This is a genomic window from Streptomyces sp. TRM68367 (assembly GCF_014495685.1).
In the GTDB taxonomy this organism is placed as follows: Bacteria; Actinomycetota; Actinomycetes; order Streptomycetales; family Streptomycetaceae; genus Streptomyces.
In genome coordinates this window covers 1-57,671 of the sequence record NZ_JACTVI010000017.1, presented here as the reverse complement: position 1 = coordinate 57,671, position 57,671 = coordinate 1, and the positions used below count along the sequence as shown (strand labels likewise).

The following is a 57,671-nucleotide window of genomic DNA, read 5'->3' as shown; positions in this document are numbered from 1 at the left end:
GTCCGGGCGCAGGACCGTGCGGACCAGCATGGGACCCATGATCATGTCGTTGACGAGTTCCAGGTCGACGTCGGCGCGCAGTTCGCCGTTCTCCTGCCCGCGGCGCAGGATGTCGAGGCCGAGCCTGCGGCGGGGCGCGACGACCCTGGCGTGGTACGCGGCCCAGATCTTCGGGCTGTTCTTCATCTCCGCGTGGACGTTGCGCAGGATCGTCGAGGAGCGGTTGGCCAGGCCGCGTCGGCGCAGGGCCTCCAGCAGGACCACGAGGTCGTCGCGCAGACAGGCGCCGGGGAGCGCCTCGGGGTCGGCGGGCTCGACGGCGCGCACGACGTCGACGAAGAGCTCCTCCTTCCCGCTCCAGCGGCGGTAGATGGTGGCCTTGCCGACGCCGGCGGTGCGGGCGATGCGCTCGATGGACAGGTCGGCCAGCGGGACGCCCTCCTCCAGGAGCTTCATCACGCCCTCGACGATGGCGCGTTCGGCGGTTTCGCTGCGGGGACGGCCCCGGCAGGGCGGGCCGTCGTGCCGGGGGTGGCTGTCGGCGAGACTCACGTCGTGTCGTCCTTTCGGTGGGCTGGAGCGACTTCCCACGGTCCCCAGTCGTGGATCTGCGGTGTCTGCCCCGTCGTACAACTCCTGCCGTACGGCAGCCGTTCCCCGGGCTACTCCCCCGCCGCCACCAGCTCCGTCTCCTCCTCGCCCTGCTGCGGGGCCGGTGTCCGGCCGGGCAGGAACAGGGCCACGACGATCGCGCCGAGCACCGCGACTCCCGCTCCCCACAGCGCGGTGACGTGCATGGCGTGCAGGAAGGCGTCGTTGGCGGTGCCGACCAGGTCCCTGCCCTGCGGGCCGAGCTTCGCCGCGACGGCGAGTGTGGCCTCGATGGACTCGCCGGCGGCGTGCCGGGCGCCGGCCGGCAGGACGGCGAGCTTGTCCTCGATGTCGGTGCGGTAGGCGGTGGACAGCACCGAGCCGAGGACTGCGATGCCGAGGGCGCCGCCGACCTGCCGGAAGGTGTTGCTGAGCGCGGACGCCGAGCCGGCCTTCTCGCGCGGCAGGGCCTGCATGATGACGACGCTGACCGGCGTCATGATGTGCGCCATGCCGGTGCCCAGGAGGAAGAAGACGACCTCGAGGATCCAGATCGGCGTGTCCGCCTCCAGCGTGGCGAACGCGGCCAGCATCGCCGCGATGATCACCATGCCGCCGGTGGTGGTGGCCCGGTTCCCGAAGCGGTCGACGAGCAGCCGGGCGCGCGGCGCGAAGATCATCTGGGCGGCGGCCAGCGGCAGCATCAGCAGTCCGGTCTCCAGCGGCGAGTAGCCCCGTACGGACTGGGTGTAGAAGACCGAGAAGAAGGTCACGCCCATCAGCGCGAAGAAGACCAGCGCGATGGCGGCGATCGCGGCCGAGAAGACCTGGTTCCGGAAGTACGTGACGTCGATGGACGGGTGGTCGCTGCGCTTCTCGAACACGACGAAGGCGACAAGGACGGCGAGCCCGGCACCGATCGACGCGAGGACCGTGGCGTCGGTGAAGTCGGCGAGCTGGCCGCCCTTGATGATGCCGTAGACCAGCAGGACCAGGCCGACGACGGACAGGACGACGCCGACCGGGTCGATCCGGCCGGGGGCCGGGTCGCGGGAGTCGGGCACCAGCCACAGCATCAGCGCGAGGGCGAGGAGCACGATCGGCACGTTGACGAGGAAGACCGAGCCCCACCAGAAGTGGTCCAAGAGCACTCCGCCGGTGATCGGGCCGATGGCGATGGCGATGCCCACGCCGCCCGCCCAGATGCCGATGGCCTTGGGCTGCTCCTCTCGCTCGAAGACGTTCATCAGGACGGCGAGGGTGGCCGGCATGACGAAGGCGGCGCCGAGGCCCATCACGGCGCGGAAGGCGATGAGCTCGCCCGGCGAGCCGGAGAAGGCGGCCAGCGCGGAGCCGATGCCGAACACGGCGAGGCCGCCGAGCAGCACCTTCTTGCGGCCCAGCCGGTCGCCGAGGAGGCCGGCGGAGAACAGCAGGCCGGCGAAGACGAGGGTGTAGGCGTTGATCGCCCACTCCAGCTCGCTCTGGGTGGCGCCCAGGCCGGTCGGGGCGGGGGTCGAGATCGTCTTGATGGCGACGTTCAGGATCGAGTTGTCGAGTACGACGATCAGCAGGCTCAGCATCAGCACGCCGAGGATCGCCCAGCGGCGCCGGTGCACGGCCTCCGGTATCCGGCGGCCCTGGCCGGCGGGGTCGGCGGAAGTAGTCATGCGGTGGAGCCTAGGCCCCTTTCGATACGAGACCGTCTCGTATCGAAATTCTTGACCAAGACATGACGTTCCCGGGCCCGGCGCCGTAGAACGGACAGGGGACGGAAGTCATGGTGCCCGCTCTGGCCCTGACTGGCACGAGGTGCCACCATGGTGGTGATTCCGGGGACGCCGTCAGGGCGCCACGAGATGACATGAAGGAGCCGTTGCCATGACGCAGTTTTCGGCTGCCCAGAGTGCACAGACCGCAAAGAGCAGGTCCTCCGACGGCAGCAAGGCGCTGTACGGGGGCAAGAGCACCCGCCGCATCACCGTTCGCGACATCGCCGCCGCCAAGGGGCGGGACGAGAAGTGGCCGATGCTCACCGCGTACGACGCGATGACCGCGTCCGTGTTCGACGAGGCCGGCATCCCGGTGATGCTGGTCGGCGACTCCGCGGGCAACTGCCACCTCGGCTACGACACGACCGTGCCCGTCACGCTCGACGAGATGACCATGCTGTCCGCGGCCGTCGTACGGGGCACCAGGCGCGCCCTGATCGTCGGCGACCTGCCGTTCGGCTCGTACCAGGAGGGGCCGGTGCAGGCGCTGCGCTCGGCGACCCGGTTGGTGAAGGAGGCGGGCGTCGGGGCCGTGAAGCTGGAGGGCGGCGAGCGGTCGCACCGGCAGATCGAGCTGCTGGTGGAGTCGGGGATTCCGGTAATGGCGCACATCGGGCTGACGCCGCAGTCCGTGAACGCCATGGGGTATCGCGTGCAGGGGCGCGGCGAGGAGGCGGCGCAGCAGCTGCTGCGGGACGCGAAGGCGGTGCAGGACGCGGGCGCGTTCGCCGTCGTGCTGGAGCTGGTTCCCGCGGAGCTGGCGGCCGAGGTGACGCGGGTGCTGCACATTCCGACGGTCGGGATCGGGGCCGGTCCCGAGACCGACGCTCAGGTGCTGGTGTGGACCGACATGTTCGGGCTGACCGGAGGCCGGGTGCCGAAGTTCGTGAAGCAGTACGCGGATCTGCGGGAGGTCATGGGCAGCGCGGCGAAGGCGTTCGCCGAGGACGTCGTCGGAGGAACGTTCCCGTTGGAGGAGCACTCCGTCCACTGAAGCAGTTTTTTGCGCCTGAACCGGCGCCGCTCTCGCGGACCTGGTTGCTCGCCGTCGTGGTGCCTCAGTTGATGGTTGCGGTGCTCGTCGGGAGTGTCGGCGCTGTCGGCGGTTTGTGGGGGCTGTCGGTGGTCTGTAGGTCGTTTGTCGGTCGGGGCTGACACCGTCGGGGGCATGACGCGAATCGACAAGACCCCCGGCGGCGCCGGAAGCGCCGTGTCCGTGCGGGGGCTGCTGAAGCACTACGGGGAGACCAAGGTGGAGGAGGCCGAGCAGCTCGCCTCCGAGCTGACCGTCGTCGACCGCGGCAAGGTCATCGCGGGTGGCCGCATCGAGGAGCTGAAGGCCAGGGTCGGAGGGCGCACGCTGCGCATCCGGCCGGCCGACCCGGTGCAGCTGCGGCCGCTCGCCACCGCGCTGGACGACCTCGGGATCACCGGGCTCGCGACCACCACCGTGGACACCGAGACCGGCACCCTGCTGGTGCCGGTCCTCAGCGACGAGCAGCTGACCGCCGTGGTCGGCGCGGTGACCGCACGCGGCGTCACGTTCTCCTCCGTCACCACCGAACTGCCCAGCCTGGACGAGGTGTTCCTGTCCCTCACCGGCCACCGCGCCAGTTCCCCGCAGGACACCGTGCCCGCCGACACCCGCGAGGAGGTCGCCGTATGAGCTCCCACCCGTCGCCCGCGACCACCCTGGACGAGGCGCTTCGCGCCGCCCCCGCCATCGCCGTCACCACGGCCGACGCGCGCATCTCGCTGCGCGGCCACCTCCGCCACACCGGCGCGCTCGTCCGCCGCAACCTGCTGTGGATCCGGCAGGACCCGGAGTCGATGTTCGACGCGCTGCTGATGCCGGTCGTGTTCACCCTGCTGTTCGTGTACGTCTTCGGCGGCTCGATCGGGCAGGCCCTCGGCGGCGGTCAGGACGGGTACGTGCAGTACGTGATCCCCGGCATGATCGCCATGATGAGCATGACGCTGTCCCAGGGCGTCGGCACCGGCTTCAGCCAGGACTTCAACTCCGGTGTCATGGACCGCTTCCGGTCCCTGCCGATCGGACGCGGCTCGGTGCTCTTCGCGAAGGTCACCGTGGAGCTGGCGCGGATGCTGTTCGCGACGACGTGCTGATGATCGTCAACACCCCATCTGCCAGTCCGCGTAGAAGACATGCCATAGCCCCATGCCCCCACCCTCCCCGGAACCGGCAGGCCCGCGCGAGACGTTTTCCCGTGCGACCGGTACGGTCGGGCAGTCCCACTGCGTGTACGAGAGGCCAGGGAGCCGCATGACCACCGCCACCACCCGCCACAGCGACCGGCGGATAAGTCCCGTGTTCATCGGGATCCTGGCCGTGACGGCGGTGACCGGAGGGGCCACCTGGACCGGTTTCGCCGAGCAGCCCGGCGTCGCGGTGTTCCTGTTCGTGACCGCAGCCTGGATCGTCTCCCTGTGTCTGCACGAGTACGCGCACGCGCGCACCGCGCTGCACAGCGGGGACATCTCGATCGGCGCGAAGGGCTACCTCACGCTGAACCCGATGAAGTACACGCACGCCCTGCTGAGCATCGTGCTCCCGGTGATCTTCGTGATCATGGGCGGCATCGGTCTGCCCGGCGGTGCGGTGTTCATCGAGCGCGGGCGGATCCCGGGGCGCTGGCGGCACAGTCTCGTCTCGGCCGCCGGCCCGCTGACCAACGTGCTGTTCGCCGTCGTCTGCACCGCCCCGTTCTGGCTGGACGCCCTGGCCGGCGTGCCGCGCGACTTCCGGTTCGCGCTCGCCTTCCTCGCCCTGCTCCAGGTCACCGCCGCGATCCTGAACTTCCTGCCGGTGCCGGGCCTGGACGGCTACGGCGTCATCGAGCCCTGGCTGTCGCACAACATCCGGCGCCAGGTGGAGCCGTTCGCGCCCTTCGGTCTGCTGTTCGTGTTCGCGGTGCTGTGGATCCCGTCCGTGAACACCGCGTTCTTCGACGTGATCGACACCATCCTGCGCAGCCTGGGAATCTCCAATGACCAGACGTACTGCGGCTACGACCTGTTCCGGTTCTGGCGGGAGAGCAACCCCTACTGCTCGGTCAGCCCGTGACCGACCGGCGCCGCGCGTCCCGCCCGCGCTTGACGTAGTACCAGGTCATGTTCGACGACAACCCCGCAAGCAGCACCCACACGATCCCCAGCCAGAGGCCCTGCACGAAGGAGACCACGGCCGCGGCCACGGAGAGCAGGCAGACGATGAGGGCGTAGACGGCGAGTCGCCGGGCTGGGTCGCGTGGGGGCAAGAGGGGCATGTCGGTCGGCTCCTGTCGGGGAACACTGCGGGCACTGCTGATGCCCACCAGTGTCCCCCATGCGCTCACACGTCGGTGACGCGGAGCCCCGCGTGCGCCTTGTAGCGCCGGTTGACGGAGATCAGGTTGGCGACCAGCGACTCCACCTGGTGGGCATTGCGCAGCCGCCCGGCGAAGACGCCGCGCATGCCGGGGATGCGCCCGGCGAGCGCCTGCACTATCTCCACATCCGCGCGCACCTCGCCGAGCACCATCACGTCGGTGTCGACCTCCTCGATCTGCGGGTCCTGGAGCAGCACCGCCGACAGGTGGTGGAAGGCGGCCGTGACCCGCGAGTCCGGCAGCAGGGCGGCGGCCTGCTCGGCGGCGCTGCCCTCCGTCGGCTTCAGCGCGTAGGCGCCCTTCTTGTCGAAGCCGAGCGGGTTGACGCAGTCGACGACCAGCTTGCCCGCCAGCTCCTCGCGCAGGGGCTCCAGGGTCTTGCCGTGCCCCTCCCACGGTACGGCGACGATCACGACGTCGCTGCGCCGCGCGCACTCGGCGTTGTCGGCGCCCGCGACGCCGTACCCGAGTTCCGCGGCGGCGGCCTCGGCGCGCTCCGCGGCCCGGGAGCCGATGATCACCTCCTGTCCGGCGCGGGCGAGCCGGTAGGCGAGGCCCTTGCCCTGCGGCCCGGTCCCGCCGAGCACGCCGACGACGAGCCCGGAGACGTCGGGCAGGTCCCAGGGGTCCTTGGCCGGGGCCTTCGCGGGGGTCTCCGTGGGCTGCTGTGCACTGTCGGTAGAGGTCATGGGCCGACTTTACGTCCGCCTCCGCGCCCGCACCGAATCAGGTGAGGTCCGTCACGGCCACCCGCCGGAAGGTGACTCCGTTGTCCTTCCCGGTGGGCGGCAGGGAGTGGTTGGCGGGGACGACGACCTTCGTCGTCGCTGTGCTGCACCCACACGCGCCGCCCGTCCGCCGCGCTCACCACGCCGCGCCGGATGGCGTCCTCGGTGGCGAGGGCCGCGTTGCGCACGTGGACGAGCAGAGGCGCGGCCCGCGCGGAGAAGGTGGACGCTGGTCTCTGCGGTCTGTGCCATGGAGGGCTCCGCGGGCGACCGGCGGGACGGACAGCCTCTGCTCTTGCCCCTCCCGGGCGAATTCGGGGTGAACTTCACGTCACGAGTGGCCGGTTGCGGCAGGATGCCGTCGCATGGATGCCGTACGGGTCGCGCTGCTGCGCGAAGTGCTCGCCGGGACCGAGTGGCTGGGGGCCACGCGCCGCTTCGCGGGGGTGTTGCGGGAGTCGGTGGTGTCGCACGGGGGCGGGCTGCTGCTCGTGGGTACGCCGGAGTACGAGCCGTGGCATCTGGCGGCGCACCTGGTGGACGAGGCGGCGTGGTCGGGGACGCCGGAGCTGGCGCCGACGCTGGTAAGGCACGGTGCGCGGCGCACGGATCCGGCGCATCTGGCGGTCGGTCTGGGGCGGCTCGCGGCGGCGCGGCGCGGCGAGACGCTGCTTGTGGTGGCGCCGGAGGGGCCGGGGGCGCCCGTGCTGGAGCGGGTGTACGACGCGCGGCGGGCCGGGGCGACGGTGCTGGCGCTGGGGGCCGGGGAGCCGCAGGTGACGGCGATGGCGCACGAGGCGCTGGCCGTGCCGGAGGGGGCGGAGCTGGACCTGGACACGGTGCAGCACCTGGTGAGCGCGGCGGCGGGCGAGAACGCGCTGCCGACGGTCAGAGGGCGCCGGCGTTTCCGGGACAGGCTGGCCCACCTGGCGGACATGTTGACGGCACCGCCTCCTGCCCACTGGTGATTTCCCACCCACCGACTCGGCCGGCCTCCCTGCCTCCGGCAGCCGGGCAACGGCCACCTGCCCCGGAATTGACCAGAACCGTCCGTCGTCCGCTGCTGGCCGGACACACTCCCGCCCCCACAAAACCGCTTGCCCCCGCCACCGCCCCACCCGAACATGACCCCTCGTGACGGACGACCCCCCGGCGCTCGCCGAGCCCGCCGAGCCCGATGATGACATCGCCGAGACTGCCGAAGCCTCCGGTCGTTCCTCCGCGCCCGCCGACGACGCCGCGCCGCCCTCGCGCCTGCGCGCGCTGCTCCCCGACCTCACCCCCTGGCACTCCTCCCCCGACTTCCGGCGGCTGTGGGTGTCCGGGTTCGTCTCGAACTTCGGGAGTTTTCTGACGTTCGTCGCGCTGCCGGTGCAGTTGAAGGAGCTCACCGGGTCCGCGGCGGCGGTCGGGGCGATCGGGGCCGTGGAGCTGGTGCCGCTCGTGGTGTTCGGGCTGTACGGCGGTGCGCTGGCCGACGCCTGGGACAAGCGGAAGCTGATCGTGTGGACGGAGGCCGGGCAGGGCCTGCTGTGCGTGGCGCTGCTGGTCAACGCGATGCTGCCGCACCCGGCCGGGTGGCCGCTGTACGTCATCGCCGCCCTCTCCTCCGCCCTGGTGTCGGTGCAGCGGCCCGCGCTGGACGCACTGCTCCCCCGGATCGTGGCCCACGAGCACCTGCCGGCCGCGTCCTCCCTGAACGCGCTGCGCTGGACCATCGGCGGCGTGGCGGGCCCGGCGCTGGCCGGTGTGGTCGTCGCGTACGCGGGGCCCGGCTGGGCCTACGGTGCGGACCTGGCCACCTTCTTCGTGTCCGTCCTCCTCATCATCCGGCTCTCCCCCTCCCCCGCCGCGCACGAGGCCGGGCGGCCGTCGCTGAAGGCGATCGTCGAGGGCGCCCGGTACGCGTGGAGCCGCAAGGAACTGCTCGGCACGTACGTCGTCGACATCGCGGCGATGCTGTTCGCGACGCCGCTCGCGCTGCTGCCGTTCCTCGCGGACGAGCTGGACGCCGAGTGGTCGCTGGGTTTGATGTACGCGTCCGTCCCGGCCGGGGCGCTGCTGGTGAGCCTGACCAGCGGCTGGACGTCGCGGGTGCACCGGCACGGGCGGATGGTGGTGGTGTCGGCCGCGCTGTGGGGGCTGGCCATCGCGGCCGCCGGGCTCTCGGGCAACGTGTGGCTGGTGCTGTTGTTCCTCACGCTCGGCGGCGGCTTCGACATGGTCAGCGGGATGTTCCGGGCCACCATGTGGAACCAGACAATCCCGGACGAGCTGCGCGGCAGGCTCGCCGGCATCGAGCTGCTGTCGTACTCCGTGGGGCCGCAGCTGGGTCAGACCTGGGCGGGCGGTGTGGCGGCCTGGAAGGGTGTGCGGACGTCGATGTGGTCGGGCGGGCTGCTGTGCGTGGGCGCGGTGGGGCTGCTGGCGGTGTGCCTGCCGAAGCTGATGACGTACGACGCCCGCACCAACGAGCACGCGGTGCGGCAGCGCGAACAGCGCGCAGCCGCCGCTGCCGCCCCGCCCTAGCTGCGGCGGGTATTCAGCCGTCGTCGCGGTCACCCGCCGCAGCCGTCGGCGACGGCGACCGCCGCCTCAGTCGTCGTCCCGGCCGCCCGCCGGGGCGTCGTGCCAGCGGGGGTCGTTCTCCCACTGGAGGTTGCGCGTGCGGGCCGTCTCCATCGCGTGCTCGGCCTCAGCGCGGCTCGCGTACGGCCCGAAACGGTCCTTGGCCGGGCACTCCGGGCCCTCCTCGACCTTCTTGTGCTCCAGGCAGTAGTACCACTCGCCCGGCTTCCCGACCGTCCGCTTCTTGAACAGGGGCATGACCGGCTCCTTTCGCCACGGACATGGTCCCCCATGGCCGCTGTCTTAGACTCGCTGGCATGTCTGGCCAGTCGCTGCTCGTACCAGGGGACGTGTCCCCCACCCGTTCCGTACCCGGAAACATCCGCCGCCCCGAGTACGTGGGCAAGCCCGCGCCGGCGCCGTACACCGGACCGGAGGTGCAGACGCCCGAGACGATCGAGGCGATGCGCGTCGCCGGTCGGGTCGCCGCGCAGGCCTTGGCCGAGGCGGCGAGACTGATCGCGCCCGGCGTGACGACGGACGAGCTGGACAGGGTGGCGCACGAGTTCATGTGCGACCACGGCGCCTACCCCTCGACGCTCGGCTACCGCGGCTTCCCCAAGTCGCTGTGCACGTCCGTCAACGAGGTCATCTGCCACGGCATCCCGGACAGCACGGTGCTGCGCGACGGCGACATCATCAACCTCGACGTGACGGCGTACATCGGCGGCGTGCACGGCGACAACAACGCGACGTACCTGGTGGGTGACGCCGACGAGGAGAGCCGCCTGCTGGTGGAGCGCACCCGCGAGTCGCTGAACCGGGCGATCAAGGCGGTCAAGCCGGGCCGGCAGATCAATGTCATCGGCCGGGTCATCGAGTCGTACGCCAAGCGCTTCGGCTACGGCGTCGTGCGGGACTTCACCGGGCACGGCATCAACAGCTCGTTCCACTCCGGCCTGGTCATCCCGCACTACGACAGCCCGCACGCGACGACCGTGATGCAGCCCGGGATGACGTTCACGATCGAGCCGATGCTGACGCTCGGGACGTACGAGTACGACATGTGGGACGACGGCTGGACGGTCGTGACGAAGGACCGCAGGCGGACGGCCCAGTTCGAGCACACGCTGGTGGTGACTGAGACGGGGGCGGAGATCCTCACCCTGCCGTAAGCCCCGCTGACCTCGTGGGACCGCATGGCCCGCCCTCCTCGGAGGGCGGGCCTTTTCGCGTGATCACCACGGGTGTGGTTTCCGGGGCCGAGGGGTATTGTTTTACCGACAGGTCGTCGGCAAAACCGGTGACTTAGGTAACCCTAACCATAGAAACTCTGGCCTATGGACTCCTTCTCCACACTCATCCGCACCGCCTCTCACGAGCAGCACGTGGAGGCGGAGACGTCGACGTTCATGAGCGACCTCCTCGACGGCCGACTCGGCGTCGACGCGTACGCGCGCTATACCGAGCAACTGTGGTTCGTGTACGAGGCGCTGGAGGCCGGGGCCGGACGGCTGGCGTCGGACCCGGTGGCGGGGCCCTTCATCCGCCCGGAGCTGATGCGTCTGACCTCGCTGGAGCGGGACCTTGCGCACCTGAGGGGTCCCGGCTGGCGCGGCACGCTCTCCGCGCTGCCGGCGACGCGCGCGTACGCAGGCCGGATCACCGAGTGCGCCCGCGACTGGCCGGCCGGCTACATCGCCCACCACTACACCCGCTACCTCGGTGACCTCTCCGGCGGCCAGATCATCCGCCACCGGGCCGAGAAGACCTGGGGCTTTGCGAAGAAGGGCGACGGGGTCCGCTTCTACGTCTTCGAGGAGATCCCCAACCCGGCCGCGTTCAAGCGCGGTTACCGCGAACTGCTCGACGCGGTCCGCGCCGACGAGCTGGAGCGGCAGCGGATCGTCGCCGAGTGCAAGCGGGCGTTCGCGCTGAACACGGCCGTCTTCCGTGCCCTGGGTGACGAGTTCCCGCTGTCGGCGTGACCGTCCCCGGGGGCCGGCGCAGGTTGACCGCCTCAACGCTCAGAATTTGGCCGCCTCAACGTTCAAGAATAACGCGCCCCCCGATTTCCACCCACCCTCCCGGCTGCGGTGCCGTCAGGATCTGCGATCCGGAGCCCTGCGTGATGTTCAGCGCGCGGCCGAGCCGGTCCGTCAGGAGCAGCGCCGCGGCAGCGGTCGCCTCGTCCTCCTCGATGCCGTCGCCCCGGCCCGGGAAGGCGCGGGCGCGGATGCGGCCGGCGGGCTCGTCCTCCCACGCCCAGGCGTAAATCCTCCCCCACTGCCCGAAAGGCGTGGGAGGTGCCCCCACGCCGGGCGGCGGCACGGGCAGGTCGTCGACCTCGGCGGCGGTGGCGTACTGGCGGAGCGTGCACGGCGGGGCCCAGTCGGCGAGGGCCTCGATCCAGCTGAACTCGCCGTCCAGCCGGGTGCCCACCACACCGGCGGGCGTGACGAGTTCGGGGACGTCGAGGAGCCAGGCCGTGCCGACGCAGGAGTGGCCGGCGAAGGGCAGGCGGAGGGTGGGGGTGTAGATGTCGATGACGCCGCGCTCAGGGTCGTCGACGAACACGGTCTCGGTGAAGCCGAGTTTGGCGGCGAACGCCTGCCGGTCGCTCCGCTCGGGGATCGCCGATCCGTCGCGGACGACGCCGAGTTCGTTGCCGTAGCCCCCGTTCGGCGCGCAGAAGACGCGCAGCACGTCGTAGTCAGTCACGGGTGCATTCAAGCATCGCCGGGGCGACCGGGACGAAGAGGCAGCCGGAAGAACAGGCAAGGCCAACCTGAGCCGCATGACCTGGTGCCCTAAGGGGGTTGACCTAAGGGCGGGGGCTCAAAGGTCGTGTGGCGTCTGCGGGTTGTGGGGGTTGGTCGCATAGGCCACCGGCGCGCGCTACTCGCACACCGACCTGGTCGACTTCAAGTCCAACGTCGGGCGGCGCGGGTCTCGCGATCGGAGTGCTGCCCGTGCGAGGTCTCGGGCTGCCGTATCCACGCGGCCAGTAGCCGAAGCGCCTCTTCGGAGCTGGAGCCTGCCTCGGCGGTGTAGACACTCAGCCGCTGGTCCGGGTCGGCGGGCAGGGTGAGGGACTCGTAATTGAGGGTGAGCGGGCCGACGATCGGGTGGTGGAAGTGTTTGCTGCCATGCGTGTGCCGATACACGTTCTGGTCGGCCCACCAGCGGCGGAAGTCCTCATCCGTGATCGAGAGTTCGCCGACGAATTCGGCCAGCAGTGGATCGTGGGGATGGCGTCCGGCGTCGCGCCGTAGCGAGGCGACAGTGTCCTGGGCGTGGGTGTCCCAGTGGGTGTACAGCGAGCGGGCGGTCTCGTCGCAGAACATTTGCTGAAGGGCGTCTTCAACTTCCAGCCCGATCCGACCGTCCTCCAGGTCACGGTGTGGCTGCTGTACCTGATCCCGACGCTCGCGCTCTTCCTGGCCCCGGTAGGGTTCGCCTCCGGAAAGGGGAAGGTGAAGCAACCCGATGAGCAGGGATCGCGGCCCTCGAAGGCTCCGCAGGCTTGGCCGGAGCGCGTTGATAGCGGCCTCGCTGACCGCCTTGGCGTTGACGGCGAGCGGTTGCGTGGTGGTGCACGGCGAGCGCGAGGTGCTCCCGGCCACCACTCGCGCCGAGGCCGCTAAGGCGCTCCAGCAGTTCACGACCTCGTACAACAACGCCGACAAGGCGTACGACAGTTCCCTGGACGCCGACCACACGACCGGCGCCCTCGCCGACATCGACGGGGCGCGGCTGAAGGCCGGGCACGCCAACAACCCGGACGGCAACCCGAATCACACTCCGCTGAAGCTGACCGACGCCAAGTTCACGATCCCGAAGAAGGCCGGCTGGCCGCGCTGGTTCCTCGCCGACACGGCCGGCAACAAGGGCGGCGCCGCGCGCTGGCTGCTGGTGTTCACCCGGGGCGGCCTGGACGAGCCGTGGGAGGTGGCATACCTGACGCTGGTGGCTCCCGGCGACGTGCCGGCGTTCAAGACGGACAAGGACGGCTGGGCGGAGGCGGTGCCCGCGAACTCCGCCGGACTGGCCGTCCCGCCCGGGGAGTTGAGCAAGGACTACACGACGTACCTCAAGAGCGGCGGGGACGGCTTCGCGGCGGGCGCGCACACCTCCGCATGGCGCGCGCATCGCGCGAAGGACACCAGCCGGCCGGGACTGGCCACGCAGTACATCGACGAGCCGATGAACAGCGGCGACTACGCGCCGCTGGCGCTGCGCACGAAGGACGGCGGGGCGCTGGTGTTCTTCACCACGCGCCACTACGAGAAGCAGACGGCCCACTCCGGCACCTCGGTGCCCCCGCCGAACAAGGACGTGCTGGCACTGACGACCGGGGAGATCAAGCAGTCGCTGACGATGGAGTTCGTCTCCAACGAGGTGGCCCTGGATCCGAGGAGGGGCGGAAAGGTGTCGGTCCTCGGCCGGATTCAGGGGCTGACGTCGGCACAGGGCGGATAGCCGCTCATCGATTCAGTGGCGCAGGGGCCAGGCCGTGCCCGCGCGGTCGGGCTCCCCGCCGATGTACCGGGCGCAGGAGTCGGTGAGGACCTCCAGCAGGCTCAGCGGGTCGGGCAGCGGGTGCTCGGGGCCGCGTACCCAGTGCACGATCTGGTCGTCGCCGGGCAGCCGGGCGGGCGGTACGAGGACGTAGGAGCCGCGGCAGTGCCAGCGCAGGCCGGGGTGCTCGTCCATGGTCTCCGGGTGGCAGTCCAGCTCGCACGGCCACCACTCGTCCTCGTCCTCGGGGGTGCCGCGGGTGAGGGTGAAGAACAGCAGGCGGCCGTCGGTGCTCTCGGCGACCGGGCCGACCTCGATGCCGGCGGCGAGCAGCCGCTGCAACGCCTCGCGACCGGCGTCGAGGGGCACGTCGAGGACGTCGTGCACCATGCCGGTCGCGGTGATGAAGTTGGCCTGCGGCTGGTGGCGGGCCCAGCGCTCGATCTGGGCGCGGTCGGTGGTGGACTGCGACTGCCAGGCGAAGGACACCGGGTGCCGGGCCGGGGTGGGACAGCCGACGCGGTCGCAGGAGCACATGTAGCCGGACGGATGCGCGGCGGGCGCGAGGGGCAGGCCCGCTTCGGCGGCGGCGAGCAGCAGGTCCTCCCGGCCGCCGTCCCCGACGGCCTCCTTCGGGCGGCGTCCGCGCAGCCACTGGGAGAGTTTGCCCTGCCGGCCGGTGCGGCCGCCGAACGTCGCGCTCATCAATCCCCTCGCCTCGCTGTCGTGCGGAACAGCATGACCTATTGTCCCACCATCCTGTGCATCGGGGGGCCAGAGGCCCCGACCGGGGTGGGTGGGGGCCGTGATTTGGCGTCCTACCGTGATCGTCACGGTCACGAGGATCGCGCTGACGGCGCTGGGGTTCCGGCCCGCTGACGGCGGCGGCGCTCCCCGGCGTCACGTACGTCGCCCACCGGGGCGGCGCGCGCGAGGTCCCGGAGAACAGCATGTCGGGGGCTGATGGCGGCCTACCGGCGCGGACCCCGAGGTGGCCTGGCCCGGCCGGGGGCGAGGCGGTGAGGGCTCAGCGGGGGGCGAGGCCGTACAGGGCGTAGTCGACGAGGGTGTCGGTGTACTCGTACGAGATCGGGCCGGTGTGCTGGAGCCAGCGCTGGGCGAGCGGGGAGATGAAGAACTCCAGAGCGATGCGCGGGTCGATCCCGGGGCGCACCTCACCGGCCTCCTGCGCGGCGCGCAGCCGGTCGACGTACAGCTGGATGGACGGTTCCATGAGCGTGGCCGCGCACCTCCGGCCGAGTTCTTCGTCGACCAGCCCCTCGGCGGCCAGGGCCCGTGACGGCGCCGCGTACCGGGGGTCCTTCAACTGGTCGACGGTGGCCCGCAGGACGGCCTTGATGTCGGCGGCCAGGTCACCGGTGTCCGGGATGACGTACGGTTCCGCACCCGCCTCCCGCGACGCCTGCGCGAAGAGGTCGAGGTACGCCTCCATCAGGACCTCCGCCTTCGACGACCACCACCGGTAGATCGTCTGCTTGCCGACGCCGGCGCGGGCGGCGATGCCCTCGATCGTGGTCCTGGGGTAACCGAGCTCGACGACGAGGGCGATGGCGGCGTCGTAGATCGCGCGCCGGGACTTCTCGCTGCGGCGGCTGGCGTCGGGGGCGGGTTTGTCGGGGGCGGGACGGGTGGACTTCTGAACGGTCATGCCCCGAATTTATCAGCTTGACAAGACGATACGTCTCGCTGGACTCTGGAGAGCATGCGGCGAGACAATACGTCTCGTTACGTCACCTTGACGAAGGGAGCCCACCATGGCGCGGAACGGATCCGGAAACCTGCTCGGAGTCGGCGGCACCCGCCGGACCCTCGGACGCAACGCCCTGCGGGGCAACGCCAAGGGGGGCCGGATCGGGGGCGGAACCGATCCGGCCGCACAGAAACGCGAGCTGCTGCGCAAGCTCCAGGAGAAGCAGGGTGAGGCGAAGGGCCACGACTCCCAGGAACACGACAGCTCCCGGGAAACGGCCTAGTCGTCCGGTTGCGGCGCAGGTAACCGACCGGCTTCGGCTTTGTCGTTGGCGCCGCCTTCGAGACCCTTCACGGTGTCGGTGACACCGTCCCGGCGGTGCGGAAGCCGTGGGTGTGGAGCCCTTTCTCCACGAGGGACGCGATCTCGGCTTCGTCTTCGGCGATGAGGATGCGGGCGGGGTCGTGTGCTGGTCGCATGGTCTCCTCGTCGGCCTCGTCGGCCTCGTCGGCGAGTTCGAGGCGACGGGCGCGGCTACTGGGTCGCCGGCGGCCAGGCGTCGCCCCAGTCCGCGTCGCGCGCGGCCTTGTACAGGTGGCCGTGGCGCTTGGTGACGGTCGTGCGGCGCAGCTTCGGCTCGGTCTCGCACAGGTCGAGCAGGACCTGGCCCTTGCGGATCTGCGGCTTGCGGACGACGCGGGAGACGGCCGGGGCGACCGGGAAGCGGGCGGCGGCGACGTAGGCGAACTTCTCGTCCTCGTAGGCGAGGGAGCCGCCCTTGACCTGGCGGTGCAGCGAGGAACGGCTGACCCTCGCCGAGAAGTGGCACCAGTCGGTGCCGGGGGTGATGGGGCAGGCGGCGCTGTGCGGGCAGGGGGCGGCGACGCGGAAGCCGGCGGCGATCAGGCGGTCGCGGGCGGCGAGGACGCGGGTGTAGCCGTCGGGGGTGCCGGGTTCGACGATCACGACGGCCTGCGCGGCAGCCGCGGCGGCGTCGACGAGGGCGGTGCGGTCGGCGGCGGTGAGCTCGTTGAGGACGTAGGAGACGGTGACGAGATCGGTGCTCTCGATGGTGAGCGCCGCTCCGATCCGGGAGCGCCGCCAACGGGCGTCCCGCAGCGCCGGGTTGGCGGCGGCGATCTCCCGTCCGAGCGCGAGTGCGGGCTCGGCCCAGTCGAGCACGGTGACGCTGCGCTCGTCGGGCCAGGTCGCGGTGACGGCCCAGGTCGCGGCGCCGGTCCCGCCGCCGACGTCGATGTGACTGCCGGGCACCCACTCCGGCACGGCCCGCGCGAACGCCTCCAGCGCCGAGTGTGCCGCCTCGAAGGTCGCGGGCATCCGGTAGGCGGTGTATGCGGCCACGTCTGCGCGGTCGCGGAGGATCGGGGCGTCGGTGGGCGTGGCACCCCGGTAGTTGGCGATCAGCCGGTCGACGGCCTGTGCGGCCTGGCGGGGCGGGAGGCCGTCGAGGAGGGCGGCGAGGGCGGTACGCAGGGTCTCGGCGGCCGGGGGTGCGGGGGCGTTCACCCGGCGATTCTACGGGCGTACCGGGGCAGAGCGGCGCTCACAGAGGAGAGCAGCGCTCTCCGAAAGAGGTCGCCGTAGTAGGCCATGGCCACGTCGCCGTGCCCCAGCAGCCCCGGCGCGGGCAAGGCCGTCCTGCAGCGCGGGGGAGCCACTCCCAACCCGCGCCATGGGCCTCCCCCACGTGTTCCGCCTCGGCAAGCAACCCTGCCGATCAGGAGGCCGGCCTCGAACGGACTCTCACATCCCCCGCACCGCCCGCGCCACCCGCGACCCCACCGCCGCCCTCGGCCGGCTGTCCGGTGTCCGCCGGCGGGGATGGACCGTGTTCGCCAGCAGGACGACGAAGGTGTCCGTGGCCGGGTCCAGGACCAGGGACGTGCCCGTGAAGCCGGTGTGGCCCGCCGCTCCCCTGCCCGCCAACTCGCCCATGAACCACGCCTGGTCGACGACGAAACCCAGCCCGGGCGGGGTCAGCAGGAGGTCCACGAAGTCGGGGCCGAGGATGCGGGCGGGGCCGTAGGAGCCGGCCGCGAGCAGCGTGCGGCAGAAGACGGCCAGGTCCCGGCCCGTGGAGAACAGGCCCGCGTGGCCGGCCACTCCGCCCAGCGCCCACGCGTTCTCGTCGTGCACCTCGCCGCGCAGCATGCCCCGGTCCGCCTTGGCCCACGGCCGCCGCTGGTCCTCCGTGGCCGCCGCGCCGGGGCAGGGCCCGAAGACCGTCGCGGTCATGCCGAGCGGCCGGGTGATGCCGTCGTGGACGAGGGCGTCGAGGGTGCGTCCGGTGAGGCGTTCCAGGACGTGCTGGAGGAGCAGCATGTTCAGGTCGGAGTAGCAGTACGTGCCCGCCACGCCGACCGGTGGCTCGGCGCGCAGCAGGGCCAGGCGTTCGGCGTCGTCGGCGCAGTCGTACAGCGGGAGTTCGGGCCGCAGCCCGGAGGTGTGGGTGAGCAGCTGCCGTACGGTGATGCCGTGCAGGGCGGCCGCGTGGAAGTCCGGCAGGTACGCGCCCACGCGCGCGTCGATGCCGAGCGTGCCCCGCTCGATCTGCTGCACGGCCGCGACCGAGGTGAACAGTTTCGTCAGGGACGCCAGGTCGAACGCCGTGTCCACGGTCATCGGCACCCGCACGTCCGGCGGCAGTTCGACCCCGGCGTCGGCCCCTTCGTCGTACGCCGCGTACCGCACGGCCCAGCCCGCCGCCTCCGCCACGGCGATCACCGGTCCGCGCCCGGCGACCACGACGGCGCCCGCCGCCCACGGCTGTTCGCCGGTGGTGAGGGCCTGGACCTCCTTCACGAGGTGACGGAGTTCCCCGGGGTCGAGTCCGGCCCGATCCGGTGGGCCGGTGCGCAGTCTCGGTGCGCTCAGCTCTCTGCCACCTCCACGCTCGCACGCCTGTTCCAGGGACGGCACATTCCCACGAAACAGGCCGCCGCCACCAGTGCCGCGGCCAGTTGGACGACGGCCATCGGGACGGCGGTGTCCTCCCCGGCCACGCCGACCAACGGCGAGGCGATCGCGCCGATGAGGAAGGACGTCGTGCCGAGCAGGGCGGACGCGGAGCCGGCCGCGTGCCGGGTGCGCATCAGGGCGAGTGCCTGGGTGTTGGGCAGCGTGATGCCCATCGCGGACATCAGCACGAACAGCGCGGCGGCGACCGGCACGAGCCCGACCTCGCCGAAGACGCCCACCGACATCAGCAGCAGCGCGGTCGCGGCCACGGCCACGACCGCGAGGCCGACGGCCAGCACCCGGTCGAGGCCGACCCGGCCGACCAGCACCTTGCCGTTGATCTGGCCGACGAGGACCAGGCCGACGGAGTTGATGCCGAACAGCAGGCTGAACGTCTGCGGCGAGGCGCCGTAGATCTCCTGGATCACGAACGGCGAGGCCGAGACGTAGGCGAACAGCGAGGCGAAGGCGAAGCCGCCCGCGAGGGTGTAGCCGGCGAAGGCGCGGTCGGCGAACAGGCCGCGCATGGAGCGCAGGGCCGCGCCGACCCCGCCGCCGTGCCGCTCGGCGGCGGGCAGCGTCTCGGGCAGCTTCGCCCACACCACCCCGGCCAGCACCACGCCGATGACCGCGAGCAGCACGAACACGCCCCGCCACTCCGTCACCCGCAGGATCTGCCCGCCGATCAGCGGTGCCACGATCGGCGCGACCCCGGAGATCAGCATGAGCGTGGAGAAGAAGCGGGCCATCGCCACACCGTCGTACAGGTCGCGTACGACGGCCCGCGCGATGACGATCGCGGCGGCCCCGGCGAGGCCCTGGGCCAGCCGGAACGTGATCAGCGTCTCGACGGTGGGCGCGAGCGCGCACAGCACGGTGGCGACGATGAAGACGGCGAGTCCGGCGAGCAGCGGGCGCCGGCGGCCCCACCGGTCGCTCATCGGCCCGACCACCAGCTGGCCGAACGCCATGCCGGCCAGGCAGGCGGTGAGGGTGAGCTGGACGGTCGCGGCGGGCGCGTGCAGGGCGCCTGTGACCTCCGGCAGCGAGGGGAGGTACATGTCCATCGCCAGCGGGGGTATCGCTGTCAGGCTGCCGAGGATGAAGGTGACGAGCAGGCTGATGCGGCGGAGCACGGGAACGGCCGTTCCGGTGTGAGATGGTACGGCCGTTTGTGGCGCTGTCTTCGTTTGTGTCGCTGTCTTCGCTTGTGTCGCCGTGTCCCTCGTCGTGTCCGGTCTCGGTGCCCTCTGCTCGGGCATGTGCCCCTCCCTCTGCGCGTGATCCGCCCCTATGCTCTCAGCTCGTACGGATAGTCATGCGAAATGCCGTGGGTCACATGAGTGAGGGGTGGGGGCCGGGTATGGCGGAGCGGAGCGTGCGGTGGGGGATCCTGGCGACGGGCGGGATCGCGGCGTCGTTCACGGCGGACCTGGTCGACCTGCCGGACGCGGAGGTCGTGGCGGTGGCCTCGCGCACGCCGGACGCGGCGAAGGCGTTCGCGGAGCGGTTCGGGATCCCGCGGGCGTACGGCGAGTGGGCGGCGCTCGCGCGGGACGAGGACGTCGACGTGGTGTACGTCGCCACGCCGCACTCGGCGCACCGGGCGGCGGCCGGGCTGTGTCTGGCGGCGGGGCGGAACGTGCTGTGCGAGAAGGCGTTCACGCTGAACGCGCGTGAGGCCGGGGAGCTGGTCGCGCTGGCGCGGGAGCGCGGGAGCTTCCTGATGGAAGCGATGTGGATGTACTGCAACCCGCTGATCCGGCGGCTGAAGGCGCTGGTCGACGACGGCGCGATCGGCGAGGTGCGGCATGTGCAGGCCGACTTCGGACTCTCCGGGCCGTTCCCGCCGTCACACCGGCTGCGGGACCCGGCGCAGGGCGGGGGCGCACTGCTGGATCTCGGCGTGTACCCGGTGTCGTTCGCGCACCTGCTGCTCGGGGAGCCCTCGGACATCACGGCGAGAGCGGTGCACTCCGAGGAGAGCGTCGATCTCCAGACGGGAGCACTGCTCTCCTGGGAGAGCGGCGCTCTCGCTTCGGTGCACTGCTCCATCGTCGGCGGTACGCCGGTCTCCGCTTCGGTCACCGGCTCGCAGGGCCGCATCGATGTGCCGCACGGCTTCTTCTTCCCGGACCGGTTCGTGCTGCACCGGGACGGCCGCGACCCGGAGGAGGTCACGGCCGATCCGGCGGACGGTCCCCGGGGCAGCCTCAAGCACGAGGCCCGTGAGGTGATGCGCGCCCTGCGGGCCGGCGAGGCCGAGTCCCCGCTCGTCCCACTGGACGGCACGCTCGCCGTGATGCGGACGCTCGACGCGATCCGGGACCGCATCGGCGTCCGCTACCCGGGCGAGGCACCCGACGAGGACCCCACCGCACAGCTCACGCCGGCTTGAGCCCCTGCTCCCCCACCTCCGTCACGAAGGACGCGGCCGTCGCGACCGGCGCGCCCGGCCTGAGCACGTACGGCACGGTCCTGAAGTCGGCGCGCGCCCGCTCCTGCCCGAGCGTGACCGTCACGTATCCGCGCCGCCCGTTGTAGAACTTCAGGTGCGGGTTGGCCCTCGTGTACGTGTCCCAGTTCGCGGGCTTGTCGGCGCCGTCCCGGCCGCTGGAGATCGAGGTGGCCACGATCTCCGTGCCGAGCGTGCGCGACGCCTGGTCGTCGAAGTCGTCCTTGATGTCGAAGGCGTACGCCGAGTGCACGTCGCCGCTGAGCACCATCAGGTTCTCGATGCCGGCCGCCTTCGCACCATCGAGGACGCGCCCGCGTGAGGCCCGGTAGCCGTCCCAGGCGTCCATGGACACCCGCGACGGCGTGGTCAGGTCGATGTGCCGCTGGGCGAACATGACCTGCTGCGGTACGACGTTCCACAGCGCCCGCGAGGCACGCCAGCCGTCGAGCAGCCACCGCTCCTGCGTCTCGCCGGTCATGGTGCGCGCCGGGTCGTCGGACTCGGGGCCGGGGGCGTGCGCAGTGTCGCCGTAGGCCTGGTTGGAGCGGTACTGGCGGGTGTCGAGCACGTCGAACTGGGCAAGCCGGCCCCAGTGCAGGCGGCGGTAGAGCCGCATGTCGGGCCCGGCGGGCTGCTGGGGCAGGCGCAGCGGCTGGTTCTCCCAGTAGGCGCGGTAGGCGGAGGCGCGGCGCAGCAGGAACTCCTCCGGCGGGACGTCGTTCTCGGGGATGTCGTCGGCGTAGTTGTTCTCGGTCTCGTGGTCGTCCCAGGTCACGACGAACGGGTGCGCGGCGTGCGCGGCCCTGAGGTCGGGGTCGGACTTGAAGAGGGCGTACCGCAGGCGGTAGTCCTCCAGCGTCACCGTCTCGCGGTTGAAGAGGGCGGGCAGGGTGCGGTCCTTGTAGTTGCGCTGGCCGCCGACGGAGTTGACCGCGTACTCGTAGAGGTAGTCCCCGAGGTGGAAGACGAGGTCGACGTCGTCCTGAGCCAGATGCGCGTACGGGGTGTAGTACCCGTCGTGGTACGCCTGGCAGGAGACGGCGGCGAGGGTGAGCGCGGCGGCGCTGCTCCCGGGCGCGGGCGCGGTGCGGGTACGGCCGGTCTCGCTCACCCAGCTGCCCGCCCGGAAGCGGTAGAAGTACCCGCGGCCGGTGTCGAGGTGGTCCACCGTGACGTGCACGCTGTGGTGGAACTCGGGGTGCGCGGTGGCGGTGCCCCTTCTGACGACGCGGCTGAAGCGCTCGTCGCGGGCCAGCTCCCAGTGGACGGTGACGCGCTCGGCGGGCAGCCCGCTGTCGGCCTGGTACGGCTTGGGGGCGAGGCGCGTCCACAGAAGCACGGAGCCGGGCAGCGGGTCTCCGGAGGCGACGCCGAGCGTGAACGGGTTCTCGGTGATGCGGGCGGCGTCGAGTTCGGCGGCGGCCGCCACTCCGGCGGACGGCAGGTTGGTCGCGAAGGCGAGCGCGGCGGCGGCGCCGGTGGCGGTCAGGAAGCGGCGGCGGCCGATGTGCCGGGCGGCGGCGCGGAGTTCGGGGGCATGCTGGGACGGGCGTGCTGCGGATGTCATCCGGTCCTCCCCTGACGAATGGGTGCAGGGGGGATTCGAGTGGCCGGGGACGACCTGGGGTTGGCACGTACACAACACCCGCATGGCGGTCGGATGAGTTCCGCATGGCGGACCGTCCCTTACCCTGCGGACGCATGAACTCCTTGCAAACGGATGGGCAGTCGAGGGTCGCGGTGGTCACCGGAGCGGGCTCCGGCATCGGCCGCGCGGTGGCCGTGGAGCTGCTGCGCGGGGGCTGGTCGGTGGCGCTGGCGGGGCGGCGCGTGCAGATGCTGGAGGAGACGGCGGCACCGGCACCCGAGGCCGCGTCCCTCGCCGTACGGACGGACGTCTCACAGCCCGAGGACGTGACCGCTCTCTTCGCGGCCACCGTCGAGCGCTTCGGGCGGGTCGACCTGCTGTTCAACAACGCGGGGACGTTCGGGCCGGGCGGCGTGCCGGTGGAGGAACTGTCGTACGACGCGTGGCGGCACGTGGTGGACACCAACCTCAACGGGGCGTTCCTGTGCGCGCAGGCGGCGTACCGGCAGATGAAGGAGCAGGACCCGCAGGGCGGGCGGATCATCAACAACGGCTCGATCTCGGCGCACACGCCCCGCCCGCACTCGGCCGCCTACACCGCGACCAAGCACGCGCTGACCGGCCTGACCAAGTCCCTGTCACTGGACGGGCGGCCGTACCGGATCGCCGTCGGGCAGATCGACATCGGCAACGCGGCGACCGACATGACGGCGCGTATGCAGAGGGGAGCCCTGCAGGCAAACGGGGAGACCGCCCCGGAACCGGTGATGGACGTCGCCGACGTGGCACGCACGGTGCGGCACATGGCGGAGCTGCCGCTGGAGGCGAATGTGCAGTTCGCGACGGTACTGGCGACGACGATGCCGTACGTGGGGCGCGGCTGAGCCGCCCTCGTCGGTGACCGTCTCCACAACTTACACAAGCGGAATTCGAACGTCCGCGCCATTGGAGCCGGTCGGGGACATATGCTCAGCACTCCTCCACCAAAGCTTCACAGTTGGAGCAGGGAGGTTCCGTCGGCCACTTCCGAGGGGGAGGCGGCGGCCGTTCCACGGCACCGGGCTGGGGGTGGACCCCGCGTGGGACCGCGGGGTGCGCACCGGTTGCGTGGAACGGCTGCCGCGTTACGCCGGGGCGAGTCGCCTACGGCAGTGCGGGCCGGTCGCGTTGGGGCAGGCGCGGTGCCGTCGCCGTCCGTTGGTCGCCATGACGTTCAGGCGCGGTGCCTGCCCTTGGCCGCCTGGGTGTCCGCTCGTCGGCGCAGTGTCCAGATCCCGCCCGCCAGCAGGGCGACCGTGCCGCCGGCCCCTTCCAGCAGCCGCCAGGGCGAGGGGTCTTCCTTCGCCACACCGGACGCCCCCACGCCGATCCGGGCTCCCCCCGGCGCCGGCGACGGGTCCGCCCCGCCCGCGCCGGCCGGCTCGACGAGCGTGCCCACCGCCCGTGCCGAGCGCCCCTCCTCGAAGCCCCAGTCGAGCAGCGCGGCCGTCTCCTGGTACACCTCGTTGGGCCCGTTGCCGGGGTGCATCACGGTGACCAGCAGGGTGCGGCCGCCGCGGGTGGCGGCGCCGGTGAAGGTGTTCCCGGCGTTGCTGGTGTAGCCGTTCTTCACCCCGATCAGCCCCCGGTACGTCGGCAGTCCCCAGGTGCCGGTCAGCAGCCGGTCGGTGTTCTGTATCTGGAAGGACTTCTTTCCCCCCGCCGGGAAGTCCGCGGTCCTGGTCGCGCAGTACGCGCGGAAGTGGGGGTCGCGCAGCCCGTGCCGGGCGAAGAGCGTGAGGTCGTACGCCGAGGACAGCTGCCCCGGGTGGTCGAAGCCGTCCGGGCTGACCACGTGCGTGTCCAGGGCCTGGAGCTCGCGCGCCCTGGCCTGCATCTCGGCGACCGTCTTCGCGACCCCGCCGTTGAGGTGGGCGAGCACGTGCACGGCGTCGTTGCCGGAGCGCAGGAAGACGCCCTGCCACAGCTGCTCGACGGTGTACGTCGTCCCGGCCTCGATGCCGACCAGGCTGGAGCCCGACGGGATCCCGGCCAGGTCGGCGGCGGTCACCCGGTGCCGCTCGGCCTGCCGGAACTTCCCGAGCACCGTGTCGGCGAAGAGCATCTTCAGGGTGGACGCGGGCGGCAGCCGCCGGTGCGCGTGGCGCGCGGCGAGCACCTCACCGCTGTCGTGGTCGGCGACGAGCCAGGCACGGGCGGTGACCCTGGGCGGCCTTGCCGCCCCGCTCACCTGCACGTCGTCGCGGGCCAGCCGTGCGCCGCCGATCACTGTGGCGGCGGTGGCAGGGGTGGCCGCGGCCAGCGGGGCGGCCACGGCGAGGGCGAGCAGGGAGCGCCGGGTCAGCCGAGAGGAAGCGTGCATTCCGGGACGGTACAAAGTCAGGCCGGGACCGCGTACGGCGGCCCTGTAAAGGATTCCCCAAGGAAATGCCAAGGCCAGGGAGAGTGCGGCGGGCCGGCGCGGGGTGCGGCGTCCTCTGCGGCCGGGCGCGGACGGCTCTGCGGCCGAGCCCCGGACGGCGCCACAGCCAGGCCCGCACGGCGCCACGACCGAGACCCGGACGGCACTACGGGCAGGCACGCACGCGCCACGACCGAGACGTGGGTGCCGGGCGGCCCGACAGCCGGACGCGGACACTGGACGGCTCCATCGCCGGACCCGGAAGGGGGACCGAGCGGAAGCCGGGGATGGGGATCGTGCGCGGGCTGCGGGCCCAGATCCAGGCGAGGGCGCGCCGGATCGCCTATACGGACTCCTCGTCGTCGACGGTGCCCCAGCCCAGCGGCTGCCCGTCGGGCCTGTGCCGCTCGCCGCCGACCGCCAGCCGCCGAAGCCGAGCGCGCTGACCTCGATGCCACTGCGGCCCAGTGTCCGTGTGTCCGTGTGTCCGTGTGTTCGTGTTCTCGGTGGTCTCCAGGCCCCGGGACGCCAGGAGTTGGAGCCCACGCGAAGGCAAGCGATGCCGGCGTGGCTTTTCGGGCCTGCCATATCGAGGCCGGTGCCCGCGCTTCAGGCCTGCCCGGTCTCGAAGCGTGAGATCCGGCCGTCGTCGTCGACCGTGAAGCTCCACCGGGTGCGCATCTCGCCCCAGGTGTCGTTGCGGTAGAGAGCGATCAGCGAGCGGCCGTTGCGGGACTCGTTGTCGACCTCCATGTGGCCGTTGGAGGAGAAGATCTCCCGGTCGACCCAGTCGGCGAGGTCACGGTCGGACCCGTCGTCCGCCATGGTCGCGCCCGGCGCGAGGATCTTCATGAAACCCTCGCGGTCATGCGCGTTGACGGCCGTGACGAAGGCGCGGACGGCCGGGTCGCTGAGTCTGGTTGTCTGAATGGTCATGGCGGCAGCCTCACACCGGCCCGCGGGCCGCGCCACCCGAACGGCGTCCCGGGCGGGCCGACCGGGTGTCATCGGTGCGACGGTGGAAACGCGGGAAGGTGTCCGTGCCGCGAGCAGGTGTCCGTACCGCTCACCCCATGGACCCGGCATCCGAATGCCGTCCGCCACGTATCCGACGCGCACTGCTCCGGGAGATGACGTGATCTGTTCTTTCCACCGCTCCGTCGGCCGTTCTGCCGACCGCGCCGTCAACCGGCGTGACCTGGGCCTGCTGCTGCTCCGGCTGGGCGCCGGCGGGGTGCTCGCGGCGCACGGCACGCAGAAGCTGTTCGGCTGGTTCGGCGGGGGCGGCATCGAGGGCACCGGCCAGTTCATGGAGTCCGTCGGCTACCGGCCGGGCAAGGCCAGCGCGACGGCGGCGGGCCTCGCGGAGACCGGCGGGGGCACGCTGCTCGCGCTGGGCCTGGCCACCCCGGCCGCCGGTGCGGCGGCGGCCGGCGCGATGGCGGGCGCGGCCGCGGTGCACACGCCCCACGGCTTCTTCAACCAGAGCGGCGGCTACGAGTACGCGGCGACGCTGGGCCTGGCCGCGACCGGCCTCGCGGTCACGGGCCCCGGCCGGTTCTCCCTGGACCACGCGCTCGGCCACGTCTTCGACCGCGGCTGGATGGTCCCGACGGCCCTGGCGGCCACGGCGGCGGGCGCGGCACTGGTCGTGGGCGCGCGCACCAAGCGGCTGCGGAAGGCGGCGGAGGGCGAACAGGCGGCGCTGTTCGAGGAGTAGGCGCCCGGTCTCGACGGGGTCCTCGAACGATCGCGGACCGCGGTGCCCGGCCGTACGGGATCGCGGTGTCCGGTCACACGGGATCACGCTGCCCCATTGCCGCGGACCGCGCTGTCAGTGTGCCGTGGCAGGCTGCGCGCCATGAGCGATCACGACACCCCTGCCCCGCCTTCCTGCGACCTGTGGGACGCCGTGGACGACCTGTGGCGGTGGCTGGAGGCGAACCGGCCGGTCGGCGAGGGCGACGGCATGCTGCTGCGCATGCTGAAGCTGTCGGAGGAGGTCGGCGAGGTCGCCGAGGCGGTGATCGGGGCGACCGGCCAGAACCCGCGCAAGGGCGTCACCCACACCTGGGACGACGTCCAGGCGGAACTGTGCGACGTGGTCATCACGGCCCTGGTGGCCCTGCGCACGCTGACCCCCGACACCCGCGAGGTCCTCACCCGGCACCTGGACCGGGTCACCCGGCGCTCCCTGGGGACGGCCGGCGCCCCCTGACGGTGGCGGTCAGGTCGAACAGCCGGATTCCGCACCGGCGGCGCCCGCGCACATCACCCGCACGCCGCCCGCACAGCACAGCCACACGCGGGTAGCCGGGTTGGCCGGAAACCAGTCGTTGCGCCGTGGCCGACATCGCCGAACTGTCGCATATCTCCGGCCTGTTGACGCTCTCTCAGGGTACGCGGCCCAGACGTTCACGGTCGTCACAGGGTGTAACACGCGCGGCGAGTCCGCTATCACGCCCCGCTGCGGGAACGGCAGGTTCACGACGAAGTTGAATCCCAGGCGGGCTGTTCGGTCAGTCGGATCTCGGCAGGCGGCAGGGTGACTAGCATGAGCCGGTATCCGGTCCGGACGATCGCCGTCCTCACGGCGGTCTCCGCCTGACCTCGACCGTGACGTGTCGGTCGATCCACCGCTCCCGCTCCAAAGACCGAGGACCGCCGAATGCCAGTGCCCGCACCGCCCAGTCAGCACCGGCCGGCGAGAGGGCTCCGCGCCTCGACGGCCGTACCCCTGGCCGTGCTGGTGGTGAGCGCGGCGGCCGCCGGCGGGGCGGTCGCGGCGGCGCCCGCCACCGCCCGCGCCTGGACGGTGACGTCCGCCCTGGCCGCGTGGGCCTGCGTGGCGGTCACCGTCGTCGTCAGCGCACTACTCCTCCGGCGCTCCGCCCGGTCCGCCGCGGCGCGGGAGGCCGAAGCCGGCCGTCTCAGGACCCAGTTGGCCCAACTGGACGCGGAGTCCGCACATTTGGGGAACGTCACCCTGCCCTCGGTCGCGATGCGACTGCGGGACGGGGCAAGCACGAGTGACGCGCTCACGGGCGTGCCGTTGCCGTCCGAGCCGCAACTGCGGCTGCTTCTGGACACCTTCGCCGCCGTGGTGGAACAGGACGTACGGCACGCCACTGCCCTGAACACCGAACGGCAGCAGGCCCAGTGCGAACTGGCCGAGAGCGCCACCGAGTTGGAACGGATGACGAAGGAGACCCTGCCCACCGCGGTCGCGCGGCTGCGGGACGGCCACTCGTCCGACACGGTGCTCGCGGAGTTGGAGTGGTGGCCGCGCAGCCCGCTGCTGCGCGTCCCCGCCGAGTCGTTCCTGCGCGAACTGGCCCACAGCGAACGGCGGGCCGCCGCCGCGCAGGCCGCATCCGCCAAGGCGCTGAGCCGGGTGCAGGCCAAGGCCGTCAGCATGCTCGCCGACCTGCGGGAGATGCAGGAACGGCACCGCGAGGAGGTCTTCGGCGACCTGCTGAGGCTGGAGCACAGCACCTCGCAGCTGGGCCTCATGACCGACCGGCTGGCACTGCTCATGGGCGGCCGGGCCAGCCGCGCGTGGAACAAGCCGATCGTGATGGAGAGCATCCTGCGCGGCGCGGTCGGCCGGATCGCCGCGTACCGGCGCGTACGGCTGCACTGCTCGACGAACGCCGCGATCTCCGGCTTCGCCGCGGAAGGCGTCATGCATCTGCTGGCCGAACTGACGGACAACGCCGCCAACTTCTCGCCGCCGATCGACGAGGTCCATGTGTACGTCGAGGAACGCAGCGCCGGGATCGTCGTCACGATCGAGGACAGCGGCCTGAAGATGGCCGACGCGGCCATGCGGCACGCCGAGGAGGCGGTGACGGGGCGGATGACGGACCTCGCCTCGTTGCAGGGCACGCGGCTCGGCCTGGCCGTGGTCGGGCGGCTGGCCGTCAAGTACGGCATCAGCGTCAACTACCGCCCGTCCTCGCGCGGCGGCACGGGCGTCGTCGTACTGCTGCCGCCGCAACTGCTGGCCCAGCAGCGGGAGCCTGCGCCGTGGGAGACGGTGCGGAGGCCGGCGGACGCGGTGCCGGTACCTCGGGAGAGCGCGGGCGGTACGTCGGTGGCGGAGCCGGCGGCAGGGGGGAGCGTGGGACGTGGCTCGGCCACGCGGCCGGCGGCAGAGGAGGGCGCGAGCCGTGGCTCGGCCGCGGAGCCCGCGCCGCAAGAGACCACGCGCCGTAACTCGGCCTCGGAAACCGCGCCGCGGGAAGTCACACGCCGTACGACGCCGGCGGAGCCCGCGGCAGGGGAGAGCGCGCACGGTAGCTCAGCCGCGGTAGCCGCACCGTGGGAGACCACCGGCCGTTCCTCCGTGGCGGAGCCACCCACGCCCCCGGCATCCGGCACTGCGCAGTCCGCGTCAGGGGCCACCCGCGCCGGGAAGCCCGTGTCCGAGGCCGCAGCCGCCGCGGAGCCCACGCCGGGCACTGCCCGCGCCGCGGAGACCGAGCCGGAGACCACCAACGCCGCGGACCCTGCTTTCGGGAGCACCTACGACGTGCGGCCCGGCACCGCGCCACGCACTGATGCCACCGCGCGGGCCGACGCGGTGGCCGAACACCCCGAGCAGGACGCGCACCGCCGCCCCGCGGGCGCCACGGTGAACGGTCTGCCCGTCCGCGCCCCCGGCCGCACCATGACGGAGGCCGAACGCGAGCGCAGGGCGACGGCCGAGGGCGCCCGGCGGGACGAGGGCTGGGCGGGTGGCCGTTCGGCGGCACGCGACGTGGGAGCGCGCTTCGGCGCGTTCCATCGCGGTCGCCGGTCCGGCAGCAGCGCCGGCGGGACCGGAGCCGAACGCGGGCCCGAGGCCCGTACCGCGCCCGACGCCCGCACCGTGCCCAAGTCCCGTACAGAGCCCGACGCCCGTACGGAACCCGACGCCCGCACCGAATCCGAGGCCCCCTTCGAACCCGGAGCGCACCCCGAGCCCGACGCCCGCCCCCGCCCCCCGGCGCGCCCGGAATCCGAGCCGCCGGTCGTGCCGTAGGCCGGTCCACGTCCTCCCCGTACGGCGCCCGGGGACCCGCGCCCATGTCCCCGCTCGACTTCGTGAGATTGGAGGAACGGGCCGGTGACCCGAAAGCCGGGCACTACCGCCCCATCACCCACCGTGTCCGCTCCCCGGCCGCGGGCCGGCGCGACCAACGCCCGCCGCACCGAGTGTTGAGTTATGGACAGCCGTTTTGGGGGCGGACGATTGCTTGCGGGCACAGTCGCCCGCCGCTCCCACGCCCTCACCCGACCCACTGCACCCCGTCCTCCCGCACCGCTGGGATCTCTTCGGGGGCTGTTGCTCGCTGAGCAGCAGCAATCGGCACGGAACGACACGAAGCGGGGATGGCACATGCGGGACGGCCGGTGGACCGCGGTCACCGACTCGGAGTTCCAGCATGAGCACCGAGGCCTGGAGGCCCTCCGCGAGAAACTCCCGGACGACGACTTGCGTGCCTGGCGCCCGGCCTCGGCCGTCCGTCGCGGTCGGGCATCGGCCCACAAGTAAACCGGCGGCCGACGAGAGATACGAAAGGGAGCGGTCTGCCCCTCACACGGGCATGACCTGCACGTCGTACTGCGGGATCCACTTGTCCCTCGTCACAAGGGTCATCCCTTCGATCTGTGCTTGAGCGACCAGTATCCGGTCGAAGGGGTCCCGGTGATACGCCGGAAGTCGGCCTGCCCTCACCCCATGCCCGGCGGTGATGGGCAGGCCGGTGAACTGGCTGTCGCGTACCCGCTCGGCCAGGTCTTCCGGGCCTTCCAGTTTCCCGAGGGACTGTTTGATGGCGATCTCCCACGGTGATACGGCACTGACGTACACCGCGGGTTCGGTGTCGAGCAGATCCTTGATCTCACCGGACAGCTCAGCAGAGTCGTCCAGCCACCACAGGACCACATGGGTGTCGAGCAGCAGTCGCATCAGTGCATCCCGAAAGCGTCGGCGATGTCGTCGGGCAGTTCATCGAAGTCGTCGGGGATGTGGATCTGCCCCCGGAGTGAGCCCCGGCCGGTCCGCTTAACCTTGGGGCGCAGTGGCACCACCTTGGCCACCGGCTCCCCCGCCTTGCTGATCACGATCTCCTCACCAGTAGCAACCTGCTCCAGGATCCGTGAAAAGTGCGTCTTGGCTTCATGGACGTTGTACTGACGGGCTGCTTCCATGGCTGCCTCACGATCACCGGGTGGACTAAGTACTGGACTAAGGATAGCTCTCCGAGAGGCGCAGCGCACCCCTCGCCCTCCCGACCCGGTGATCACGCCAGCGGTGTCGAGTCACCCCCGCCCCGTACGGTCAGCGGCTCGGCCGCGTGCACGCGCAGCACCGGACCCTCGTCCAGGCTCAGCACCACAGCGGGGCCACCCCCGGCATACCGCTCGCCGCGGACACTGACGACGTTGCGCCACTCGCCCCACACCCGCACTCGCTGCCCGGCCCGAACCATGACCGCCGCAACCTTCCGCATGTCGGGCTCAGCCACGATGTCCGGTGCTTTCAGCTCCGCCCAGACGGTCTTCCCAATCCCGGCCTCGCGCTCGTCCACTCCCCAGCGGTGAGCCAACGCCTCCACGAGCAACAGCCCACGCCCGCCAGCCTCCTCGTCACTGGGCGCCCGTACTTCGGGCCTGCCCGAGCCCGCGTCGCTGACTTCCAGCCGCAGCAGCCCGTCAATCAGGGATCGCGCGATTCGTACGCCCACCTGCCGGTCCCTCGGCACACGTACGCGCAGCGCGTTGGTCACCAATTCCGAGAGCACCAACTCCGCCGACTCCAAGACGTCTTGGCTGACGCCCCACCCGCTGAGCACGGCATGCGCCAGCGCTCGTGTTCGGGGCACGCTGCGACGGCAACGGGTTAACCGGAAGGTGACTTCATTTGGTTCAGCCATGGCAGCCCCCAGAGGGTCGACGCGCGGCCGGAGCCCCATAGAGACAGCAAGTCGAGCCATGGGACGCCGATGTCCATGGCCAGCAGGATGTATGCACACCATCCGAATCTGCAACGTTGCTGACTAGGATGGCCTCAATCTTCCCCCTTTCGAGTTAATGCCACCCTGAGGCATCCACGGCTCTGCTAAAGGTGTTGGCATGCTTGCGAAGAGCACCACTCCGAACCCCTCGACCGTGCTCGGCCGCCAACTTGGCGACGAGCTACGCCGGTTGCGGGAGGCCGCAGGGCTGACCACCACTCAGGCAGCTGAAGCCCTCGACTGCACCAAGGGCAAGATCAGCCGGATCGAGAACGGTCGGGTGGCGGTCCGACTCCCGGACCTGACCGCGATGCTGCATGCCTATGGGGTGGCGGATCCTGAGCTTCGTGAGCGACTGGGAGAGCTGGCCCGTAAGGCCAACCGCCGCCGCAGGCAAGGATGGTGGAACCAGTACGGATCCGTCCTCGCCGACACGTACCGCGATTACATCGCGCTGGAAGCCATGGCCGGAGAGATCCGCACGTTCCAGGCGCAACTGGTTCCTGGCCTGCTCCAGACCCCGGAGTACGTTCGTGCCGTGACGGTGGCTTCACGACAGTGGCAGACAGCAGACGAGATCGAAAAGTTCGTCCAGGTTCGTCTCGCCCGACAGGAACGACTCGCTGGCGACTCCCCCTTGCGCCTCTGGGCAGTGCTGTCAGAGGCCGTTCTCCTCCAACAGGTCGGGGGCCCTCAGGTGATGCAGGCACAGTTGGAGCACCTCCTGACGACCTCCGAGCAGCCCAACGTGACCGTCCAGGTCCTGCCGTTCTCGCGCGGAGCACACGCGAGTATGTTCGGCCCGTACGTAGTACTGGGTTTCCCTGAGGAGGCAGCGCTCGACGTGGTGTTGGCGGACAACCCAACCGGCTCCATCTGGCTGGAGCGGGAGGCGGAAGTCGCCCGTTACCAAGACCTGTTCGACGCCGCTCGCACGTCCGCGCTCTCTCCGATGGAATCCCGAGCCGTCATCCGACGCAGGGCCAAGGAGCACAGAGAATGAATAGCGCACGCCACAGCACGCCGGACCTGTCGGAGGCGAAGTGGCGCAGCAGCACCTACAGCGGCGGCAACAACGAGTGCGTTGAGGTCGCCGTCGGCATCCCCACCCTCATCCCCGTCCGAGACAGCAAGCGCCCCGCCGGCCCAGTGATCGCCTTCGCCCCCCACGCCTGGCGCACATTCATCTCTCACCTGCGCTGAACCCAACCACCTCAAGGCCGGTCCGCCCTTCACTGCCTTCCGGCACCCTCTCATTCATCACTCACAGCTATCGACTCGATACTCTGATTCTCCATACTATGGTTCACTTGAGTATGCTCAATACGAGCAAACTCGAAAGGTGACCCATGCCAGGCTTCGTAGGCCGCACGTCCGAGCTGGCCACCCTGGACCGCCACCTCGCCTGGGTGCGCGACGGCCGAGGCGACCAGCGTGGCCGTGCCCTGCTCCTCCGCGGCCGACGTCGGGTCGGGAAGTCGCGGCTCGTGGATCTCTTCTGTGAGCGCGCCCAGGTGCCCTACGTCGTCCACCAGGCCACCCGAGGCGAGGACGCCCACCGGGAACGGGCCCGCTTCCTCGCCGAGGTCCGGCACTCCTCACTGCCCGACACCGCCCTCCTCGCCGGCGTCACCACCGTCACCGAATGGGACACCGCCCTGCGCCAGCTCGCAGCCGTGCTCCCGGACGACGCCCCCAGCATCGTCGTACTCGACGAGCTGCCCTGGATGCTCGAAGGCGACCCAGTATTGGAAGGCACCCTGCAGACCGTCTGGGACCGGGTGCTGAGCCGCAAACCCGTGCTGCTGATCCTCATCGGCAGCGACCTGGCCATGATGGAGCAACTCTCCGCCTACGGTCGCCCCTTCCACCAGCGAGGGGTCGAGATGGTCCTCCCGCCGCTCTCCCCCTCCGAAGTCATGGCGATGACCGGGCTCCCCGCCGCGGACGCCTTCGACGCCCACCTGATCACCGGCGGCCTGCCCCTCATCTGCCAGGAGTGGCGGGAAGGCGAGAGCCGCACCGACTTCCTCTCCCGCGCCCTCGACGACCCCACCTCCCCCCTCCTCGTCTCCGCCGAGCGGGCACTGGCCGCCGAGTTCCCCACCGCCCTCCAGGCCAGGCACGTACTGTCCGTGATCGGCAGCGGTGAGCGGACCTTCGGGACCATCGCCGCTAAAGCCGGGGCGGCCGACCGACCACTTCCGCCCGGCTCGCTCAACCCCGCCCTGCACACCCTCGCGGACAAACGACTCGTCGCCGTAGATACCCCTCTCTCAACCCGCCCCGGAGACCGCGACCGCCGCTACCGCGTTGCCGACCCCTACCTCCGCTTCTGGCTCGCCTTCCTGGAACAGGGGATCCCGGAGATCGAGCGCGGGCGCAGCCGGATCGTGGTCGAGGCTGTCGAGCGTGGATGGACCTCGTGGCGCGGGCGGGCGATCGAGCCTGTCGTGAGGGAGTCCTTGGCGCGGCTGCTCCCCGACGACACGTGGCCGCAAGTGCGGGAAGTGGGCGGCTGGTGGCCTCGTACGAACAATCCCGAGGTCGACCTCGTGGGGGCGGACCGGGCGCCGGCGCGCGAGATCGGGTTCGTCGGCTCGATCAAGTGGCACGAGTGCGGCTCCTTCGACCGTCGCGCCCTGGCAGCGCTGGCCCGGGATGCCCTGGCTGTCCCCGGTGCCGACGAGGACACTCCCCTGGTCGCGGTATCCCGCTCCGGGTTCTCGGTGGGCGGGCTGGCGGCGACGTACGGGCCCGAGCAGTTGATGGAGGCCTGGGCTTCCGCTGCGTGAGCTGCCTCCCCCATGTCAGACACGCCCGATACGATCGAAGGCCGTCCCCACTTGTGTGAGCAGTGGCGGACGGTGCCTCCGGGGCAGCGTGCGGTGCTGGGCATCGCTCGCCGTCCCGGTCGACGGGGGACGCGCCGCGCTGCCCGGTGGACGTAGACGTAGTACACGGCAAAACAGGAGACGCGAGACACAGATGGCCCCGACCGCCGCCACAGCCCCCCTCCTCCGCGATGTCATCGACATCAAGACCTCCATCTCCACGTCCGACTTCGTCCTGAAGCTGGCCGAGGCCGTCACCAAGGAGGGCGCCGAGCGGGCGCTGCGGGACTACTAGGGCACTCCGGAACCGGTCCAGGCCGGTGGCCAGCAGTGGCCTTGAACACCGACGCACCCGACGCCACGGCGTCGAGTTCGGAGTCCAGGGCACTCCGGAACATGGCGCAGGGCTTCAGCGTTGGGAGGGGTTCCGGGGGCTGGCCTGTTGCCCACGGTGGCTGGCCATGTTGGATGCGGGCGCCTCAAGCGGTGCCCGGCATGACAAGCTGTGCTCTCCACTGCCCGAACCCAGGAGGTCACCATGGCTGCAGAGTCTCCATCGCGCGAAGGTTCAAAGCCGGTTGACGCCGAGAGCTCTTCCCTCACGCCCGACGATGACGGCCAGTACGACCTGAAGCGCAAGTTTCGGGAGGCCCTGGCGCGCAAGCGCGGTATGCAGGCGGACGCCGCCGACCTCACTGCGAACACCGACGCCTCGAAGATCCGCGGCGCGCACGGCCCGGCTACAAGCCAGCGGTCGTTCCGACGCAAAAGCGGTGGCTGAGTCCAAACTCGGACCCGAACCACACCTTCGAGGGCATCGGCAACGACCTGGCAGGACGTCTGCGGGAGCCACGCCATGGGTCCAGCCCGGCCAGCGGAGACTTTCCGCTGGTCGGGCTTTGGCCGTTCGTTGTTGCAGCGGTTCAGGACGAAGTGATCTGTTTAGCCGGTGCGGCCGGCGATCCGGTCGGGTATCCCTCTCTGCGCGGATGTCGGAGGGCACCGCTCGCGTCGTAGACGGCTTCTGGCTTTCCGTCGATGCGCTGGGTGGTTTTGGAGAGGGTGAAGGTCTCGCCGTGGACGATGACGGTGGAGCTCGGAGGGGCGGCGTCGATGGCGTCGAGACGTTCTCTGGCTTCCGCGAGGCGGCGTTCGGCCGTGCGGACGAGCACGGGCAGGACAGGATCCGTTCCCGGGTCCGCTGACCCGACCGGGACTTCTGCTGCTGGCACGCGGAACGCAGGGAAACCCGACGGCTTTGCCGCGTCCGGCAACCAGACGCTGGCGTGGACGGCGCCCTGGAGATGGCTGCGCACTCCGCCCTGCCCGTCCCGGAGCGCGGCGCCGGCTCCGGGCGACGGGCGGAGGTCAGAAGTGTCCCTGCTTGCTCTCCGTGCCGGCGGAGCCGGGGGCCGTGGCCGTCACGGCGAAGGAGTCATGGCTGGAGTCGCGGGTGCCCTGATGGTGGTTGTACTGGAATTCGAAGGTGTAGGTTCCCGGGTCGACGGTCACCCCCGGGTTCAGGACCAGGACGTAGTCCAGCGACCGGCTGTCGGCCGTGCTGTGGACCGTCACCTTGTCGCCCAGCGAAGTCCAGGTGCCGGTGCTCTCCACGCCACCGGTCTGGTTGATGCGCACGACGATCTTGAGCGCGGTGAGCTTCGCCTTGGTGGTCACGGTGACGGTGCTCTGGCTCCAGTAGGGGTTCTGCTTGTACACGGACGTGCTGACGGAGAGGTAGCTCTGCTGCTGGACGTGCTGCTGCTTTGTCGTGGCGGCCAGCGGCTGGGTGACGTGGTCGACCGTCGGTTTTGTCCCGGCGGCGCTGCCCGGGCGCCCGGCCATCGGCGTCGACTTGACGACGTGGAGGGCAGGGGGATGCGGCTTCTTGCCGGCGCGACTCGTCGCGGTGGGGGTCGGGGTGGCCGCACCACCGCCACCCTCGGCGGGCCCGAGGATCGGCGCCGCATCGTGCTTGACGTGCCCTGCGGTCGGATCCGGGTGGAATGCCACGACCCCGCCCACCGCCGCCAGCAGGCCGCCGACCGCAACGGCGACGCCGAGAAAGCGCCTTGAGCCAGGGCTGCCGACGGCGCCCGCGCTCAGGGGAGCCTGCTTCGCCTGCGTATCGCGGGACCCCTGGGGGGCATCGGGCTGTGGAGCTTTTGACGATGGGGAGGCAGCGGCAACCGCCGCCTGGTCCTCGGCCGCCTGGCTCCGCGCGCCGTCCGCCTCGTCGCCGGTGCCGGTGTCCACCTGGGCGGCGGTCGTGCTCTCCCCGTCCGCGGCAGGCTCGGCCTGCGGAGGCTGAGCGGGCGAGGCACTCGGGTCCTGAGGGCCATCCCCCGGCGCGGCCCAAGGCAGCGGCTGGTCCCACACTGCCTCAGCCTGCTGTACCTCGCTGCCGGCGTCGCCGTCCGGTTGCGCCTGCGTCATCGCGGCGCCGTCGGCTGTCTTGTCCGTTCCGGGCTGCTCGGCAGAACGATCCGCCTCGTCGGGCTTGTCGCCTGCGTGATCGCGTCTTGTCATCAGGGCGTTTGCCTTTCGTCATTCCCGTCAGTACGGCTGCCTGAATCGGAAGTACGTGGATCGCGGCTCCTCCGCGCGAGAAACCTTCCTTCCCTCGCCTCGGTGGTCTCCCGCTCCGCCTCGTGGTGCATCAGCATGGCGGATCAGGTCCCGGGCTCCGGCACCGGGGGTAGTACTGACGGCGTGTCAGGTGGCGGCCATTGGGTGCCGCGGGGATGGGCGCTGGTGAAGAAGGTGGCTCCGGTGCCGGTGACCTGTTCCGTGATGTCGCTCCTGGGGATGGCGACCCCGAACGGCACTACACCGGCGGCCTGTTCGACGGCCGTCCCTGCCGTGGCGCCGGTCTTGTGGTGGAAGGTGAACCGGAACTCGATGTGACCGTCGAAATGGACCATGGGCTCGGGGATCTTGGAACTCGCCGTCACGCGCCCTCCCATCGTCCGTTCGGCGCCGTGGCGCCGGGCGTAGCCGCCGCCGACACCGACGATCGGGCCCAATCCGCCGGGCCCGGAGAACTTGACCCCCGCCTGAACCATGAGCTGGACGCCTCGGGAATTCAGCCTGCGCTCGCTGAACCAGCTGCTGGTCTCGCCGACCAGTGCCGTTTCGGCCGCCGGTTCCTCGCGGTCGTAGGCGAGGTCGAGCACCTTCGCCTGCACGGACACCCATGCCTTCCTGCCGCCGACCCGGAACGGTGCGCTCCGCAGTTCTCCGCCCGCGATCAGTTTCGGCAGGTTCGCCCACAGCCGGTTTTGATCGAAGGCATCCATGACCAGGGCCGAGCGCCGGTGCCCGCCGGTTACCCGGGCGTTCCAGGCGCCCCGGTAGACCCGCTGCCCCACGGCGTCCAGCAGGCCGCGCAGCGACCGGACGTCCGGCAGGTCGCGGATCACATGGCCTGCCGCCAGGCCTTTCTGCCAGATCTTCGCCGGGGGCACGGGGAGCCTCCGCAGGTCGGCCACCTCCGTCGGCCGAGGGCTCCACCCGGCCCGCAGGCGGGCATCCGCGGCCTGGGCCACCTCGATGGTGTCGGCGGTCTCGATCAAGGCCTGGAAGCCGACCTCCGCGTAGCCGAAGGTGTGTTCCCGCACACCGAATGCCCTCCTGGTCATCGCGGGCGTTCCCCCGCCCCCAGCGGCGGCGGCCCGGGCCCGCGTGTGCGACCTGATCCGGTCGGACTGCGCTGCGGCCTCGGCAGCGAAGCGCGCTCGCAACTCGGCCACCTCGGCCTCCGTGCCCGGTTGCCCGGACAGCTCGGCGATCCCGCGGCGCAGCCGGTCGAGCTCGCGCTGCTGGAACCGGGCCTCGTCGGACGTCCGCTGATCGACCGTCCTGCCGCGCAGCCGCCAGGTGCGCCGGAATTCGAATTGCAGCAGCGCGACCCCGTCGAAGACACTCCCGGGAACCTTGCTCTTGGTGCCGCTGCCCGTCTGACCGCCGGCCGACTGCACCGCGATCTCGTCGTGGCCACTCGTGTGGGTGAGGGTCCCGCCTGCCACCGCCGCGACCGGTGCGTGTCCCAACGGGCTGGTGGTCACGAGCAGTTGGAGGCTGGTGACCGAGGAGTCGCCCCGTGAGTCCGCTGTCACACTGTCCGTGGCAGCGCTGGTGGACCCCCTCGCGAACTCGGTGGTTCCGGCGCCGGACAGGTGGGTGAGCTCCCGCACGCTGGCCGTGATGGTCACACTGCCGCCCTTCAGGGCGATGACCCACGGCTGACCGGCCATGAGCGACTTCATCCGCGTCTGGAGCCGCACGGCGGTGACCTTCTCCTGCAACGTCCGTTTCGCCGCGGCCCACGCCCGCGCCGAGCCGAAGGCGCGCAAACCGGTGGCGTCGAGCTGGTCGAACAGGTCCGGCGTGGCCGGCAGGACGTTCAGCACGATGTCGCTGGCGCCGAGTACCAGGGACCGCACGATCCGCGGCGGCGGGCCGTGGCGTCGGGCGGGCTCGGGCCTCGCACCGGTGGCCGGATCGACGGGCATCTCGCGCACGGGAAAGGCGAACTCGCCTTCTGTGGCGGCCTGGAGTGTGTGGGTACGGCCCGGTATTCCCAGGGGGTGGAAGAGCGCGACCTCGACCGTGAACTCCACCGTGCCCCGGAACACCGCCACGGGTTCTACGGTTTTGCGCCGGGACGCCACGGCGTCCCTGGTGTCATGGGTGGTTCCGACCAAGTCGTCGGAGTTCCGGGAGTGATCGAATCGCGCGGAGACGTGCGGCAGCGGGACAACCAAACTGCCCGCCATCGTCAGCCGACTCAGCTTGTCCTCCGTAACACCGATGAAGGCCGACGACTCGGTCCCTGATTCGATTTCGAATTCTTTGATGTACCTGAGGTACTCGGTCATCCGGGCGGTTGCCGCAACGATACGGACGTCTGCCCTCGTCCCCCTGACCGTGACGGACGTGCCCCAATCCTGGCCGGAAGTAAGCGCGGCAACGACAGGTCGCAGCGCGATCGAGTCGAAGAACGGCAGCAGGTCTGCCTCGACCTGCCGCCAGTGGTCCCGGAACGTCTCGCCGAGTGCTCCGCGCAGCGCTCTCATGACCACCATGCCGTCATTCAGCCGCAGGACGACGTCGGAGGCGCCGATCTGCCCGTGCCGGGTCACCCGCTCCGGCGGCTGGAAGGCGAGCGCGGGCTCGGACGTGTCAACCGGCGGAGCCGGGTGGGCGTCGGCGCGCGTGGCGATCTGCCGCCCCGCCGCTTGCTCCGCGACCACGTACGGCTCTGCCTCGGACTGGGGGAGGGCCACCACGAACCGGACGTCGGTGTGGCCGGTGAGGCCGGCCTCGGCGGACTGCTGCTCGGCGAACGTTACATCCACCCGGGCAGTGCCGATGAACAGGGCCATCGGCTCGGTGAACTTGGCGCCGGCGACGGTGCTCGCCGCGTCGGAGGCGCGTGAGCCGTCCCGCTGCCGGGTCAGGTACCCGGGACCGGCAAAGATCGCCACGGAGTTCTCGTCGATGGCGCCCTCGAAGCCGATCCCGGCTCTTGCGCCGACGGCACCCCAGGTGTTCAGCTGGCTGCCGGAGCCTGACACGACCTCGTTGATGACGTTGAGTTCGGCCCTGTCCAGGACCCGCAGGAATTCCAGCCGCTCCAGCCGCGCGGTGGCCGACATCTGCGCGTCCGCGTGGCCGCGGCGGGTGAGGAGCGGGCTCTGCGCGGGCACGTTCCGGAGCATTGCCGGCAGCAAGGCTGCCAGCCGCTCGCGGCTGAAAGTGCCGCGCAACACCGGCCGCACGCCGGACCAGTTCCGGGTTCCGAAGAAGGTCCGGCCCAACTCGTTGACCAGGGACTCAAGACTCCGGGCCGGCGCCCGCGTGTCCGTCGGCTGCGGGCCGACGAACACGTCGAGGATGACGGCGCTCTCCGGGATGCCCTGCCGCCCGTCCGGGTCGAGGCCCCACACCCGGGGCTTGGGCCGCCAGGCGGTCGCGCCCACGGGGACGAGCGGAGCCTCCATGGACAGCGGGCCCGGGGAGCGCGTGGCCGCGGTGAACGACTGCGCGGTGTCCACGGCCTGGGACTCCGCGGCCTCGGAGAGAACCTGGAAGCCCAGCAGAGCGGTCCCATGGGCTGCCCGGTGGGTGTCGGTCGCGGTCGCCGGGTCCGCCAGGTGGGTGAAGGTGAGCGTCGCCACCCCGTCGAACAGGGCGCCGGGCACCTTCGCCTTGAGGGCGTTGACCGAACGTAGGGAGACCCGGCCGAGCGACGTGCGGTCGTGTCCGTACTCGCTGGTGACCGACCCTGCGAACACCCCGCTCTCCCTCAACTGACCCGTGTGGACCCCGAGGTGGGCGTTCTGACCTGAGAGGGCGGTCTGGCCGCTCTGCGTGTGCGTGGCCTGGGAGGTGATGGTGCGCGTCACATCGGTGCCGGTGTTGAACTCGGTCTGCTTGGTGTTGCGCAGGTGCGTCATCTCGTCCACCAGCGCGGTGACCAGGATGCTGCCCCTGCCCCCGGAGAGCAGCACCTCGATCGGCTCGCCGGACGTCATCGTCTTCAACCCGGCGTGCAAGGTCATGAGATCGAGATGGCTGAGGAGCTCCCGCCGCACGGCAGGCCAGTCGCCGCCGAACTGCCGGCGGCCGAAGGACTCCAGCGAGGCGGGGTCCTCGGCCTCGCCCAGCAGCGTCCGCATCCCGCCTCGGGTCCGCTGCCCTGCCGCATCGACCGGGTAGACGTCCTTGACGATGTCCGTGCCGCCGAGCGAGCGGGTCTGCTCCACCCGCAGCGGAGGCCGATAGTGCTGCTCGGCCACGGGCCGCGCAGCGTCACCCGCCTCGGCTGCGGGAACCGCCACCAGTACGGGGACCACGACCTGGTGCCGGGCCGCCGAAGCCGGGGCGTTGGAGAAGGCGAAGTCCAACCGGATGTCAGCGTCGATCCGCAGCGCGGGTTCGGGTGTCTTGCCACGGCTGAACATGCGGCCGTTGCTCACGACGACACGGCCGGTGACTTTGTCGCGTGCCATGCCGAGTTGACCGCTCAGTTTGGTGTGGTCGGCCGTACTGCTCCTGAGGGTGAGGCCACCGCCGACACGCGAACGGCTCTCACCGATGTAGCCGACCGAGGCGTAGGAGTCGCTGCCGTCCTCGAACTCCAGCTTGTCGTACGTGCCGATGGTGACGGCACGTACCACTCGAGCAGTGATCTCGACGTCGCCCTGCCAGCTGCCCGCCTTCAGCGATATCGACCTGCTGTCGCCCCGTGTCAGCTGCGAGAGCCAGGGCTGGAGAGTCTGCAGGCTCAGCGAGGTCGCCAACTGTGCCCGCGCCTCATCCGTCCGGCTCTCGCCGAGGACATCCGCCAGGTGCCGAACGATGCTCTCAACGACGAACCCGTCGTCCGCGTGAACGGACAGGACATGGTCGGAAGAGCTGAGTTGGCCGGCCCGAGTGAGCCTGGTCGGGGGTGTCGGCAATGCGGCCAACTCTGTTGACTCGACTCCTCCGCCAGCTCTATCTTCATCTTGTCGACTGTTGGTGTTTGCCTGGCGTTCACCAATGTGGTCGCGTTTGTTTGTCGCGTCGGGATGACTGACCCGTGGGGCCGTGGTGTCGCTGGCCGGGACGGGGTGTTCGGCATGCCCAGAAAGCGGCGGCACATGCTCGTGCTGCCGACTGATACTCCTCTGGTTGATGTCCTTCGTTTCTCTGATGTCCGGCGTGGGATCCGGTGGATCCGGTGGATCAGACAGACCCGATGACGTCTCGTCACCCAGAGGTGGCTTGCCTGGTGGGGATTCCTCGTGCGGTATGGGGCCATCACCGGTCCCCTCACTGTCGCGGATACGGGTCAGGAACGCTTCGAAGCCCGGATCGATCGACCGCTCATCGCCGGACAGCGGCCCGGTGTCCGGCGCTCCTCCGCCGCCACCGCCGCCACCGCTGCCCCCGCCATGACCGCCGCTGCCGCCGGCATCGTCCTCGCCGTCTTCGTCCTCGCCGTCTTCGTCATCGCCTTGGTCGTCGTTGCCCTCGTGCGGGGTGTCCGACTCCGACCGAGTAGCCGTGTCCACTGACGGACTCAGCGCGATCCGGGCAAGGAACGCCGCCAGGCCTGCCGCCTCCTCGTCCTCTTGCGGCTCTTCGCGCTTTTCCCGCTCTTCCGGTTTCGGTCCTTCCGGCTCTTCCGGGTTCGGCTCTTCCAGTCCTTCCTGCCCTTCCGGAATGGTTGGGAGCACCGGCTGCCACGGGGTCGGCCCGTCGCTGGGACCCTCCTGATCGTTCCCGGGCTCCAGGTCGGTGGGCTCGTCCGGGTCTCGCGGTTCGGCCTGAGGTACGTCCGTCGCGGGCCGCTTCGCCTGGGGCTGGCCCTCCGGCGCCACCTCAGCGCGCCGCTTCTCCCCCCGCCCCGCGGCAACGGGCTCGGGGACGGATCCGGCAGGACCCGCCGTCTGTGCGGTGCCCGCGGCGAGCGCGTCGGTGGACTGGGCCAGCGCCACGTCGTGACCGTTGTCGTCGTGGGGGGTGTCCTCCTCCCGGGCCGCCGACGCATCCTGGGAAATCCGGGCAAGGAACGTTTCCAGGCTTGCCGCCTGCTCGTCCTCTTCCGCGATGGCGGGGAGCTTGGGCGTGGGAGTCCGGTCGCCGTTGAGGCCTCGCTGATCGTCTCCGGTTGTCCCGGGGCCGGTGTGGTCGGCGTCTTTCAGGCCGAGTCGGGTGAGTCCGGCGTGGTCGACCTCCAGCAGGATGGGCTCGTCCGGCCCAGTCGTGATCGGCGCCTCCCACTCCGGGGGAACCGGCCGGTTCCCGCGCAGGAACAGCTTCTTCTCCCGGTAGGCGGCCTCGACCGTCCATACCGGCGTCAGCCGGACCAGGTAGCGGGGACCGGCGACACCCTGCGCCTGGGAATCCGGGGCGGTCTTCTTCGTCTCGAAGGCGACCGACTTCTTGCCGCCCCCTGCCGTCCATTGGCTGTAGGAGTCCGCACCCAGCGCGAACGGCCGGTTCGCGGCGGTGTGGTGCGGGAGATGGATCGTCGGCGGCCGGAGGTCGGCATTCCACCACGCACCGGCTCCGCCCGCGATCTCCGAGGTCTTCTTGGCGTGCGACGCCTCCGAGGAGGTGCCGGTCAGAGAACCGCCGTCGATCACCCGGACCAGTTCCCGCGCCACAAAGTCGACCCTGACCGTCACCCTGTCCAGCGCGTCCCCCTCCGGCCCGCTCGCCACCTGGAGGGAATACCCCTGCGGAGACATCGCCTCCCGCAGATTCGACCGCAGCAGCGCCGAACTCGTCTTCGCGTGCAACTCGAAGCCCGCAAGCGGGCGCAGCACCGGCCGCCCCGACTCACCCCCGTACGCCAGATCCTGCAGCGCCGCGTGCAGCGCGGGCGCGTCGAACGGGCGCACCAACACCCGCTCCGGTAGCCCCACCGGTACCCCGCTGTCCCGCTGCCAGTCCACCAACGAGCCACCGGTCTGCCCGGGCGACTCGGCCGGCCGGTCGGCCTCGCTCTCCGCCGGCAGCACCTCCTCGACCGGCACCGTCGACCGCGTCGCACCCGGCAGCGTGAACTCCGCACGCCACGATCCGCCGAACCGGCGCCCGCCAAGCCGTGGGAACCACTCGGGCAGATGCTGACTGTAGTGCCCCGGACGCGCATACGGATACACGTCCATCGTCACCTCCAGATCATGGAGGAACTGCACACTCTCCCCGGATCCGGTACTGGTGACCGACTCCTGGTGCCCCCGGGACGACTCCCACCTCTTCGCCGAGGTCTGCGCACCCGCGAGACCGGCCGCCAGCCATGCTGCCGGACGCTGTGCCTTGCCCGGGTAGGCGATGGCGTCGAGAACCCACTCACCGTCAAAGCCGACACGGGTCGTCTCGCCGGTGCGCCGGGTCGCCTCCAGGCCGGACTGCGAGGTGTGTCCGGAAAGCGTGCGATGGTAGTGGCCCTGGCCCAGCCTGGCCCGCAGCACCACCAACTGCTCCACCTTGCCGAACGGCGTGTCACCCTCCAGGAACACCGCCCGCCCACCGTTGAGCATCTCCTCCAGTGCCGCACCGAACCCGGACGTGGTCAGTGTCGGGGCGAGCACGTCCTGCAGCAGCCGCTCATTGATCCGGTCGAACTTGGCCACCCGCGCGGGCACCGGCACCTGCCCCTGCGCGGGCCTGCCCAGCGTCTGGTAGGCGAGGTCCAGCCAACTGCGGGTGACCCGGCCGTTCTCCGCCGACCACTGGTCAAGCCGCCGGGCGATCTGCTGCACCAGCTCACCCCCGGCCTCCAGCCGGTAGAGCTCGACGCGGCCACTCCCCCGGCCGACGTTCGCGGGAGCCCGTACCTCCGGCACCGGCAAACGCGGAACCTCCGTCACCGCCGGCGGCTCCACGGCGGGAGTCTCGGGGGTGTCCGTCACCGGGGTCTCCTGCTCCTGCTCGGCCTCCCGACCCGGTTCCATCTGCACGGCCGCGCGGTAGTGCTCTGCGTCGCCGTCCGTCAGCTTCGCGAGGTCCGACTCGGTCAGGGCGCCGATCCGGTGGATCTCGCTCGCCGGCACCCACACCTTGACCGCATCGGGCACCCGCACCCACTTCGACCGCTCCACCACCGGACCCTCGTGGATCAGCGTCGAGATGTCCTGCCAGGACCGGCCGGTGGCGGTGTGCACGTCGTACGTCGCGTCGAAGCTGACGAGGTATCCGCGCTCCCTCCACCCCTCGGTAGCGACATCCTGCCCCGCATTCGCCGTCGACGCACCCTTCGCCCGCGAGTACAGCAGGCCAACGTAGAGATCCGGCCCGAGGTACGTGTCGCCATGCGGCACCATGATCCCGCCGGCCAGCTTGCCCTTGACGCCCCAGCCCTTCTGAGCGTCCGTCTCCCATTCGGCCTTGCCGAACCGCGTGCCGCCGAACCGGTGCTCATCGTCCCGGGCAACCACCCTCGGCTGACCCAGCCTTGTCGACAGTTCCAGCCGCGCGAACAACTCACGGGTGCCGACCAGACCCGGCCGGTTGTGGCTCTTCAGCCGCACGGAGTCGTAGTACAGCACAGCCCGCTCGAAGCGCGCCGCCCGCGCCGCGGGACTGGTGAAGCTTTCCAGTGCATCCAACGCCGCGTTGCGCTCGTTCAGTTGATCCCGCTCGCGCTCCAACCAGTTCTTGCCCTGATGCTCGTCGAACGCCACCGGCCTGGCCCCCACCAGCGGCCGCCGGTACCACTCCTGCCAGGCCGTGCCGCCCGGCGCCGACAGCATCGCCGCGACGGTGCTCTGCAAGCCGGGCACCGGCTTCAGCGACTCCAGCTCGAACCCGGCCGGCAGCTGCACCTCACCCTGTTCCGGCCGCGGCGCCGCACCGTCCTGCCACACCGTCGCGGACGACTGCTCCGACGGCTCCGCGAGCACCACCCCGGCCCGCTCCGGCACCGCCACCTCGACCCGGCCGGAGACCGACGACGACGTGTAACCCGCCGTGCCGTCCGCATCACGCCACCGTACGACCTCACCAGGGGCCGACCAGCGGCCACCCACCCGCACCTCGAAGTCGACCGGGTAGTCGAAACGGTGGACCCTGCCCGAACCATCCGACGATCGCTCGAAGCGGAGCTGCTGGCCGATCTTGTCGGTGCCGACCCGGTTGGACTTGTAGGCGATCTGGAAACCGCCGTACTCGATGTCCGGGTTACCGATGAAACCGGCACCCGCCAGTCCGACAGAACTGTCCTTGCTTTTCGTGACCTTGACACTGTGCTCGTGGCCCGCACCGACCGACCCGCTGAGCTTCTCCCCGGCACCCTCCCCGAGGTACCGCCCGTCCCTGGCCCGCAGCAGCCCGCGGATGAACACATCCGGTGCCCCACTGCGCCAGGCACTCAGCGGGAACCGCACACCGTCCCCACCGTTCGCCAACTCCCGCGCGTGCTCGCGCAGGAAGGCACGGAACTCCACCGCGACCTTCGGCAGCTGAGCAGCGTCGAGCCGACCCTGCACCTCGAGCCGGTGGAGCACCCGACCGACGATGTCCTCCACCGTCTCCTCCGGCAGCCGATACGCCGCGTCCACCCGATCGGGCACATCGAGCGGGCTCACCCCGGCCGGCTCCTGAACAACCGGCTCCTGAACAACCGGTTCCGACGCAATGCGCTCAGAGTCAACGGGCCCCGGCTCGGCCGGCTCCACCGGCGGCGCCGCCTCACGCTCGCGCGTCCACAGCGTCGCCGTACCGCCGTCGACCCGCAGCAGCACGCTCTTCGGGCCGTGGCCCACGCGCACCACGTAGCTGAAGTCGACCCGGCGCTTGCCGAGCGAACCGGTGTAGGTCTCCACCTGCTTCTGCTCGAACTGCTCGGTGGTGCCGGTGCCGGTCTTGGTCAGCCCGTAACGGAAGACGGCCGGACCCAGGACGCCCGTCAGGTGGGTGGTGCCACCGACGCCGACGATCACGCCGGCACCCCAACGACGGGTCACCGCCTGCTCCGACGTGCTCTCCCCGCTGATCTTGTGGGTCCGGGTGATGCTGCTCTTCGTCTCCGGAAGGTCCCGGACGACGACATCCTTGGCGATCGCAACCTCGATCCGGGTCCGCCGCCGGCTGGCGAACCCGAAGGACTTGCGCACCACCTGACCGCCGAACAACTCCGGTGCCCTGCCGGCCAGGCCGTCCAGCCACTCACGGAAGTCCCTCGCCGCGGGATCGTTCACCTTGAACCTGCGGCCCAGCGCGCCCTCGACGGCGCGGTACACGTCACCGCCAAGACCGGTGACCTCCGCGTGCACGATCTCCTCGGACCGCTGCTCGGGCGGCCGCGCGCCCTCCTCCGGCCGCGACGGCACGACCGCGTCCGGCTTGGGCCAGGCCAGCGTCACCGGAACGTGGACGAAGTCCACCTGGGTCTTGCGCTTGCTCCACCACCAGCGGCCGGGCCTGTGGGCCGTAACCCGGTAGGTCACCGTGTGTCCGGCGGTGGTGACCGGCACCTGGGACTCCACGACCTCCGTCTTCGCGCCACGCTTGACCTGCGTGGAGAAGCTGCTGTCCCGGGCGTTGATCATCCCGGCGATCTTCCCGGCGATCTGGACGAACGGCAGCGGGACCCGGACCCCTCGCGGCTCCAGGAACACGTTCTTGCGCGCGACCGAAACACTGTGCTCCGCCGCCCGGTCCCGCGCGAAGGAGAAGTCGGTGCTTCCCTCGGTCAGCCCATGCGGGGTACCCAAGCCCACCGCTTCCACGGTGACCTGCGGCCCACCATCCACCCGGGCACTGAAGTCCGCGGTGAATCCGCCGTCCAGCGTGCGGTGGAAATGCGTCCTGAGGTTCTCGTCGGAGAACGCGTCCTCCACCACCACACGCGTGGTCGCGTCGCCGGAACCATCATCGCCGAGCAGCCGCCTGATCGCGGCACGTACCTGCGAGCCGTCAACCTCGCCGACCAGCTTCGGCCGGTCCACCCGCGCCTGATGAACCGCCTCCACGGGATCCAACAGGAACTCACTCCGGCCAAGCACATCCTCCCGATCGAGCTGGGCAAACACCTCCGGCGACGAGCGCCCGACATCGTCGAGGGCCCGGACCTCGCTCAGGTCCTCGACCACGACCGGCGTCCCGCTCTGGACACCTGCGTACCGGGCACCGCTGTCGAAGAGCACGGTGCCGTGCTCCGGGTGGGGCACTGTGAAAGTTCCGTCATCACGCTGCCCCGGCATCAGCCCGGCTGTCCGGTTCGACGGGCCGATGAGCTCAAGCCTCGGCCCGGCAAGGGTGTGATCGACGCCGATGCTCAGGCCGTGGAAGTCGTCGTGGCCTGTGAGCGGCATCTCCTGCCGGACAAGCCCGCCGCGTGTGTCGAAGTGCCACAGCGCTGCGGCGCCGTCGTTCGCGCCGTCCACCGGGATGCGAACGGTCAGGCCCTCCGGGTAGCGGGCGAGCCGCGCGCCCTCGACGGGCTGTCGCTCACCGTCCAGCAGCGTCAGCGGGCCGTCGATGCCCGTCGGCTGTGCCAGCCGTACGACGTGGTCGGTGCCGGGCAGCGGCAGCTCGCGGAGCTCGAACCGGACGGCGGAGTCGAGATGCAGGTCCCCGTCGCGACCGTGCACAACGAACCCGCCGTCCGGGCGCGTCTCCACGGTCCGTCCCGGCACCGGCTGTCCAGAGGCGTCCACCAGCTCCAACCGCGAGGACGCCGGCAACGTCTGCGTGGCCGGCGTGTCGGACCGCCGCAGCCGCAACCCGGCGAGCTGCGGGCTGCCGTGCACCGGCTCCGCCACGCGCACCGCCGGCTCTTCGGCCGGCTCCTGTGGCTGCTCCGTTACCGGCGACTTCTCCTGACCGTTCGTCAGCTCTCTGTTTTCCGGCCCGTTGACGGTGAGCTCGGCCCCACCCGCGGAGGTCTCCTCAGAGGACTCCCGACGAACCTCCTCGACCGCCTCCTCTCCAGACTCCCGACGCAGCTCCTCGGAGGACTCCCGACGAACCTCCTCAAGCACCTCCTCGCGAGACTCCCGGCCGGGCTCCTCGGCCGTCTCCGCGGGCGACTCCACGCGGAGCTCTTCAACGCCCTCCTCGGGCGCCCGCACGTCCGTGCGGTCGTCACGCCCCTCCTCCGCGTCGGCAGGGTCCTGCGCGATCGGGTCCAGGGAGAAGAGCTCGGCGAGCGTGTGGCCGAAGCGCTTCTCCGAGGCATCCGCAGCAGGGCGTTCCTCCTGCCGAAGCCGGCTGCTCGGCTCGTCCTCGGATACGTGGGTGGTGTCGACCGGCCGCTCCGCGTGCTCTTCGCCCGGGTTCTGGGCCACGGGGCCCGCCACCCATGCCTCCGCGAGCCGGGTGTAGGTGACCCGTTCGCCGGGCGCCTTGAGCCGGGCGACCAGGTCCAGCAGCCGCTGCCGTGCGGCCTGCTCGACCGGGGCGTCCGCCTCCGCTCCGTCGAGGCGACGCACCAGCGTGTCCAGATGCCCTGCGGTGACCGGCACGTCCGAACCGAGCCTCAGACGACGACGGGTCAGGTCCGCGACCCGGCGCACCGTCGCCAACCGCTCGACCGTCAGGTGCTGCGCACCACCGTGCAGCTCGCTCGCCAGACCGGCCAGGTGCCACACGTGCAGGCCGCCCCTGGCGCCGATCCGCGCGGCGAGCGGCCTGAGGTCGCTGCGCTTCGCCACGTGTCCGACACCGGACAGCTTCTGGAGAGCGCTCTTCAGTTCCGCCGCCCGGATCCGCGCCTCGACCGGGTTCTCCACGTCCGTGACGGGGAATTCCGGCGCCTCCTCGACGGCCTCGATACGTTCGTAGTTCCTGATGTCGTACCCGTGGCCGTACCTGTCCTCGTTGGGGACGACCCGGCGGGAGCTGATCTTCATCCGGCTCCCGGGAAGCAGCACCACCTCCTGCTCGCCCGGGTCCGTGGAGAACGCCGAAATGTCCCGGCCGTGGTTCCCCTTGAGTTCGGCGCGCACCAGTACCGGGTGGGTCATGGGCAGTCGAGCGGAGGAGTCCAGGAAGGCCTCGGCCTGACGACCGGACCGGCTGAAGCTGGTGAACGCCTTGAAGGAGAGCTCCGACCCGCCGTACTCGGGGGAAATGATCCGTCCGATGCCCGAGTGCAGGTCGCCGAGGGAACGCGCACCGCGCCATACCTCACCCAGTGCGGGGGGCAGCAACGACAGCGCGTCCATCAGCATCGCCACGTGGTGCGGCAGCTCCTGCTCGAAGTGCGGCACCAGCTTCTCCGCGACGGCCTGAAGCCGCTCGCGCAGCCGTGCCCGCTCCTCGGCCGTCATCTCCTCGAGCGGGGTGCTGAGCAGTTGGCCAAGGTCCGGGGCGTCTTCCTTCAACGCGCTGAGCACCTTCGCCAGGGCGTCCTGTGTGTCCTTGTCCCCCGCCTCGTCGAAGGCCCTGTCGATGAACGACCTGACCTGGATGCGCAGCGCCGCGCGGCTCGCCCCGCCCTGGTACCTGAGCATCACGTTCATCAGCGCGTACACCGGGCTGGTGTAGGCCATCAGGGCGACGAAGTGGGCGGGGCTCAGCCGTTCGAGCACCTGTCGCGGCGTCATCCCGTTCTCCCGCAGCCAGCGGTTGATGGCCTCCTCGCCGTTCCACTGGCTCGGCGGCTTGTCGACGAGGCTCTGGAAGGCCTTCCGGCGCTGCTCGGCCAGATCCACCCTGCGGTCCTCAGGCGAGGCGAAGCCGCCGTTTTCGGGCGGGGTGACGACCTTGGCCCAGTAGGCGGCCTCGTGCGGCAGCATGCCGTTCTCGCCGGCGGCGTCGCGCAGTTCCGACAGCCGCACACCCGGGATCGACCGGTACATCCGCGCCGCGTCGTCCAGCGGGTTCCCGGCCAGCGACGGCACCGCGTCCGCCGCCCGCAGGCCCGCCAGAACCTCGTACACCGTGTGGCCCTGGGCCGGCAGCAGCCACCCGAGCAGCGACAGTGCCAGGCCGTCGGCGTCCCCGTCCGGCACGTTCAGCGCCTTGAACGCGTGCCCGATCTCCACCGCCGTCCGCGACACCCCGGCGGCCAGCGGGATGCCCCGCTCGTCCAGCGTCTTGGACGCCGGAGCTCGCAGGTCCCGGAGCGGCGACTTCAACGTCGAGGGCGTGTCCGCGGCGGAGACCGCGTTGGAGAACGCCGTCATCAGCTCGTGGACGTCGCCGCGCTCCAGCAGCTCCTGGGGCCCGGCCGCCCCGTCGTCGCGGAAGTTCCGCCAGATCTCCTGCGCACTGTGCTCGGGGTGCGCCTGGGAGAGAGCCTCGAACAGGCGGGACACACCCTGCCGGGCTGCCGCCACCGCCCTGGGGTGGCCGGCCGCGAAGGTAGCCAGCCGTGACTCGAACTCCCGCGCCTTAGGCAGGTACGCCGGGTCCGAGTACAACGGGCGCAAAGCCCCGTCCCCGCCGACCGCCGGCCCCTCATGGGCCAGTTGCAGCTGCTCCGCCCGCTCGACGTCGAACGGTGCATCGTCGGTCCCTGGTGCGACGGACGGCTCCGAGGGGCGCAGCTCCTCGGCCGGCGTGCCCTCGGCACCGAAGACGTACGGCTTGCCGGTGATCCGGTCCTCGATGACGAACCGACTGCGGGGATTGGCGCTCTCCGCCGACTGGTCGTCCGGCGAGCCGATGGCGAACCGCGTCTCCGGGTTGTCCACCAGCCCGAATCCCACGAAGCTGCCGTCGTGGGGGTCGTGGGCGACCTGGACCCGCACCCCTGCCAGCTCCGGGGGCGCCTCGTGCAGGTACACCTCGTGCGAGAGCACCTCGCGCGGGAGGCCCTCGCGCGGGGGTCCGAAGATCGTCGTGAGGCCCGTCGCCTCGTGCACCACCTGGCGTCCGCCGTCGACCTCGACAGGAGACACGGTGAAACCGTCATGGGTACCCGAAGCGGCCCCGGACGCCTCCATCTCCTCCAGCGCCCGCCGCGCATCCGCCCACACCTGCTCGTGCACTGCGGCCCGCAGCTCCGCCAGGCCATCGGGATGCGTGAACCCATCCATCTGCGAACGGGCGAGAATCTCCGTCGAGTCCGCCACGATCAACGGCAGCAGACGAGGATCCAGTGCGCGGCGAACGGCACCGGAGGCCGCCGACTTGGGCAGGGTCTCCTCGAAGATCCGCGCCAGTTCCGGCTCGTACTCGACACCCACGGTGCCCAGTTCGTTCTCCGGCTCCACCAACGGCGTGAGCGACGGGAACAGTCGCTCACCCACCTGCCGCAGCCGCCTGCGCAGCGGCGTCTCGCCGCCACGGCGCACCGACACCAGCGACCCGTCCCGACGGAACCTCAGCTCATCGCCCGTGACGTGGTCGGTCAGCACGAGGCGGCCGTCCGGCCTGCGCTGCACCCCGTGCGACGCCGAGACCCACGGATCGTCGGCGTCCAGCTCCGCCGCAACCCCGGCAGGCGCACCGTCGGAGCCCAGGACACGCCGCAGCCGGATCCGCGCGCCCGCCAGGTGCCCGTCCAGGTTCCCGGTCAGCGGCACCTCGACGTCCCGCGGCACACCGTTGCCGTCGAAGTGCCAGCCCAGCTCGTCCCCCGGTGCACCGACCGACACCCCGGTCAGCGCACCGGACTCGTCGCGGGCCTCCTGGACCTGGTAACCGTCCGCCGCCGTCCCGTCCTCGCCGACCACCGACACCACCCGCCCTCCCTCGCCGACGGCCGTACGCAGGAAGTGCGCCGTCCCCGCCAACCGCACGTCCAGCGCCTGCGGCAACAGGTCCTCGCTGTGGTGCCACCTAACGTCCCCCGACGTTTGGGCAACGGTGTAGCCGCCGCTCTGCTGAGGCATCACCACCCAGTCCGGCGACCGATCCCCGGACCTGTCGACCGCCTCCGGATGAACCGGCATTCCCAAGGTCCGCAGGTGATCAGCCGCCGCCCCGGTCGCCTGACGCAGCCGGAACTCCGGACCGGGCATCGCCTCGGGAACCGTGAGCAGCTTCGGCCTCAACCGCTGTCGCGGCTGCCGGGACTTCTCGCTCACTGCGCCGTCGTCGGACGTGCTTGTCGGCGCATCGGACACCGACCGCCCCACGACCTCCTCCACGGATCCGCCGGCCGGCCCATCAGACCCCGACAGCCGGGCAAGGGACTGCGCGGGCTCCTCAGCCGACGCCTCGTGAGTGCCTGTCAACGGCGCCGTCCCGCGAGTCGGCGTCGTCTCGTGCATGCCGGTGTACCGGCCGGCGTCGTTGAACCGCGCGGTAACGCCCCGTTCGGAGTCGGTCAGCGTGAAGGTGCCGCCGTCAACCTGACCCGGCGTCCAGGAGCCGGTCCGGTCAGAGGACCCGACCAGTTCCAGGAGCTGCCCGACGGGAGTGTGTTCCAGCTGCAAGTACAGCCCGTCGAACGCGTCGTGACCGGTCAGCGGCAGCTGTCGGCGAACGAGGCGGCCACGCGCGTCGAAGCGCCACTGCGCGACCTCGGCCTCGTGCGCAGCCTCCACCGGGACACTGACCGTGAGGCCGTTCGGATCGCGGGCGAGCCGCGCGTTCTCCACCGGCAGCCCGTCGGGGCCCAGCACCTCGAGCGGGCCGGCCATGCCGACCGGCTCCGCGAGCCGCACGGCAGAGTCCGTACCAGGCAGCCGCAGCTCACGGAACTCGAACCCGAGCCCGGAGTCCAGGTTCAGGTCGCCCTCGTCTCCGCGGATGACGAACCCGCCGTCCGCACGCGGCAGCACCGTCCGCCCCGGCACCACCTGGTTGTCCGGGCCCACCAGTTCCAGCTGCCTGGACGCCGGGGACGTCTCCGTGGCCGGCGTGTCCGTCGACCGCAACCGGTATCCGGCGAGCTGCGTTGCGCCGTGCAAGGGCTCTTCCACGACGCGCACCGCGGGCGTGTCGGCCGAGGGCTGCTCGGTCTGCGGGTCCGGGTGCGTGACGCCCCGGATCTGTCCCAGAGCCTCGAAGTGAAGCGCCCGCCCGCCAACCGCCTCCTTCAGTGTGAACCCGCCGTCGAACTGCTCCCCCGGCGACTGCGGCAGTGGTTCGAAGGTGAACGCGAACCGCGTTCCCCATCCACCGCCGTCCAGCGTCCGCGTCACAGCCCCGTCCGAACCGAACTCGGTACGGACCTTCAGCCCGGACAGGCCGCCGATTCCCTCCCCCCGCAGCGGCACCTCGAGCGAGCGCGGCTCCGCGTCGGCGTCGAGGTGCCACTCCAGCACCGCACCGTCGTCCTCGCCCGGTACCGGCGTCCGCACCACCAGGTCACCCTCTGCGGTGCGGGTGACGTGGGTGACGTGGACTTCCGTCCCGCCCGCCAGCGGCACACCGTCCGGTTCCGCCAGGCGCACCCCGCCATCCACCCCGGACGGGGTGTAGAACCGCAGCAGCCGATCCGTACCCGGCAACCGCACGGTGCGGAACTGGAACTGCCCACCCACGGAGAAGTGCAGCGTGCCCGGGACGACCCCCGTGATGCTGAAACCGCCCTCCTGGCGCGGCGTCACCACCGCTGCCTCAATCGGCGCGCCGTCACGATCGACGAGGGCCAGGCGCAGCGGGTCCCGCCTCAGCCGGACCCCGGCACCGGCCAACGGGCCCACCTGGTCGACCCCGGAGAGTCGCGTCCCTCTGGCCGACGGTGCGGTCGTAGGCCGCTCGGCGGTCAGGTCGCCACCGTGCGCCGGGACCTCGAGGAGCTGCCCGGCCGGGGCGTCGACCTCGACGGCGGGCGGGCGCTCGGCGGTCTGCGGTTGCGTCTGCGTCTGCGACTGCGCCGGGCTGCCCTCCCCCTGTGTGTCAGGGAGTTGCCCGGCCGGGGCATCGACCTCGACGGCCGGGCGCTCCGCGGTCTGCTCGATGAACGGCCAGGGGGCGCCGCTGCGCTGGGCGACGGCTTCCCGACCCGTCTCCGGATCGACGTACACGTCCTTGAAGCCGGAACGGATCCAGTTCCAGCGGCGCGTACCGGAACCCACCGCGTTGCCCTCGGCACCGAAGCGCGTCCAGGTCCACGCCCCCCGGGCGCCCTGCTGAGCACGGACCACACCCCCGTCCGCCGTCGGGTGGTACGTCCGCACGGAGAGGAGGTTCATCCTCGGCAGTCTGCCGGTGCGCGTGTCGTGGAAGGTCCGGGTCCTGGCGTCCCAGGTGCGGGTGCCGTGGGCGACCTTGTTCCCGGCCGCGTCGAACTGAGTCCAGCGAAGCTTGCCGGCGCCGTCCCGATGGACCTGCAAGTACCTTCCGCCGCCCAGCGGCTCGTGCTCGAAGAGGACGGTGGCGGGGTCCTCCTGGCTGGTCAGCGTCAGTCCGCCGGTGAGGGACGTGGTGATCCTCGCGGTACCGCGCGGGCCGGCGACCAGCTCGCTCTCGGCGTTGACAAGTGACGCCGCACCGGTCGTGTGATCGATCAGCCAGTGCTCGCCGGTGGGGACGCCGGACTTCACGCGGACGGCGACGGTCTGCTCCCGCAGTCCGCCCTGCGCGTCGTACACCATCCGCTCCTGCGGCCAGCCGCTCGGCACGGTGCGGCGCAGCACGAACCGGTCGGGCCCGAGAAGCTCGACCTGCACGGTGTCGTCCGGCTGCCCCGCGGCGCCGACGAGCTTCGGCTCGGTGGCGTCCGGCAGGCCGACCTTGAACTGCAGAGAGCCGGTCCCGCCCGAGAGCCGGACCATGCGGCCGGCGTACACGCCCTCCTTGCTGAAGTACCAGGTGGTGGCCGCCGCCCCGTCGGTGACGCCGAACGCGGCGTCCAGACCGTGGGGGACGTCCGTGGTCGGCGTGAACCGATCTTGGGACTGGGGAGCATCGACGAAATCCACGGTGCCGTCCGTGGACCTGACCTTCGCTCCCTCCAGCTCGGCGGGGATGTCGCCGGCCACGCTGCCGAGGAACGCCTCGTGATGGGTCTCCTCGCCGCTGGCGCGGTAGCCCCACTGCAGACCGGTGGCGCTGTGCGTGACCAGGTAGGTTCCGGCGCCGAGCAAAGTGGTCGGAGCGGGTACGACAGTGAAGTCGCCGACCGTCACGGTACGGAAGGACGATCCCGGAGCCCCCGGAGTGACGACCGGGAGCCGTTCCTGCAGCGGCAGAGCCAGGTATTTTCGCAGAGCGGCCTGAGCCTCACGGTTCATCAGCCTGCGGCCGTCAACCATCGCCGGCGCCAGAAGCGGGTGCAGCAGGTTCCTGTGGTAGCCGGCCCTCTCCAGCGCGGCACCCAGCTCAGGCGCTACCTCCTCGACCCGCTCCACGGGCTTCTCGCCAAGAGCCCTGCCGAGTTGGACCAGAACCTCACGGATCCCGGACAGATCGGGCCTCTCGCCCGGCCGCACCCCGTCGACGGACCGCAGAGCCTCGGCGACGACCTGCTGGAAGATCTCGGGACGGTCGACCCCGTCGAGCTGTCGGCTGTCGTGCTCGGCGATCTCATCGCCGCTCGCCGTTCCCGCTGACAACTGTTGATCACGCCTGACCGAGGCCGAGGCGACAGAATCCGCGCCTGTCTCAGGGGCCGGGGACGCCTCTGCCTGGACCGGTCGGGGCCGCACCGCGAGGACCGTGTCGTCGGCGCCGCCCCGCAGCCCCAGCAGCGCGGTGTCGACACCGCGCCGAGCACTCAGGTCCTTGGCTACCGTGACCGCCCGGTCGATCCGGTCAGGGGCGTTTTCGTGCTGGTAAAGCACCTGCGCGACACGCATGGTCGCCCAGTACTGCTCCGGATCGCGCTCCAACAACCCCTGGCCGGGCCGGCCGAAAGTCGGGCCGAACGGGTTGTGCTCCGCAGTGATCCGCGACGCTTCGGCCCACAGCTGCCGTGCCTTCTCCACGGTCGTCTTGCCGCCGAACTGCTGCTCCGCGAAGCGACGCAGGTCCTCCGGTACGACGGTCCGGCTGTCCCGGGCTTCCCGCCCGTCCTGACCGTTCCCACTGGGGGCTGCCTCTGCAGGCCGCTGCGGCTGCTGCTGCACGTCCTCCGTCTCCGGGTGCGCCCCGGGGGGCTGCGTCGAGGGCGCCGCCGCCTCGACGGTGCGCTCCGCCGGGTCGCTCGTCACCTGGCCGGGGCGCTCCTCCGGCGCCACAGGCGCCGTCTGCAGCAGCCTCTCCGAGGGGGTCCGCTGCGGCGTCGGCTGAGACGTCTGCGTCGGCTCCGGCGCCTGCTGCCCCGACCGGGACTCCTGCCCCGTCGGTCCCGACGCCTGCGACGCCTGCTGCATCTGATGACTCTGCTGCATCTGCGACGGCGCCGGCGCCGGCTGCGTCGGGGGAACCGGCGGGACCTGCGCTGGCAGGACGACCGGCTTCGGCACGCTGACCGTGGGCATGCTCGGTTTCACCGTGCCCGGCCCCTCCGTGACGTTGTCCGTCGTCGCCGTACGGGCCGTGTCACGGTGTGCCAGGTGGTTGTCCGCGGGCGTCTCGGTGTGGGCCTGTGGGAGCTCGGGCCCGGTGACCGGCTCCGTCCGCTCGTCGTTCGGCTCGGCCGACCGCACCGAAGTGTCGTGGGTAGGCTGCGCGGCTGCCGGTGTCTGATCACCGGCCTGCGACCCCGGCTGCTGTTCGGAAGACGCCGCTTCACCACGCAACGCCTCAAGCCGGCGCACCAAATCCTCATGAACCGCCGCCGTCACCGCCGGATCATCAAACTCCGACCCCAACCGCTCCTCACCAGACGACCCCGGC

General features: G+C 71.2%; 40 protein-coding genes and 6 pseudogenes (1 of these 46 running past the window's edge). 22 read left to right on the top strand and 24 right to left on the bottom strand.

Going from position 1 to position 57,671, the window contains the following annotated elements; translation table 11 throughout:
• Both H8R17_RS14370 and H8R17_RS14365 read right to left on the bottom strand, forming a co-directional pair.
• On the bottom strand, positions 1-552 hold the 5' portion of the coding sequence (locus tag H8R17_RS14370) for a TetR/AcrR family transcriptional regulator (protein ID WP_187823566.1). 90 nt of this gene lie to the left of the window's left edge; 552 of the gene's 642 nt are visible here — the first part of the coding sequence; it begins with the start codon at positions 550-552; its stop codon lies beyond the left edge, outside the window.
• Positions 553-662: 110 nt separating this feature from the next.
• A complete protein-coding gene (locus tag H8R17_RS14365; RefSeq protein ID WP_187823565.1) occupies positions 663-2,261 on the bottom strand; it encodes an MFS transporter in 1,599 nt (532 codons plus the stop codon).
• Positions 2,262-2,472: 211 nt separating this feature from the next.
• Here H8R17_RS14365 and panB point away from each other — a divergent pair, with 211 nt between their 5' ends.
• The 4 genes and pseudogenes from panB (at position 2,473) to H8R17_RS14345 (ending at position 5,448) form a co-directional block, all read left to right on the top strand.
• Positions 2,473-3,357: a 3-methyl-2-oxobutanoate hydroxymethyltransferase gene (gene panB / locus H8R17_RS14360; protein ID WP_187823564.1), complete on the top strand. Its 885-nt coding sequence runs from the start codon at positions 2,473-2,475 to the stop codon at positions 3,355-3,357.
• A 258-nt stretch (positions 3,358-3,615) separates the two neighbouring features.
• A pseudogene (locus H8R17_RS14355) lies at positions 3,616-4,029 on the top strand (DUF4162 domain-containing protein); the annotation flags it as partial.
• A pseudogene (locus H8R17_RS14350) lies at positions 4,026-4,484 on the top strand (ABC transporter permease); the annotation flags it as partial. The pseudogenes H8R17_RS14355 and H8R17_RS14350, both read left to right, overlap by 4 nt.
• 163 nt (positions 4,485-4,647) lie before the next feature.
• Positions 4,648-5,448, top strand: coding sequence for a site-2 protease family protein (locus tag H8R17_RS14345; protein ID WP_187823563.1), 801 nt, complete (start codon positions 4,648-4,650; stop codon positions 5,446-5,448).
• Here the strand turns inward: H8R17_RS14345 and H8R17_RS14340 are convergent.
• The 3 genes and pseudogenes from H8R17_RS14340 to H8R17_RS46705 all read right to left on the bottom strand — a co-directional run.
• On the bottom strand, positions 5,438-5,650 hold the full coding sequence (locus H8R17_RS14340) for a hypothetical protein (protein WP_187823562.1): 213 nt from the start codon (positions 5,648-5,650) through the stop codon (positions 5,438-5,440). The genes H8R17_RS14345 and H8R17_RS14340 overlap by 11 nt on opposite strands.
• Before the next feature lie 65 nt (positions 5,651-5,715).
• Positions 5,716-6,441 carry an NADPH-dependent F420 reductase gene (gene npdG, locus H8R17_RS14335; protein WP_187823561.1) on the bottom strand — a complete coding sequence of 242 codons (726 nt, stop codon included), beginning with the start codon at positions 6,439-6,441 and terminating at the stop codon, positions 5,716-5,718.
• A gap of 125 nt (positions 6,442-6,566) precedes the next feature.
• Positions 6,567-6,683, bottom strand: a pseudogene (locus tag H8R17_RS46705) (exo-alpha-sialidase); the annotation flags it as partial.
• A 162-nt stretch (positions 6,684-6,845) separates the two neighbouring features.
• Here H8R17_RS46705 and H8R17_RS14330 point away from each other — a divergent pair.
• Both H8R17_RS14330 and H8R17_RS14325 read left to right on the top strand, forming a co-directional pair.
• Positions 6,846-7,448 carry a hypothetical protein gene (locus tag H8R17_RS14330; protein WP_187823560.1) on the top strand — a complete coding sequence of 201 codons (603 nt, stop codon included), beginning with the start codon at positions 6,846-6,848 and terminating at the stop codon, positions 7,446-7,448.
• 286 nt (positions 7,449-7,734) lie between these two features.
• The gene (locus H8R17_RS14325) at positions 7,735-9,009 is read left to right on the top strand and encodes an MFS transporter (RefSeq protein ID WP_187823620.1); all 1,275 of its coding nucleotides are present in this window, start codon (positions 7,735-7,737) and stop codon (positions 9,007-9,009) included.
• 66 nt (positions 9,010-9,075) lie between these two features.
• Here the strand turns inward: H8R17_RS14325 and H8R17_RS14320 are convergent, their stop codons facing one another.
• A complete protein-coding gene (locus tag H8R17_RS14320; protein ID WP_187823559.1) occupies positions 9,076-9,306 on the bottom strand; it encodes a hypothetical protein in 231 nt (76 codons plus the stop codon).
• Positions 9,307-9,365: 59 nt separating this feature from the next.
• On the opposite strand from H8R17_RS14320, the gene map reads away from it, so the two are divergent.
• Together map and H8R17_RS14310 are read left to right on the top strand one after the other, a co-directional pair.
• Positions 9,366-10,223: a type I methionyl aminopeptidase gene (map, locus tag H8R17_RS14315; RefSeq protein ID WP_187823558.1), complete on the top strand. Its 858-nt coding sequence runs from the start codon at positions 9,366-9,368 to the stop codon at positions 10,221-10,223.
• Positions 10,224-10,388: 165 nt separating this feature from the next.
• Entirely contained in the window at positions 10,389-11,036 is a 648-nt protein-coding gene (locus H8R17_RS14310; RefSeq protein WP_187823557.1) for a heme oxygenase (biliverdin-producing), read from the top strand.
• 55 nt (positions 11,037-11,091) lie between these two features.
• Here the strand turns inward: H8R17_RS14310 and H8R17_RS14305 are convergent, their stop codons facing one another.
• Entirely contained in the window at positions 11,092-11,769 is a 678-nt protein-coding gene (locus H8R17_RS14305; protein ID WP_187823556.1) for a PhzF family phenazine biosynthesis protein, read from the bottom strand.
• Between the two features lie 203 nt (positions 11,770-11,972).
• Entirely contained in the window at positions 11,973-12,395 is a 423-nt protein-coding gene (locus H8R17_RS14300) for a hypothetical protein (protein ID WP_262505244.1), read from the bottom strand.
• On the opposite strand from H8R17_RS14300, the pseudogene H8R17_RS46700 reads away from it, so the two are divergent.
• Together H8R17_RS46700 and H8R17_RS14290 are read left to right on the top strand one after the other, a co-directional pair.
• Positions 12,396-12,695: pseudogene (locus H8R17_RS46700) on the top strand (hypothetical protein); the annotation flags it as partial.
• Positions 12,613-13,530, top strand: a complete 918-nt coding sequence (locus tag H8R17_RS14290; protein ID WP_262505243.1) for a hypothetical protein — start codon at positions 12,613-12,615, stop codon at positions 13,528-13,530. The pseudogene H8R17_RS46700 and the gene H8R17_RS14290, both read left to right, overlap by 83 nt.
• Positions 13,531-13,542: 12 nt before the next feature.
• On the opposite strand, the gene H8R17_RS14285 is transcribed toward H8R17_RS14290, so the two are convergent.
• Entirely contained in the window at positions 13,543-14,274 is a 732-nt protein-coding gene (locus H8R17_RS14285; RefSeq protein ID WP_187823554.1) for a bifunctional DNA primase/polymerase, read from the bottom strand.
• Between the two features lie 170 nt (positions 14,275-14,444).
• Between H8R17_RS14285 and H8R17_RS48670 the strand changes: the two are divergent.
• Positions 14,445-14,553: pseudogene (locus H8R17_RS48670) on the top strand (glycerophosphodiester phosphodiesterase); the annotation flags it as partial.
• A gap of 43 nt (positions 14,554-14,596) precedes the next feature.
• Here the strand turns inward: H8R17_RS48670 and H8R17_RS14280 are convergent.
• A complete protein-coding gene (locus H8R17_RS14280) occupies positions 14,597-15,238 on the bottom strand; it encodes a TetR/AcrR family transcriptional regulator (RefSeq protein ID WP_187823553.1) in 642 nt (213 codons plus the stop codon).
• A 106-nt stretch (positions 15,239-15,344) separates the two neighbouring features.
• Here H8R17_RS14280 and H8R17_RS14275 point away from each other — a divergent pair, with 106 nt between their 5' ends.
• Positions 15,345-15,563, top strand: coding sequence for a DUF6243 family protein (locus H8R17_RS14275; RefSeq protein ID WP_187823552.1), 219 nt, complete (start codon positions 15,345-15,347; stop codon positions 15,561-15,563).
• Between the two features lie 67 nt (positions 15,564-15,630).
• Here H8R17_RS14275 and H8R17_RS46695 read toward each other — a convergent pair whose 3' ends face one another.
• The 4 genes from H8R17_RS46695 to H8R17_RS14255 all read right to left on the bottom strand — a co-directional run bounded on the left by H8R17_RS46695 (position 15,631) and on the right by H8R17_RS14255 (position 19,521).
• Positions 15,631-15,759, bottom strand: coding sequence for a response regulator transcription factor (locus H8R17_RS46695; protein ID WP_187823551.1), 129 nt, complete (start codon positions 15,757-15,759; stop codon positions 15,631-15,633).
• A 55-nt stretch (positions 15,760-15,814) separates the two neighbouring features.
• The gene (locus H8R17_RS14265) at positions 15,815-16,807 is read right to left on the bottom strand and encodes a small ribosomal subunit Rsm22 family protein (RefSeq protein ID WP_187823550.1); all 993 of its coding nucleotides are present in this window, start codon (positions 16,805-16,807) and stop codon (positions 15,815-15,817) included.
• 237 nt (positions 16,808-17,044) lie between these two features.
• A complete protein-coding gene (locus tag H8R17_RS14260) occupies positions 17,045-18,220 on the bottom strand; it encodes a serine hydrolase (RefSeq protein ID WP_187823549.1) in 1,176 nt (391 codons plus the stop codon).
• Positions 18,172-19,521, bottom strand: a complete 1,350-nt coding sequence (locus tag H8R17_RS14255; RefSeq protein ID WP_187823548.1) for a multidrug effflux MFS transporter — start codon at positions 19,519-19,521, stop codon at positions 18,172-18,174. The genes H8R17_RS14260 and H8R17_RS14255 overlap by 49 nt, the downstream gene beginning before the upstream one ends.
• A 101-nt stretch (positions 19,522-19,622) precedes the next feature.
• Between H8R17_RS14255 and H8R17_RS14250 the strand changes: the two genes are divergently transcribed.
• Entirely contained in the window at positions 19,623-20,657 is a 1,035-nt protein-coding gene (locus tag H8R17_RS14250) for a Gfo/Idh/MocA family protein (RefSeq protein WP_187823547.1), read from the top strand.
• Here the strand turns inward: H8R17_RS14250 and H8R17_RS14245 are convergent.
• Positions 20,644-22,284: an alkaline phosphatase gene (locus tag H8R17_RS14245; protein ID WP_187823546.1), complete on the bottom strand. Its 1,641-nt coding sequence runs from the start codon at positions 22,282-22,284 to the stop codon at positions 20,644-20,646. The two genes, H8R17_RS14250 and H8R17_RS14245, sit on opposite strands and share 14 nt — an antisense overlap.
• Positions 22,285-22,418: 134 nt before the next feature.
• Here H8R17_RS14245 and H8R17_RS14240 point away from each other — a divergent pair, with 134 nt between their 5' ends.
• Entirely contained in the window at positions 22,419-23,189 is a 771-nt protein-coding gene (locus H8R17_RS14240) for an SDR family oxidoreductase (protein ID WP_187823545.1), read from the top strand.
• A 329-nt stretch (positions 23,190-23,518) separates the two neighbouring features.
• On the opposite strand, the gene H8R17_RS14235 is transcribed toward H8R17_RS14240, so the two are convergent.
• The 3 genes and pseudogenes from H8R17_RS14235 to H8R17_RS14230 form a co-directional block, all read right to left on the bottom strand.
• Entirely contained in the window at positions 23,519-24,667 is a 1,149-nt protein-coding gene (locus H8R17_RS14235; RefSeq protein ID WP_187823544.1) for a D-alanyl-D-alanine carboxypeptidase family protein, read from the bottom strand.
• A gap of 385 nt (positions 24,668-25,052) precedes the next feature.
• Positions 25,053-25,174, bottom strand: a pseudogene (locus H8R17_RS46690) (aldo/keto reductase); the annotation flags it as partial.
• Between the two features lie 141 nt (positions 25,175-25,315).
• Positions 25,316-25,642: a nuclear transport factor 2 family protein gene (locus H8R17_RS14230; protein WP_187823543.1), complete on the bottom strand. Its 327-nt coding sequence runs from the start codon at positions 25,640-25,642 to the stop codon at positions 25,316-25,318.
• A gap of 199 nt (positions 25,643-25,841) precedes the next feature.
• Here H8R17_RS14230 and H8R17_RS14225 point away from each other — a divergent pair, with 199 nt between their 5' ends.
• The 3 genes from H8R17_RS14225 (at position 25,842) to H8R17_RS14215 (ending at position 29,732) form a co-directional block, all read left to right on the top strand.
• Positions 25,842-26,426 (top strand): DoxX family protein, encoded by a 585-nt coding sequence (locus H8R17_RS14225; protein WP_316959399.1) that lies wholly within the window; start codon positions 25,842-25,844, stop codon positions 26,424-26,426.
• Positions 26,427-26,567: 141 nt separating this feature from the next.
• Positions 26,568-26,924 (top strand): MazG-like family protein, encoded by a 357-nt coding sequence (locus H8R17_RS14220; RefSeq protein WP_187823541.1) that lies wholly within the window; start codon positions 26,568-26,570, stop codon positions 26,922-26,924.
• 450 nt (positions 26,925-27,374) lie between these two features.
• A complete protein-coding gene (locus H8R17_RS14215) occupies positions 27,375-29,732 on the top strand; it encodes an ATP-binding protein (protein ID WP_223125024.1) in 2,358 nt (785 codons plus the stop codon).
• 555 nt (positions 29,733-30,287) lie between these two features.
• Here the strand turns inward: H8R17_RS14215 and H8R17_RS14210 are convergent.
• The 3 genes from H8R17_RS14210 to H8R17_RS14200 all read right to left on the bottom strand — a co-directional run bounded on the left by H8R17_RS14210 (position 30,288) and on the right by H8R17_RS14200 (position 31,578).
• On the bottom strand, positions 30,288-30,662 hold the full coding sequence (locus tag H8R17_RS14210; RefSeq protein WP_187823540.1) for a type II toxin-antitoxin system VapC family toxin: 375 nt from the start codon (positions 30,660-30,662) through the stop codon (positions 30,288-30,290).
• Positions 30,662-30,904 carry a type II toxin-antitoxin system Phd/YefM family antitoxin gene (locus H8R17_RS14205; protein ID WP_187823539.1) on the bottom strand — a complete coding sequence of 81 codons (243 nt, stop codon included), beginning with the start codon at positions 30,902-30,904 and terminating at the stop codon, positions 30,662-30,664. The genes H8R17_RS14210 and H8R17_RS14205 overlap by 1 nt, the downstream gene beginning before the upstream one ends.
• Positions 30,905-30,996: 92 nt before the next feature.
• Positions 30,997-31,578 carry an ATP-binding protein gene (locus tag H8R17_RS14200; RefSeq protein ID WP_316959398.1) on the bottom strand — a complete coding sequence of 194 codons (582 nt, stop codon included), beginning with the start codon at positions 31,576-31,578 and terminating at the stop codon, positions 30,997-30,999.
• Between the two features lie 250 nt (positions 31,579-31,828).
• On the opposite strand from H8R17_RS14200, the gene H8R17_RS14195 reads away from it, so the two are divergent.
• The 5 genes from H8R17_RS14195 (at position 31,829) to H8R17_RS14175 (ending at position 35,325) form a co-directional block, all read left to right on the top strand.
• Entirely contained in the window at positions 31,829-32,713 is an 885-nt protein-coding gene (locus tag H8R17_RS14195) for a helix-turn-helix transcriptional regulator (protein ID WP_187823537.1), read from the top strand.
• Positions 32,710-32,913: a DUF397 domain-containing protein gene (locus H8R17_RS14190; protein WP_187823536.1), complete on the top strand. Its 204-nt coding sequence runs from the start codon at positions 32,710-32,712 to the stop codon at positions 32,911-32,913. The genes H8R17_RS14195 and H8R17_RS14190 overlap by 4 nt, the downstream gene beginning before the upstream one ends.
• Positions 32,914-33,059: 146 nt before the next feature.
• Positions 33,060-34,505 carry a DUF234 domain-containing protein gene (locus tag H8R17_RS14185; protein WP_187823535.1) on the top strand — a complete coding sequence of 482 codons (1,446 nt, stop codon included), beginning with the start codon at positions 33,060-33,062 and terminating at the stop codon, positions 34,503-34,505.
• 193 nt (positions 34,506-34,698) lie between these two features.
• Positions 34,699-34,839: a hypothetical protein gene (locus H8R17_RS14180; RefSeq protein WP_187823534.1), complete on the top strand. Its 141-nt coding sequence runs from the start codon at positions 34,699-34,701 to the stop codon at positions 34,837-34,839.
• 243 nt (positions 34,840-35,082) lie between these two features.
• Positions 35,083-35,325, top strand: a complete 243-nt coding sequence (locus H8R17_RS14175) for a DUF5302 domain-containing protein (RefSeq protein WP_187823533.1) — start codon at positions 35,083-35,085, stop codon at positions 35,323-35,325.
• Between the two features lie 142 nt (positions 35,326-35,467).
• Here the strand turns inward: H8R17_RS14175 and H8R17_RS14170 are convergent, their stop codons facing one another.
• The 3 genes from H8R17_RS14170 to H8R17_RS14160 all read right to left on the bottom strand — a co-directional run bounded on the left by H8R17_RS14170 (position 35,468) and on the right by H8R17_RS14160 (position 57,481).
• The gene (locus H8R17_RS14170) at positions 35,468-35,716 is read right to left on the bottom strand and encodes a hypothetical protein (protein WP_187823532.1); all 249 of its coding nucleotides are present in this window, start codon (positions 35,714-35,716) and stop codon (positions 35,468-35,470) included.
• 196 nt (positions 35,717-35,912) lie between these two features.
• A complete protein-coding gene (locus H8R17_RS14165) occupies positions 35,913-37,073 on the bottom strand; it encodes a hypothetical protein (RefSeq protein ID WP_187823531.1) in 1,161 nt (386 codons plus the stop codon).
• Between the two features lie 143 nt (positions 37,074-37,216).
• Positions 37,217-57,481, bottom strand: coding sequence for a hypothetical protein (locus tag H8R17_RS14160; RefSeq protein WP_187823530.1), 20,265 nt, complete (start codon positions 57,479-57,481; stop codon positions 37,217-37,219).
• Positions 57,482-57,671: the final 190 nt, after the last annotated feature.

Coding starts and splice junctions, on each gene's coding strand:
- H8R17_RS14365 (WP_187823565.1), bottom strand. CDS start 2,261: ATGACTACTTCCGCCGACCCCGCCGGCCAGGGCCGCCGGATACCGGAG.
- panB (WP_187823564.1), top strand. CDS start 2,473: ATGACGCAGTTTTCGGCTGCCCAGAGTGCACAGACCGCAAAGAGCAGG.
- H8R17_RS14345 (WP_187823563.1), top strand. CDS start 4,648: ATGACCACCGCCACCACCCGCCACAGCGACCGGCGGATAAGTCCCGTG.
- H8R17_RS14340 (WP_187823562.1), bottom strand. CDS start 5,650: ATGCCCCTCTTGCCCCCACGCGACCCAGCCCGGCGACTCGCCGTCTAC.
- npdG (WP_187823561.1), bottom strand. CDS start 6,441: ATGACCTCTACCGACAGTGCACAGCAGCCCACGGAGACCCCCGCGAAG.
- H8R17_RS14330 (WP_187823560.1), top strand. CDS start 6,846: ATGGATGCCGTACGGGTCGCGCTGCTGCGCGAAGTGCTCGCCGGGACC.
- H8R17_RS14320 (WP_187823559.1), bottom strand. CDS start 9,306: ATGCCCCTGTTCAAGAAGCGGACGGTCGGGAAGCCGGGCGAGTGGTAC.
- map (WP_187823558.1), top strand. CDS start 9,366: ATGTCTGGCCAGTCGCTGCTCGTACCAGGGGACGTGTCCCCCACCCGT.
- H8R17_RS14310 (WP_187823557.1), top strand. CDS start 10,389: ATGGACTCCTTCTCCACACTCATCCGCACCGCCTCTCACGAGCAGCAC.
- H8R17_RS14300 (WP_262505244.1), bottom strand. CDS start 12,395: ATGTTCTGCGACGAGACCGCCCGCTCGCTGTACACCCACTGGGACACC.
- H8R17_RS14285 (WP_187823554.1), bottom strand. CDS start 14,274: ATGAGCGCGACGTTCGGCGGCCGCACCGGCCGGCAGGGCAAACTCTCC.
- H8R17_RS14280 (WP_187823553.1), bottom strand. CDS start 15,238: ATGACCGTTCAGAAGTCCACCCGTCCCGCCCCCGACAAACCCGCCCCC.
- H8R17_RS14275 (WP_187823552.1), top strand. CDS start 15,345: ATGGCGCGGAACGGATCCGGAAACCTGCTCGGAGTCGGCGGCACCCGC.
- H8R17_RS46695 (WP_187823551.1), bottom strand. CDS start 15,759: ATGCGACCAGCACACGACCCCGCCCGCATCCTCATCGCCGAAGACGAA.
- H8R17_RS14255 (WP_187823548.1), bottom strand. CDS start 19,521: ATGCCCGAGCAGAGGGCACCGAGACCGGACACGACGAGGGACACGGCG.
- H8R17_RS14250 (WP_187823547.1), top strand. CDS start 19,623: ATGGCGGAGCGGAGCGTGCGGTGGGGGATCCTGGCGACGGGCGGGATC.
- H8R17_RS14245 (WP_187823546.1), bottom strand. CDS start 22,284: ATGACATCCGCAGCACGCCCGTCCCAGCATGCCCCCGAACTCCGCGCC.
- H8R17_RS14240 (WP_187823545.1), top strand. CDS start 22,419: ATGAACTCCTTGCAAACGGATGGGCAGTCGAGGGTCGCGGTGGTCACC.
- H8R17_RS14235 (WP_187823544.1), bottom strand. CDS start 24,667: ATGCACGCTTCCTCTCGGCTGACCCGGCGCTCCCTGCTCGCCCTCGCC.
- H8R17_RS14230 (WP_187823543.1), bottom strand. CDS start 25,642: ATGACCATTCAGACAACCAGACTCAGCGACCCGGCCGTCCGCGCCTTC.
- H8R17_RS14220 (WP_187823541.1), top strand. CDS start 26,568: ATGAGCGATCACGACACCCCTGCCCCGCCTTCCTGCGACCTGTGGGAC.
- H8R17_RS14215 (WP_223125024.1), top strand. CDS start 27,375: ATGCCAGTGCCCGCACCGCCCAGTCAGCACCGGCCGGCGAGAGGGCTC.
- H8R17_RS14210 (WP_187823540.1), bottom strand. CDS start 30,662: ATGCGACTGCTGCTCGACACCCATGTGGTCCTGTGGTGGCTGGACGAC.
- H8R17_RS14205 (WP_187823539.1), bottom strand. CDS start 30,904: ATGGAAGCAGCCCGTCAGTACAACGTCCATGAAGCCAAGACGCACTTT.
- H8R17_RS14195 (WP_187823537.1), top strand. CDS start 31,829: ATGCTTGCGAAGAGCACCACTCCGAACCCCTCGACCGTGCTCGGCCGC.
- H8R17_RS14190 (WP_187823536.1), top strand. CDS start 32,710: ATGAATAGCGCACGCCACAGCACGCCGGACCTGTCGGAGGCGAAGTGG.
- H8R17_RS14185 (WP_187823535.1), top strand. CDS start 33,060: ATGCCAGGCTTCGTAGGCCGCACGTCCGAGCTGGCCACCCTGGACCGC.
- H8R17_RS14180 (WP_187823534.1), top strand. CDS start 34,699: ATGGCCCCGACCGCCGCCACAGCCCCCCTCCTCCGCGATGTCATCGAC.
- H8R17_RS14175 (WP_187823533.1), top strand. CDS start 35,083: ATGGCTGCAGAGTCTCCATCGCGCGAAGGTTCAAAGCCGGTTGACGCC.
- H8R17_RS14165 (WP_187823531.1), bottom strand. CDS start 37,073: ATGACAAGACGCGATCACGCAGGCGACAAGCCCGACGAGGCGGATCGT.